The sequence below is a fragment of the Haladaptatus salinisoli genome, from assembly GCF_020614375.1.
Classification (GTDB): domain Archaea; phylum Halobacteriota; class Halobacteria; order Halobacteriales; family Haladaptataceae; genus Haladaptatus; species Haladaptatus salinisoli.
Genome location: NZ_CP085330.1, coordinates 109,780 through 163,457 on the forward strand (window position 1 = coordinate 109,780; position 53,678 = coordinate 163,457).

Annotated in this window: 63 protein-coding genes (1 of these 63 running past the window's edge); 28 read left to right on the top strand and 35 right to left on the bottom strand. The window is 66.5% G+C overall.

All coding sequences use genetic code 11. The features are described from left to right. Window positions 1-12: 12 nt before the first annotated feature. The gene (locus LIX00_RS21020) at window positions 13-399 is read right to left on the bottom strand and encodes a MaoC/PaaZ C-terminal domain-containing protein (protein ID WP_227356996.1); all 387 of its coding nucleotides are present in this window, start codon (window positions 397-399) and stop codon (window positions 13-15) included. A 719-nt stretch (window positions 400-1,118) separates the two neighbouring features. On the opposite strand from LIX00_RS21020, the gene LIX00_RS21025 reads away from it, so the two are divergent. Continuing rightward, on the top strand, window positions 1,119-1,844 hold the full coding sequence (locus tag LIX00_RS21025; RefSeq protein WP_255679370.1) for an alpha/beta fold hydrolase: 726 nt from the start codon (window positions 1,119-1,121) through the stop codon (window positions 1,842-1,844). Between the two features lie 19 nt (window positions 1,845-1,863). Here the strand turns inward: LIX00_RS21025 and LIX00_RS21030 are convergent, their stop codons facing one another. Next, window positions 1,864-2,514, bottom strand: coding sequence for a DUF1028 domain-containing protein (locus tag LIX00_RS21030; RefSeq protein ID WP_227356997.1), 651 nt, complete (start codon window positions 2,512-2,514; stop codon window positions 1,864-1,866). Between the two features lie 87 nt (window positions 2,515-2,601). On the opposite strand from LIX00_RS21030, the gene LIX00_RS21035 reads away from it, so the two are divergent. Then, window positions 2,602-4,269 carry a gamma-glutamyltransferase family protein gene (locus LIX00_RS21035; RefSeq protein WP_227356998.1) on the top strand — a complete coding sequence of 556 codons (1,668 nt, stop codon included), beginning with the start codon at window positions 2,602-2,604 and terminating at the stop codon, window positions 4,267-4,269. 28 nt (window positions 4,270-4,297) lie between these two features. On the opposite strand, the gene LIX00_RS21040 is transcribed toward LIX00_RS21035, so the two are convergent. From LIX00_RS21040 to LIX00_RS21055, 4 genes are all read right to left on the bottom strand, one after another. Beyond that, a complete protein-coding gene (locus tag LIX00_RS21040; protein WP_227356999.1) occupies window positions 4,298-4,588 on the bottom strand; it encodes a hypothetical protein in 291 nt (96 codons plus the stop codon). A gap of 150 nt (window positions 4,589-4,738) precedes the next feature. Next, the gene (locus LIX00_RS21045; protein ID WP_227357000.1) at window positions 4,739-4,990 is read right to left on the bottom strand and encodes a Sec-independent protein translocase subunit TatA/TatB; all 252 of its coding nucleotides are present in this window, start codon (window positions 4,988-4,990) and stop codon (window positions 4,739-4,741) included. A 105-nt stretch (window positions 4,991-5,095) separates the two neighbouring features. Further along, a complete protein-coding gene (locus LIX00_RS21050) occupies window positions 5,096-5,443 on the bottom strand; it encodes a thioredoxin family protein (protein WP_227357001.1) in 348 nt (115 codons plus the stop codon). A gap of 102 nt (window positions 5,444-5,545) precedes the next feature. Continuing rightward, window positions 5,546-6,280 carry a sporulation protein gene (locus LIX00_RS21055; RefSeq protein WP_227357002.1) on the bottom strand — a complete coding sequence of 245 codons (735 nt, stop codon included), beginning with the start codon at window positions 6,278-6,280 and terminating at the stop codon, window positions 5,546-5,548. Window positions 6,281-6,378: 98 nt separating this feature from the next. Here LIX00_RS21055 and LIX00_RS21060 point away from each other — a divergent pair, with 98 nt between their 5' ends. Further along, window positions 6,379-6,807, top strand: a complete 429-nt coding sequence (locus LIX00_RS21060) for a DUF7988 family protein (protein ID WP_227357003.1) — start codon at window positions 6,379-6,381, stop codon at window positions 6,805-6,807. 83 nt (window positions 6,808-6,890) lie between these two features. Then, the gene (locus tag LIX00_RS21065; protein WP_227357004.1) at window positions 6,891-8,000 is read left to right on the top strand and encodes a PQQ-dependent sugar dehydrogenase; all 1,110 of its coding nucleotides are present in this window, start codon (window positions 6,891-6,893) and stop codon (window positions 7,998-8,000) included. Here LIX00_RS21065 and LIX00_RS21070 read toward each other — a convergent pair. Further along, window positions 7,997-8,440 carry a hypothetical protein gene (locus tag LIX00_RS21070; RefSeq protein ID WP_227357005.1) on the bottom strand — a complete coding sequence of 148 codons (444 nt, stop codon included), beginning with the start codon at window positions 8,438-8,440 and terminating at the stop codon, window positions 7,997-7,999. The genes LIX00_RS21065 and LIX00_RS21070 overlap by 4 nt on opposite strands. Window positions 8,441-8,535: 95 nt before the next feature. Here LIX00_RS21070 and LIX00_RS21075 point away from each other — a divergent pair, with 95 nt between their 5' ends. From LIX00_RS21075 to LIX00_RS21080, 3 genes are all read left to right on the top strand, one after another. Continuing rightward, entirely contained in the window at window positions 8,536-9,216 is a 681-nt protein-coding gene (locus LIX00_RS21075) for an MBL fold metallo-hydrolase (RefSeq protein ID WP_227357006.1), read from the top strand. A 128-nt stretch (window positions 9,217-9,344) separates the two neighbouring features. Then, complete coding sequence (locus LIX00_RS26020; RefSeq protein ID WP_255679371.1) at window positions 9,345-9,473, top strand: hypothetical protein; 129 nt, start codon at window positions 9,345-9,347, stop codon at window positions 9,471-9,473. Beyond that, complete coding sequence (locus LIX00_RS21080) at window positions 9,470-10,207, top strand: CPBP family intramembrane glutamic endopeptidase (protein ID WP_227357007.1); 738 nt, start codon at window positions 9,470-9,472, stop codon at window positions 10,205-10,207. The genes LIX00_RS26020 and LIX00_RS21080 overlap by 4 nt, the downstream gene beginning before the upstream one ends. 31 nt (window positions 10,208-10,238) lie before the next feature. On the opposite strand, the gene LIX00_RS21085 is transcribed toward LIX00_RS21080, so the two are convergent. Beyond that, complete coding sequence (locus LIX00_RS21085; RefSeq protein WP_227357008.1) at window positions 10,239-10,520, bottom strand: WNWW family protein; 282 nt, start codon at window positions 10,518-10,520, stop codon at window positions 10,239-10,241. Window positions 10,521-10,549: 29 nt separating this feature from the next. On the opposite strand from LIX00_RS21085, the gene LIX00_RS21090 reads away from it, so the two are divergent. Together LIX00_RS21090 and LIX00_RS26395 are read left to right on the top strand one after the other, a co-directional pair. Beyond that, window positions 10,550-10,828 carry a hypothetical protein gene (locus LIX00_RS21090; protein ID WP_227357009.1) on the top strand — a complete coding sequence of 93 codons (279 nt, stop codon included), beginning with the start codon at window positions 10,550-10,552 and terminating at the stop codon, window positions 10,826-10,828. A gap of 125 nt (window positions 10,829-10,953) precedes the next feature. Next, window positions 10,954-11,088: a DUF7503 family protein gene (locus tag LIX00_RS26395; protein WP_438267114.1), complete on the top strand. Its 135-nt coding sequence runs from the start codon at window positions 10,954-10,956 to the stop codon at window positions 11,086-11,088. Here LIX00_RS26395 and LIX00_RS21095 read toward each other — a convergent pair whose 3' ends face one another. The 5 genes from LIX00_RS21095 to LIX00_RS21115 form a co-directional block, all read right to left on the bottom strand. Next, entirely contained in the window at window positions 11,089-13,173 is a 2,085-nt protein-coding gene (locus tag LIX00_RS21095; RefSeq protein ID WP_227357010.1) for a caspase family protein, read from the bottom strand. A gap of 1 nt (window position 13,174) precedes the next feature. Then, complete coding sequence (locus LIX00_RS21100) at window positions 13,175-13,867, bottom strand: DUF7504 family protein (protein WP_227357011.1); 693 nt, start codon at window positions 13,865-13,867, stop codon at window positions 13,175-13,177. Window positions 13,868-14,000: 133 nt separating this feature from the next. Beyond that, window positions 14,001-14,969, bottom strand: coding sequence for an alpha-ketoacid dehydrogenase subunit beta (locus LIX00_RS21105; protein WP_227357012.1), 969 nt, complete (start codon window positions 14,967-14,969; stop codon window positions 14,001-14,003). After that, the gene (pdhA, locus tag LIX00_RS21110; protein WP_227357013.1) at window positions 14,959-16,020 is read right to left on the bottom strand and encodes a pyruvate dehydrogenase (acetyl-transferring) E1 component subunit alpha; all 1,062 of its coding nucleotides are present in this window, start codon (window positions 16,018-16,020) and stop codon (window positions 14,959-14,961) included. Before pdhA ends, LIX00_RS21105 begins: the two co-directional genes overlap by 11 nt. A 26-nt stretch (window positions 16,021-16,046) precedes the next feature. Continuing rightward, on the bottom strand, window positions 16,047-17,399 hold the full coding sequence (locus LIX00_RS21115; RefSeq protein WP_227357014.1) for an AI-2E family transporter: 1,353 nt from the start codon (window positions 17,397-17,399) through the stop codon (window positions 16,047-16,049). Between the two features lie 148 nt (window positions 17,400-17,547). Here LIX00_RS21115 and LIX00_RS21120 point away from each other — a divergent pair, with 148 nt between their 5' ends. Then, a complete protein-coding gene (locus LIX00_RS21120; RefSeq protein ID WP_227357015.1) occupies window positions 17,548-18,660 on the top strand; it encodes a M24 family metallopeptidase in 1,113 nt (370 codons plus the stop codon). An 82-nt stretch (window positions 18,661-18,742) separates the two neighbouring features. Here the strand turns inward: LIX00_RS21120 and LIX00_RS21125 are convergent, their stop codons facing one another. Then, entirely contained in the window at window positions 18,743-19,267 is a 525-nt protein-coding gene (locus tag LIX00_RS21125; RefSeq protein ID WP_227357016.1) for a lamin tail domain-containing protein, read from the bottom strand. A 307-nt stretch (window positions 19,268-19,574) separates the two neighbouring features. Then, window positions 19,575-20,774, bottom strand: coding sequence for an OFA family MFS transporter (locus LIX00_RS21130; RefSeq protein ID WP_227357017.1), 1,200 nt, complete (start codon window positions 20,772-20,774; stop codon window positions 19,575-19,577). 142 nt (window positions 20,775-20,916) lie between these two features. On the opposite strand from LIX00_RS21130, the gene LIX00_RS21135 reads away from it, so the two are divergent. Continuing rightward, window positions 20,917-21,231, top strand: coding sequence for a DUF7979 domain-containing protein (locus tag LIX00_RS21135; RefSeq protein WP_227357018.1), 315 nt, complete (start codon window positions 20,917-20,919; stop codon window positions 21,229-21,231). A 12-nt stretch (window positions 21,232-21,243) separates the two neighbouring features. Here the strand turns inward: LIX00_RS21135 and LIX00_RS21140 are convergent, their stop codons facing one another. From LIX00_RS21140 to LIX00_RS21155, 4 genes are all read right to left on the bottom strand, one after another. Then, window positions 21,244-22,107 (bottom strand): ABC transporter ATP-binding protein, encoded by an 864-nt coding sequence (locus LIX00_RS21140; protein ID WP_227357019.1) that lies wholly within the window; start codon window positions 22,105-22,107, stop codon window positions 21,244-21,246. Next, window positions 22,104-22,898 (bottom strand): NAD(P)/FAD-dependent oxidoreductase, encoded by a 795-nt coding sequence (locus tag LIX00_RS21145; RefSeq protein ID WP_227357020.1) that lies wholly within the window; start codon window positions 22,896-22,898, stop codon window positions 22,104-22,106. Before LIX00_RS21145 ends, LIX00_RS21140 begins: the two co-directional genes overlap by 4 nt. Continuing rightward, window positions 22,898-23,995 carry a FecCD family ABC transporter permease gene (locus tag LIX00_RS21150; RefSeq protein WP_227357021.1) on the bottom strand — a complete coding sequence of 366 codons (1,098 nt, stop codon included), beginning with the start codon at window positions 23,993-23,995 and terminating at the stop codon, window positions 22,898-22,900. Before LIX00_RS21150 ends, LIX00_RS21145 begins: the two co-directional genes overlap by 1 nt. Window positions 23,996-24,301: 306 nt before the next feature. Beyond that, window positions 24,302-25,462 (bottom strand): ABC transporter substrate-binding protein, encoded by a 1,161-nt coding sequence (locus LIX00_RS21155; RefSeq protein ID WP_227357022.1) that lies wholly within the window; start codon window positions 25,460-25,462, stop codon window positions 24,302-24,304. 168 nt (window positions 25,463-25,630) lie between these two features. On the opposite strand from LIX00_RS21155, the gene LIX00_RS21160 reads away from it, so the two are divergent. Then, the gene (locus tag LIX00_RS21160; protein ID WP_227357023.1) at window positions 25,631-26,794 is read left to right on the top strand and encodes a hypothetical protein; all 1,164 of its coding nucleotides are present in this window, start codon (window positions 25,631-25,633) and stop codon (window positions 26,792-26,794) included. On the opposite strand, the gene LIX00_RS21165 is transcribed toward LIX00_RS21160, so the two are convergent. Continuing rightward, entirely contained in the window at window positions 26,760-28,037 is a 1,278-nt protein-coding gene (locus LIX00_RS21165; RefSeq protein WP_227357024.1) for a TIGR00341 family protein, read from the bottom strand. The two genes, LIX00_RS21160 and LIX00_RS21165, sit on opposite strands and share 35 nt — an antisense overlap. Window positions 28,038-28,172: 135 nt before the next feature. Here LIX00_RS21165 and LIX00_RS21170 point away from each other — a divergent pair, with 135 nt between their 5' ends. Beyond that, window positions 28,173-29,900 carry a MutS-related protein gene (locus LIX00_RS21170; RefSeq protein WP_227357025.1) on the top strand — a complete coding sequence of 576 codons (1,728 nt, stop codon included), beginning with the start codon at window positions 28,173-28,175 and terminating at the stop codon, window positions 29,898-29,900. Between the two features lie 48 nt (window positions 29,901-29,948). Here the strand turns inward: LIX00_RS21170 and LIX00_RS21175 are convergent, their stop codons facing one another. Then, entirely contained in the window at window positions 29,949-30,152 is a 204-nt protein-coding gene (locus tag LIX00_RS21175) for a DUF4177 domain-containing protein (protein ID WP_368410780.1), read from the bottom strand. Between the two features lie 188 nt (window positions 30,153-30,340). On the opposite strand from LIX00_RS21175, the gene LIX00_RS21180 reads away from it, so the two are divergent. Further along, on the top strand, window positions 30,341-31,450 hold the full coding sequence (locus tag LIX00_RS21180; protein ID WP_227357026.1) for a flavin-containing monooxygenase: 1,110 nt from the start codon (window positions 30,341-30,343) through the stop codon (window positions 31,448-31,450). A 33-nt stretch (window positions 31,451-31,483) separates the two neighbouring features. Here the strand turns inward: LIX00_RS21180 and LIX00_RS21185 are convergent, their stop codons facing one another. After that, the gene (locus tag LIX00_RS21185) at window positions 31,484-31,927 is read right to left on the bottom strand and encodes an SHOCT domain-containing protein (RefSeq protein WP_227357027.1); all 444 of its coding nucleotides are present in this window, start codon (window positions 31,925-31,927) and stop codon (window positions 31,484-31,486) included. Window positions 31,928-32,420: 493 nt separating this feature from the next. Here LIX00_RS21185 and LIX00_RS21190 point away from each other — a divergent pair, with 493 nt between their 5' ends. The 7 genes from LIX00_RS21190 to ptsP all read left to right on the top strand — a co-directional run bounded on the left by LIX00_RS21190 (window position 32,421) and on the right by ptsP (window position 39,486). Next, entirely contained in the window at window positions 32,421-33,386 is a 966-nt protein-coding gene (locus tag LIX00_RS21190; RefSeq protein ID WP_227357164.1) for a lamin tail domain-containing protein, read from the top strand. 246 nt (window positions 33,387-33,632) lie between these two features. Continuing rightward, a complete protein-coding gene (locus tag LIX00_RS21195) occupies window positions 33,633-34,598 on the top strand; it encodes an aldo/keto reductase (protein WP_227357028.1) in 966 nt (321 codons plus the stop codon). A gap of 112 nt (window positions 34,599-34,710) precedes the next feature. Then, window positions 34,711-36,249, top strand: coding sequence for a glycerol kinase GlpK (gene glpK, locus LIX00_RS21200; protein ID WP_227357029.1), 1,539 nt, complete (start codon window positions 34,711-34,713; stop codon window positions 36,247-36,249). Between the two features lies 1 nt (window position 36,250). Then, a complete protein-coding gene (locus LIX00_RS21205) occupies window positions 36,251-37,246 on the top strand; it encodes an MIP/aquaporin family protein (protein ID WP_227357030.1) in 996 nt (331 codons plus the stop codon). Between the two features lie 8 nt (window positions 37,247-37,254). Beyond that, window positions 37,255-37,497: a hypothetical protein gene (locus LIX00_RS21210; RefSeq protein ID WP_227357031.1), complete on the top strand. Its 243-nt coding sequence runs from the start codon at window positions 37,255-37,257 to the stop codon at window positions 37,495-37,497. 40 nt (window positions 37,498-37,537) lie between these two features. After that, window positions 37,538-37,810, top strand: coding sequence for an HPr family phosphocarrier protein (locus tag LIX00_RS21215; RefSeq protein WP_227357165.1), 273 nt, complete (start codon window positions 37,538-37,540; stop codon window positions 37,808-37,810). Further along, entirely contained in the window at window positions 37,804-39,486 is a 1,683-nt protein-coding gene (ptsP, locus tag LIX00_RS21220; RefSeq protein ID WP_438267115.1) for a phosphoenolpyruvate--protein phosphotransferase, read from the top strand. The genes LIX00_RS21215 and ptsP overlap by 7 nt, the downstream gene beginning before the upstream one ends. Before the next feature lie 42 nt (window positions 39,487-39,528). Here ptsP and dhaM read toward each other — a convergent pair whose 3' ends face one another. The 5 genes from dhaM to LIX00_RS21245 all read right to left on the bottom strand — a co-directional run bounded on the left by dhaM (window position 39,529) and on the right by LIX00_RS21245 (window position 42,827). Continuing rightward, window positions 39,529-39,909: a dihydroxyacetone kinase phosphoryl donor subunit DhaM gene (gene dhaM, locus LIX00_RS21225; protein ID WP_227357033.1), complete on the bottom strand. Its 381-nt coding sequence runs from the start codon at window positions 39,907-39,909 to the stop codon at window positions 39,529-39,531. Next, complete coding sequence (gene dhaL / locus LIX00_RS21230; RefSeq protein ID WP_227357034.1) at window positions 39,910-40,629, bottom strand: dihydroxyacetone kinase subunit DhaL; 720 nt, start codon at window positions 40,627-40,629, stop codon at window positions 39,910-39,912. It lies immediately after the preceding gene. Window positions 40,630-41,029: 400 nt separating this feature from the next. Beyond that, window positions 41,030-41,212: a hypothetical protein gene (locus LIX00_RS21235; RefSeq protein WP_227357035.1), complete on the bottom strand. Its 183-nt coding sequence runs from the start codon at window positions 41,210-41,212 to the stop codon at window positions 41,030-41,032. Between the two features lie 31 nt (window positions 41,213-41,243). Continuing rightward, window positions 41,244-42,245 (bottom strand): dihydroxyacetone kinase subunit DhaK, encoded by a 1,002-nt coding sequence (dhaK, locus tag LIX00_RS21240; protein ID WP_227357166.1) that lies wholly within the window; start codon window positions 42,243-42,245, stop codon window positions 41,244-41,246. A 96-nt stretch (window positions 42,246-42,341) separates the two neighbouring features. Further along, complete coding sequence (locus LIX00_RS21245; RefSeq protein WP_227357036.1) at window positions 42,342-42,827, bottom strand: GNAT family N-acetyltransferase; 486 nt, start codon at window positions 42,825-42,827, stop codon at window positions 42,342-42,344. 177 nt (window positions 42,828-43,004) lie between these two features. Here LIX00_RS21245 and LIX00_RS21250 point away from each other — a divergent pair, with 177 nt between their 5' ends. Beyond that, a complete protein-coding gene (locus LIX00_RS21250) occupies window positions 43,005-44,573 on the top strand; it encodes a protein kinase domain-containing protein (protein ID WP_227357037.1) in 1,569 nt (522 codons plus the stop codon). A gap of 35 nt (window positions 44,574-44,608) precedes the next feature. Continuing rightward, window positions 44,609-45,349: a hypothetical protein gene (locus LIX00_RS21255; protein ID WP_227357038.1), complete on the top strand. Its 741-nt coding sequence runs from the start codon at window positions 44,609-44,611 to the stop codon at window positions 45,347-45,349. Window positions 45,350-45,373: 24 nt separating this feature from the next. Here LIX00_RS21255 and LIX00_RS21260 read toward each other — a convergent pair whose 3' ends face one another. Then, window positions 45,374-45,667 carry a hypothetical protein gene (locus tag LIX00_RS21260; RefSeq protein ID WP_227357039.1) on the bottom strand — a complete coding sequence of 98 codons (294 nt, stop codon included), beginning with the start codon at window positions 45,665-45,667 and terminating at the stop codon, window positions 45,374-45,376. Window positions 45,668-45,748: 81 nt separating this feature from the next. After that, window positions 45,749-46,042, bottom strand: a complete 294-nt coding sequence (locus LIX00_RS21265; protein WP_227357040.1) for a hypothetical protein — start codon at window positions 46,040-46,042, stop codon at window positions 45,749-45,751. A gap of 201 nt (window positions 46,043-46,243) precedes the next feature. Between LIX00_RS21265 and LIX00_RS21270 the strand changes: the two genes are divergently transcribed. Beyond that, on the top strand, window positions 46,244-46,810 hold the full coding sequence (locus LIX00_RS21270; protein WP_227357041.1) for a HalX domain-containing protein: 567 nt from the start codon (window positions 46,244-46,246) through the stop codon (window positions 46,808-46,810). Here LIX00_RS21270 and LIX00_RS21275 read toward each other — a convergent pair. Beyond that, window positions 46,807-47,400: an HdeD family acid-resistance protein gene (locus tag LIX00_RS21275; RefSeq protein WP_227357042.1), complete on the bottom strand. Its 594-nt coding sequence runs from the start codon at window positions 47,398-47,400 to the stop codon at window positions 46,807-46,809. The genes LIX00_RS21270 and LIX00_RS21275 overlap by 4 nt on opposite strands. A 133-nt stretch (window positions 47,401-47,533) precedes the next feature. Between LIX00_RS21275 and LIX00_RS21280 the strand changes: the two genes are divergently transcribed. Then, entirely contained in the window at window positions 47,534-47,905 is a 372-nt protein-coding gene (locus LIX00_RS21280) for a hypothetical protein (protein WP_227357043.1), read from the top strand. A 97-nt stretch (window positions 47,906-48,002) separates the two neighbouring features. On the opposite strand, the gene LIX00_RS21285 is transcribed toward LIX00_RS21280, so the two are convergent. The 4 genes from LIX00_RS21285 to LIX00_RS21300 form a co-directional block, all read right to left on the bottom strand. Further along, window positions 48,003-48,488 carry a GNAT family N-acetyltransferase gene (locus LIX00_RS21285; RefSeq protein ID WP_227357044.1) on the bottom strand — a complete coding sequence of 162 codons (486 nt, stop codon included), beginning with the start codon at window positions 48,486-48,488 and terminating at the stop codon, window positions 48,003-48,005. A 79-nt stretch (window positions 48,489-48,567) separates the two neighbouring features. Then, the gene (locus LIX00_RS21290) at window positions 48,568-49,104 is read right to left on the bottom strand and encodes a DUF192 domain-containing protein (protein ID WP_227357045.1); all 537 of its coding nucleotides are present in this window, start codon (window positions 49,102-49,104) and stop codon (window positions 48,568-48,570) included. A gap of 83 nt (window positions 49,105-49,187) precedes the next feature. Then, a complete protein-coding gene (locus tag LIX00_RS21295) occupies window positions 49,188-49,646 on the bottom strand; it encodes a cupredoxin domain-containing protein (RefSeq protein WP_227357046.1) in 459 nt (152 codons plus the stop codon). Window positions 49,647-49,779: 133 nt separating this feature from the next. Continuing rightward, complete coding sequence (locus LIX00_RS21300) at window positions 49,780-50,256, bottom strand: DUF456 family protein (protein WP_227357047.1); 477 nt, start codon at window positions 50,254-50,256, stop codon at window positions 49,780-49,782. 117 nt (window positions 50,257-50,373) lie between these two features. Between LIX00_RS21300 and LIX00_RS21305 the strand changes: the two genes are divergently transcribed. Both LIX00_RS21305 and LIX00_RS21310 read left to right on the top strand, forming a co-directional pair. Then, the gene (locus LIX00_RS21305) at window positions 50,374-50,763 is read left to right on the top strand and encodes a hypothetical protein (RefSeq protein WP_227357048.1); all 390 of its coding nucleotides are present in this window, start codon (window positions 50,374-50,376) and stop codon (window positions 50,761-50,763) included. A gap of 50 nt (window positions 50,764-50,813) precedes the next feature. After that, window positions 50,814-51,461, top strand: a complete 648-nt coding sequence (locus tag LIX00_RS21310) for a hypothetical protein (protein ID WP_227357049.1) — start codon at window positions 50,814-50,816, stop codon at window positions 51,459-51,461. Here LIX00_RS21310 and LIX00_RS21315 read toward each other — a convergent pair. Further along, window positions 51,458-51,757 (bottom strand): PadR family transcriptional regulator, encoded by a 300-nt coding sequence (locus LIX00_RS21315; RefSeq protein ID WP_227357050.1) that lies wholly within the window; start codon window positions 51,755-51,757, stop codon window positions 51,458-51,460. The two genes, LIX00_RS21310 and LIX00_RS21315, sit on opposite strands and share 4 nt — an antisense overlap. A 359-nt stretch (window positions 51,758-52,116) precedes the next feature. On the opposite strand from LIX00_RS21315, the gene LIX00_RS21320 reads away from it, so the two are divergent. Continuing rightward, window positions 52,117-53,678, top strand: the 5' portion of a protein-coding gene (locus tag LIX00_RS21320) for an FAD-binding and (Fe-S)-binding domain-containing protein (protein WP_227357051.1). Its footprint extends 1,414 nt past the window's final position; 1,562 of the gene's 2,976 nt are visible here — the first part of the coding sequence; it begins with the start codon at window positions 52,117-52,119; its stop codon lies beyond the right edge, outside the window.

Genomic DNA, 53,678 nt, shown 5'->3' on the forward strand with positions numbered 1-53,678 from the left:
CCATTTCGACTACTACTCCTTCCAGATGAGCCCGTCAATGTGCGCTTGCATCACTTTTTCTTCGTTCTCATTGGAGCACGCGACCGAACTCGTTACGCTGTAGCGGTCTTCTCGTTCGTCGACTGTTTCGTTCGTCCACTCGCATCTGATAGTGTTCCCCGTATAGACCGGTTTGAGGAAGTCGAATTCCATCGTCCGAGCGATGTAGCTCAAATCCCCGCCGATTTTCGTCGGCAACGTTGCTGTAAGTAGTCCCTGAACGACGAGGCGACCCTCTTCGTCAGGTTCGGTGTGAATAGCTTGCTGATCCCCTGAGATCTCACCGAATCGGCGAACATCTTCGTTCGTGAACGTTCGTTCGTAGGTGTGGACATCGCCTTCTTCCGGCGGAAATGACATCGGCACGGGTTCTCTTCACCTCCTATTCCAGCGAATCAGTTAAATCTGCGGCACGGTGCTTTTGCCGACCGGACGCGCGTACGCCGGGTTCGAAGTTCAATTACGCGTCTAAAAACCTTGGTCGGGTGCTAACTGATCGATAGTTGACGGACGATGAACCACCGAGAGTCGATATACGGTGGACTCATAGCGAGGGTGGCAAACGGTCGCGCTGACGATGCGGACGATGGTCGACGGATTTCTACGAGACGTAGCGAGTACGGGAGCCCGCGGCATAGACGAACTCCGATGGACTACCCCGTGCGCCCCGAAGATAGCGTATCGACGCAGCTTCGAGTTCTCGACAAAGAACCGATCGAAACCAACCTACCGCTCGGCGATGTTCGCGCGAAAACGGTCGGGACGAATCGAGATGGCGATGTCGTCGTTTCGTGGGTGAACGATTTCCCCATTCAACGCCGCGACGCGGAGTAACGCGAAGCGGAGGCATCGGTTACCGGGGTAGAAAATGGAAGACGCGCGTCGGTCACGCGCCGACTCGTACCCACGCTCCCGATACGGACAACGATGCTATGTTACTGTGTCCCATAGGGGAACGTGGGGGGAATCATCCTATGGATGAAGCAACACCACCGGATGCGGGTAGTGAAATGGAAACAGTCACGTCAGCAGATGGAACCGCGATCGCCTTCCATCGGACGGGAAGCGGGCCACCGCTCGTGCTCGTGCACGGGAACGGCGATGTTCACGAGTTCTGGGATCTGGCCGGCACCCGTCTCGCCTTCGCGGAGCACTGCACGGTTTATGCGGTCGAGCGTCGTGGTCGCGGCGAGAGCGGCGACGCCGCCGCGTACGAACTGGAACGGGAGGCCGAGGACGTAGCTACGGTCGTCGATGCGATAGACGAACCGGTGACCCTGCTCGGTCATTCCGGGGGAGCCATCTATTCGTTGGAGGCGGCCCTGCGAACGGACAATCTGCGCAATCTCATCCTGAGCGAACCCCCTATCGCGGTCGCCGACCACGAACTCGACGTTGAGGGTCTCGCCGAAATGAAGAGGCTGCTGGACGACGGCGAGAACGAGCGAGCGCTCGTCGTGTTCCTACGAGAAGTCGCCGGGATTTCGCGAGCGGAAATCGACGAACTTCGCTCAGCACCGATATGGCCGGATATGGTGAGGGCAGCCCATACGCTGCCCCGTGAATCGCGTGCGATCGCCGAGTACGAGTTCGACGCGACCCGGTTTGCGGACGTGACCACGCCCACCTTGGTGTTGTCTGGCGGCGAGAGCCCCCAATTCTTCAAGGACGCGGCGGGAGCCGTCGACGAAGCGCTCCCGAATAGCCGGACCACTATCTTCGACGGGCTCGCGCACGAGCCGATGAACACCGCGCCGGACCGCTTCGTCGACGAAGTACTCACGTTCGCCTATGACTCGACCTAACGGTTTAGCGATCGGTCGCCTAGTCGAAAATTCGCTCCTTCGATTCCTCGCTGAACCCGCTACTGGCCTCCTCCGCGGTCTCGTAGACCCGACGAAGCTCGGCTATCGGTTCGTCGTGGGCGTCGACTCGTAAGTCGTGATAGGCGGTCGCCTTCGGCGCTTTCACCCGCACCGCCGCCGAGGTGTGACCGCGCTTGTCGCCGCCGGCCTCCTTTCCTGCCGCGAGCGTCTCGACGAGTCGGGAGACGAGGTCGCCTTCGCTCTCCGCGAACGCTTCGACCAGCGCGTCCAACGTCTCCTCGCCGACCAGCATGTTCCCCGCGACCGTGACGCCGCGCTCCTCGTGAACCCGGTGGCCGAACCAACCGTCGCAGCCGTCGCCGGAGAACGCGTAGGCGTTCCCCCGCGCGTCGAGTCCGTGAACCTGTCTGAGGTCGCTGTGGTCGTCCTGTTCGAGCAGTCCTTCCAGCGCGTCGTCCACGGCGAGGTCGGACAGAAGCGCGACGCCGCGCCTCCCGAGGCGAACGTTGACGAAGCTCTGCGTGCTGATGACGCCGTCGTGGTTGATGCAGGGTGCGAGCGCGCCGACCGCCGGGGCGTCGGTGGCGACCGCCACTCCGAACGCGGTTCCCTCGTCCGTCTCCTCGCGGACGCAGATGGAGAACGTCATGCGTTTCGGATTCGAGCGCTCCCCGATAAGCCCCACACCGGAACTATTCGGCGGGTGTTTTAGGTTCGTTTCCGAGTACGGTACGGTATGCCGAAACCCGACCTGGACCGCTTTACCTCCCGCCGTTCGACCGTCTACGCGCCGAACGGGATCGTCGCCACCAGTCAACCGCTCGCGGCGCGAGCGGGCCTCTCGCTCCTCGAACGAGGCGGCAACGCCTTCGACGCCGCCGTCGCCACCGCCGCGGCGCTCAACGTCGTCGAACCGACGAGCACCGGACTCGGCGGTGACGTGTTCGCGCTCTACCGCACCGCGGACGGCGAGGTCGGCGCGATGCGGAGTTGCGGCGGCGCGCCGAGCGAGGCGACCGTCGAGAACGTCCGCTCCTCGGTGGCGAATCGGGACGATTCCTCGAAGTGGTATCCGAGCAATCGGGGCTACGCGGTCGACGAGGAGGCGACCGACGACTTCGAGATGCCGTTTCTCGGCCCCCACGCCGTGACCGTCCCGGGCACCGCGCGCGGGTGGGAAGCCACGGTACGGCGGTTGGGCCGCCTGTCGCTTCGCGACGCGCTGCGGCCGGCTATCGAGTACGCGACGGACGGCTACCCCGTTTCGGAGGTCATCGCGTCCCACTGGACGGGAGCGGAAACCCTCTTCGAGACCGACAACGCCCGTGAGGCGTACCTGAAGGACGGACGCGCCCCCGGCGTCGGCGAGTCGATGGCGCTCCCCCGCCTCGGCGAGAGCCTCCGGAAGATTTCTGAGGAAGGGGCCGACGTCGTGTACGAGGGCGACATCGCCGAGCAGATCGCCGAGGAGGTGCAGTCGCACGGCGGCTTCATGACGGTGGACGACCTCGCGGCCTTCGAACCCGAGTTCCTCGACCCGGTTTCGACGACGTACGGCGGGGCCGAAATCTTCGAACTGCCGCCGAACAATCAGGGTCTCATCGCGCTGGAGGCGCTCAACATCGCCGAGGAACTCGGCGCGGGCGACCACCCCGTCGACTCGCCGGAGCGCATCCACTACTTCGCGGAGGCGATGAAACTCGCCTTCCACGACGGTCACCGCTACATCACCGACCCGGAGTTCGAGGACGTTCCGCCGCTCGCGTCCGAGGGGTGGGCGCGCGACCGAGCGGCGGGCGTCGGCGAGACGGCGAACCACGACGTGAGCTTCGGCGTCCCCGACGCGAACGCGGAGGACGCGGACACCGTCCTGCTCTGCGTCGCCGACGACGAGGGCAACGTCGTCTCCTACATCAACTCCCGGTTCGCCGGATTCGGGTCGGGGCTGGTGGCGGGCGACACCGGCATCGCCCTCCAGAATCGCGGGGCGTCGTTCTCGCTCGACCCCGACCACCCGAACCGCCTCGAACCCGGAAAGCGCCCGTTCCACACCCTGATTCCCGCGCTCGCTCGATTCGACGCGGACGATTGGGCCGCCTTCGGCGTGATGGGCGGATACATGCAACCGCAGGGTCACGTCCAACTCGTCTCGAACGTCGTGGACTACGACATGCCCCTACAGGCCGCCCTCGACCGTCCGCGGTGGCGCTATCGGGAGGACGGCTCGCTCGGAATCGAAGGTCGAATGGACGGCAACCTCTCGACGAAACTCGCGCGAAAGGGTCACGACGTGCGCGTGCTTCCGCCGTCGCTCTTCGGCGGCGCTCAGATGGCGAGAAACGACGGCGGCGTCCTCTCCGGCGCGACGGAACCGAGAAAAGACGGGACGGCCGTCGGGTACTGAACCGCCGACTACCCGGCTAGGGTTCGTTTCAGTCTTCTTCGGTCTCGTCGCCCGCTTCGTTCTCTTCGTCCTCTTCGGGTTCCGTCTCCGGCTCCCCCGCTTCGCTCCCCCTCGCGTCGTCGATCTCGATCTCCATCGGCCCCTCGTCGGCGCGTCCGAGGTCTTCGAGTTCCTCGTGCAGGTCGGGTTGGCTCCCGCGACGCCGCCCGGCGAAGTAGCCGGCGACGAACGAGAACCCCATCAGTACGAGCGTTCGAAGTCCCGACCCCGAACTACCGTTCTCCGACTCGCGTTCCGCGACTGTCGTGTCGTCCGACATGGTGTTTCGTTTGCGAGAGAGTGACTTTTCCGTTGTGGTCGGCGAAGGAGGCGGTCTCTCGGACGGCGAAACGCCGAGACTCCGTCTCATCGTCGAACTGGTGGAAAAACCGAAGTCGGGCCGGGTACCCCCCGAATTCCCGAAACTCGCTTAGACTTCCGCGTCGGCTTCGACCGCCGCGTCGCTTTCGGTCTCCGCGGACGACCCGGACTCCTGCATCTCGCGGAGTTCGCTTTCGACTTCCTGCCGTCCTTTCTTGAACTCGCCCATGGCCTCGCCGGTCGAGCGCGCGAGTTTCGGAATCTTGTTTGCACCGAAGAGGAGCACCGCGATGAGCAGAATCACCGCGAGCTCCATCCCACCGGGAAGCGGCCCGAACAGCGGTATCATTTCAACTACCATCTGTGGTAAATCATCATAGGTGGTTATTTATAGGCTTTTTGCTCCGTGACACTGATTGACACATCATCGCCCCGGCCGCTGCGTTCGGCGGTCCGTCGCGCCGATTCAGACGTCCCGGGTTTCGCCGCGGCGTTCCACGAACCGGACCACCGCCTCGGTTCCCCGGAAGCCGTCGGCCATCCGCCCGACGAGTTCGCCGTCCTCGAACAGCAGGAGGGTCGGGACGCTTCGGATGTCGTACCGCTCCACGAGCGAGAGGTCGTCGCCGGGGTTCACCATCGCGACCGTGGCCTCGGTCGCGCGCGCCACGTTGCCGACCACCGGTTCGATGGCCCGACAGAGCGCACAGCCCTTCGTGTAGCAATCGACCAACACGAGGTCGCGTTCCGCGACGACGCGGTCGAGTTCGTCGCCGTCCTCGACTCGAAGCGGCTTCTCGAAGCGGTCGCTCACGCTTCGGCGTCGGTCTTCGACGCATTTGGGAGGTTCGCTTTCGTCCGGCGGACGGGTCGTTCGACCGAAGAAACGGAACCGATCCGGGGTTATCGCGGCCGTTCAGGCGTGTCGTTCGATTTCAGCCCGTAGCTTCTCCGCCATCTCGCTCTTCCCCTCGTTCGCGAACGAGAGCCGGGTCATCCGCTCGTCCAAGTCGGCCATCTCGGAGAGGAGACCTCCGCGACGATCAACTTCGAGGTTTACGTCGAGTCGGTCTTCCGACTCGCTGGGGACGATTTCGAGTTCGTCCAGCTTTCCGGAGAACGGACCGGAGCGCGGAACGAACTCCATCTCCTGAACGAACCGCTGGCCGGAGAACAGGCCGCCGGGTGCCGCCTCGCACTTGGCGGTTCGGAGCGTGAACCCGAGCGAGTCGAGGGCGTCGAAGAGGGAGGCGAGCCGCGGCCCGGGGTCGACCTGCACCGGATCCTTATCGTCGGGGTCGACCGCCCAGTCGATGTCGAGACCGGTTTCGAGCCAAACGTTCGTGCGCCCGACCGTGACGGGCGCGTCGATGGGGACGTCGACGGTGATGGGGAACGTCTTCTCCTCGTCGGGGCCGATGGTGAACGGCTCCGCGACCTGGAACTTGTCAATGACGCCCGTCCTGGTGCTGTCGTCCGTCTCGTACCGAGTCAGCAGCGCGAAGTAGATGGCGTCCACTTCCTGTTCGGTCGAGCCGCCCTCGACGTGAACCTCGGCTTCGACCGACTCGCCGGCGGTCAGCGTGGTCTTCGGGAGGATGGTGTCGACGCGGGCGGCACCGATTCCGACGCGGGAGAGAATTCGTTTCATCTCGACGGTCATTTCGTTCATTTGCGACATAAGTTTTCCCACCGCGTCGCGCTATCGTTCGACACGATTTTGTATCCCGGCCGCGCGCGTTGTGGCGGATGATCGCCCCCGAATCCGCCGCCCGCGAGCACGTCCTCGACGCGCACGAGGAGACCGTCGCCTCGGTTCTCCGGTGCGCCGACCAGGTCGCCGGAACGTGGCGCGCCGACGCCGCGACCGACCGCGAAGCGGTCGTCGAACCCTTTTCGCGTCGACTGCGCGACGCGGGCGCGATGGCCCGTCTTCCGGACGTTCTCTCGGGAGCGGTGTCCGCCGCCGGATTCTCGATGCGGGCGACGCCGGTTCCCGCCCCGCCGTACGTCGTCGTGACCGGTCGCGGGCCGATGCTCCGCGCGACCGTCTCGACGGGTCGCCTGGTCGTCTTGCTCCGCGCGTTCGACGTGATTCGCGAGGGGGAGACGCGCTACGTGCGCGGGCCGGACGACCCCCGCGACGCGGTTTCGGTCGACTTCTCGGAGACGAAATAAATTGTAACGACCGACGACCATCCGTACAAAAATCAAATACCTCGGCCAGAAATTTAATGCGCGGGTGACGGTATCGTCGTTCCATGGCACCGAGTACTAGACGACGGGTTCTCGCGAGCGCGGGTGCGCTCCTCTCGGTCGGCGTCGCCGGCGGAGACACCGCCTCCGAGGACGCTCGCTCCGAACCGCTCTCCGACGCGTCGCGTCCGAACGCCCCGCGAAATCGGACCTCGGCGCGCGAATCGCAGGTCGAAACGGTCGCCGCAAATCTCGAAGTGCCGTGGGGTACCGACGTTTCCTCCGACGGAACGCTCTACTTCACGGAGCGTCCGGGGCGCGTCAACCGCCTCGGCTCCGACGGGGTCGAGCTGCTCGCCGAAATCGACGATACGCACGCCGTCGGCGAGGGCGGTCTGCTCGGCCTCGCGCTCCATCCGGAGTTCCCGGCCGCGCCGTTCCTGTACCTCTTCCAGACCTACGAGGACGACGGAATCGTACAGCGCATCCTCCGATACCGCCTCTCCGGCGGCGAGTTGGAGCGCGAGGCCGTCGTCTTCGACGGCATCCCCGGCGCGGAGCGACACACGGGCGGTCGTCTCGCGTTCGGCCCGGACGGCGACCTCTACGCCTCGGTCGGCGACGCAGACGAGCCCGAGAAGGCGCAGAATCCCGAGACGCTCCACGGGTCGATTCTGCGACTCGAAGCGGACGGGTCGGTTCCCGACTGCCGCGGGCCGGTGTTCAGCTACGGCCATCGGAATCCGGAAGGCCTCGCGTTCCACCCCGCCACGGGTGCGCTGTACAGCACGGAACACGGCCCCGACGAGGACGACGAGATAAACGTCCTCGAAGCCGGGAACAACTACGGATGGCCGGTCGCGACCGGGGAGAGCGACGACCCGTCGTTCACCGACCCCCTCGCGACGTACACGCCGACCATCGCGCCCGCGAGCGCGGCGTTCCACGACGGCGCGTTCTACTTCGGAGCGCTCGCGGGCGAACACCTCCACCGGGTCGAGTTCGGGCCCGACGGCCGAACCGTCGAGTCCGACGAACGGCTGTTCGAGGGCGAGTTCGGGCGCGTCCGGAGCGTCGTCGACGGTTCCGATGGGCTCTACTTCGTCACGAGCAACCGGGACGGGCGGGGAACGCCGGCGAACGCCGACGACAGGATACTCCGGTGGACGCCTTAAGGCGGTTCGACGCCGACGGTTCCCGCCGCCCCGCCCGCCAGCGCGCCCTCCAGCGCGAACAGGAGCCCCGCCAGCGCGGGGAGCACGACGGCGAGTTGGGCGTCGTACGTCGCGGCCAGTTCCGACGGGATGCCGCTCGTCGCGATTAAGTAGTTCAGCCCCCAGAACGCGCCGACTTCGCTTCCGGGCGTCGTCATGGTGTGGCGGAGGACGACCGCGAACACGCCGCCGCCGACCGCGCTCGCCAACAGGCCGTGGAGGAGGCCGTCGCGCCAGTCGCCGCCCGCGAACCACCCGGCGGTGTACCCTCCCGCCAGCCCCGTCATCAGGAGCGCCAGCGCCGCGGTCACTCGAACGCTTCGGGGAAGCGGGATGGTCGCACCGACGAGCACCGCGAGGAGTTGTATCAGCACGCCCGCGCCGACCGCTTCGAGACGCATACTCCGCGTTCGGTGCGTGACGCGGGAAGATGTTTCGGCTCTCCGCTCCCCGCTTCGACTCCCACCCTTAAGCCGTTGCTCGGCGTATCGCGCTCGTGGCACAGGAACTCGCGGAGGGAGTCTGGTTGCTCGAACTCTCGGTTCCCGTCGTCGGAGCGAACGCCTTTCTGGTGGACGACGGCGAGGTGACCCTCGTAGATGCGGGCCTGCCTCGTCGGGGACTGCGCCGCGAACTTCGGGACGCCGGGTACGGCCCGGGGGCCGTCGACCGCGCGCTCGTCACCCACTACGACGTAGACCACGTCGGCGGTCTCGGGGACCTCCCGGACCTCGACGCGCCCGTCTTCGTCGGCGAGCGCGACGCGGCCCTCCTCTCCGGCGCGTACGACCCGCCGCTGTTCCACCACAAGGGGGCGTTCCATCGCCTCTCTCGCGCGCTCGTGCCGATTCCCGCCCACCTCGACGTGCGCCCGCTCGAAGACGGTGCGCGGGTCGGCGGATTCACGGCCTACCACACCCCCGGGCACAATCCGGGCCACACGGCGTACGTCCACGACGACCTCGGCGTCGGCCTCCTCGGCGACCTCGCCTGGGAACGCGGCGGCGCGCTGACGCCGCCGAAGTGGTGGGATTCGTACGACACGCGCGAGATTCGACGGAGCATCCGACGATTCGCTCGCTCGGTTCCCTCCGTCGAGGTGCTCTGCATGGGTCACGGAACGCCGATTCGCGCCGGAGGCTCGGAGGCGCTCTCGGCGCTCGCGAGCCGGGTGTGACGAGCTTCGGTCACGTCACGCTAGCAACCGTTTCTTTCGCTCGCCTCACCCTCGGATTTCGCCCGAAAGAGACAATACGCCTACACAATAATCACTATCCCGTGGGTCGAATCACGACACGAAGTGGAATGGGGATACGATATTTCGCCACCGGAGCGACCGGCGCGTCGGGAAGTGCCGCCGTCGAACGACCGCTCGAATCGAATCGGGACGACCGATTCGACACCGTCGCGCGGTTTCGGGGGGTCGAGCGGTGACGGCGCTCTGGAATCGCCGCTCCCGTGCGGTGTTCGCCGCGATAACGCTGGGGTTCGGCGGGTACGCGTTCGCCGCCGTGGTCGTCCTGATCGCCGCGCTCGCGCTCGTCGCGGTCGGCGTTCCCGTCCTCGACCAGCCCTCGCTCCTCGTCGCCGTCTCGGTGGTGATGGGGCAGGGCGTCGCGTTCGGCCTGTTCGCGCTGGCGTACCTCCGGTACACCGGACGAGGTCTCGACTTCGTCAAGATGCGCGTCCCGACGCTTCCCGATATCGGCTGGGTCGTCGGCGGGTTCGTCGTCTTCTACGGCGGTCTCATCGCGGTGTCGATAGTGCTCGCCACCTTCGGAATCCAGTCCGCGCAGAACGAACTCACGAGACTCGGCGAACAGGACCCGCGGGTCTTCTTGCTCCTGATTCCGCTCTCGTTCCTGCTCATCGGACCGGGCGAGGAACTGCTCTACAGGGGCGTCGTGCAGGAGCGACTCCGCGAGTCGTTCGGGCGCTGGCCCGCCATCGCGCTGGCGAGCCTCATCTTCGCGGTCGTCCACGTCTTCTCCCTCCAGGGCGCGGGAAAACTCGTCTACCTCGGCATCCTCGTCATCCTCTCGCCGATCCTCGGCGCGGCCTACGAGTACACTCGAAACCTCGTCGTCCCGGCGCTCATCCACGGCGCGTTCAACGCCCTCCAGTTCGGACTGGCCTACCTGATGGTGACCGGTCAGCTTCCGTCGTGAGGGACCCGATTCTATCGGTACCGCCGCGGCGCTACTCGCTTCGCTTCCACCGTCGAACCTGAAACTCCGCGTATCCGCCGTAGGCGACTTCGAGCGAGCCCATCCACCAGTTCCACTTCTCGGGAAGGAGGTGGTCGTCCGGCGCGTCGCGCAGGTGCGACACGACCGCCTCCGCGGACAGTTCGACGCCCGCGTCGGCGCGGTACCGACCGGAATCGGCGAGGTCGCGCGCCTGCCGGACGACCACCCGGCGCTCGCCGTCCGGCGCGTCGAACGCCTCGCGCAATCGTCGGTCGAGTTCGGTCGCGTCCATTTAATACCGTGCTCCCCGTCGAACCACCCATGCCGACCGTCTTCGCCGTGGACGAGTACGAAGCACAGGAGTACGACGCCGTGCTCGTACAAGAACACGCCGTCGTCTGCCTTAACGATGACCCGCCGCTCGCGCGCGTCATCCCCTTCGAGAAGATGAACCACGTCGACGCCGACCCCGACCTGCTCCTCACCGACTCGGAAGTCCCCGATTCGTTCTTCGGCGGCGCAGAATACGCCTTCGTGGACGTGTCGAAATTCGACCGAATCCAGCGCCATCTTGAGGATATCGAGCGAGAACAGTACTGACACCCGGGTTTAATTCTCTATAATAAATTATTTTTCACTGTCGTTTATACACTTTCGATAACGTTCACATGTATGAATAATTTAGTTAATTAGAATTTCATTAGCAAAATAATAGTACGTGGACCATGAACCGAAACCGAATCGCAGTCCAGTTGGAACGGCATCCGAAACTAATCGGCTTCTTCTTCGCGGTCGCGCTGCTCATGGCGCAGGTCGGTAGTGTCGCTGCTAACGTCGCCGAAACTTGCCAGGGTCCTTAATTATATATTTCCCGTAAGCAATTCATCACTCCAGCGAAGCTCTTCTCTAAACTCGACTGGTATCGTTTCGAGCGAAAAGTAATCTTGTAACTCGGATGTAGTGACTTCGAAGGTGCCGATCTCTCCTGACGTCAAGTATCTCGTATTATCCTCCGTGATGTGCGTCGCCAGCAACGATCCAAGGCCAAAGTGGGGAAGCGGATGCGTTCGAATTGTAATCGAAAAGTATCCTTCCTCGATCTGTTCGACACGAGGATACGTTACTGAACCACTTTCGTTCTGCACTAGCATCATCCCACCGTCTCCGACCGTAATGTACCGGTAGCCGGTCGACACCTGGTCCTGGGCTATCGAGAGCGCGACTCGAAGCGGGAATCCGCAGTTCAACAGCCGAGCGAGCGGTTTCCCGACCTTCGTCGCGATTCGGTTCGCCACCTCCGAGAGCGTGACGACGCCGCCGAAGCTTCCGGCGTCGACCAGCGCCTCGCCCTGCTCGTAGGAGCGACAGGCGTTCAGGAGGAAGGCTTTCACCCGCACGTCGGAGAGCGTCCGGGCGTCGAGGTAGCCGTCGGAGCAGCGCATCCCGTTGATATCGACGTGGCCGATGTAGTGCAGGAAGTCCGAGGGTGCGGCGAGCAGTTCCCGCAGTTCGTCGGTCGTGAGGTCGTAGTGGAGGTTCACGTCGAACTGGAGCAGGTCGCGCAGGCCGTAGTGCTCGACCACCGCGCCCTCCTCCTGCATCGCCTCGTCGTTGCAGACGACGTGAATCTCGATGTGCTCCTTCTGGGCGGGTTCGCGCTCCAGTCGCCTGCGCTGGGAGGCCGCCGTGACCTTGTTCGCGCCGAGGGGATATCCGTCGCCGACCCACGCGTGTTCGACCGTCTCCGTCGGGTCGGGCTTGAAGATGTTCTCCACCACCTCCTGTTCGCCCGCGCTCCGAACGAAGTCGTCGTCCGCGGCGTGAGCGTCGCGGAAGAACTCCTTTTGGGCTTCGAGCGTCGGTACGACGTTCATCTCCGCGGGGTTCGGCGGGCAGCGCACGAGCGCGAGGTCGTTGGCGACGAACGGGAGGACGTTACAGTGCTCGGGAATCGGCGTCACGTCGGTCGTCAGGTTCCACTCCGGAACGTGGCTCCGAATCGTCTCGAACGGTACCGAGAGGTAGGTTTCGAGTCGCGCCGGAAGCGACGCGTCGTACAACTCGCCGAAGTCCACGTCCACCAACGGTTCGACCTGCCGACGCTCGTGCAGGTCCACCTGATAGTACCCTTCCGTCCGGGTCAGGCAGTCGAAGAAGAAGGACTGTTGGAGCGCCCTGTGAACCGTCGTCTCGTACCCGTCCGGTCCGTCGAGGTCGTACTCGAACCCGTCCGCGACGAGGCGCGGCGACCCGCCGGGAACGAGTTCAGCCCCGAGGTAGTACGCGAGCGGCGCGGCGGGGTAGACGTACTCTCGCTCCGGCGGGAGCACCAGTTCGACCCCGGTGTCGGGTCGGACGAGTCCGTCCGGCGCATCGAACTCGTCGTCCAGTTCCACGAGCGGGGGGTGGCCGCGGAGGGTGGGGAACGACCGCTCGGAGCTCGTCGTCTTCAGCGCCGACCCGAACAGCGACACCGCGCGCATCACGTCGCGCACGTCCTCGGTCGTCCGGATGGTGCCCGCCGGGCGTTCGTGGAACGACCGCGTGCCGACTCGCACGGCGACGGTGTCGTCGAACGACAGCATCACGGCCTGTTCGCCGTGTTCGATGGTGAGCGCGCTCTCGATGGCCAGGTACAGCTTCATCGGAGCCGTCGTCAGTTCGAGCAGGTACGCGTCCGGCGCGAGGTGGGTGTCCGTGCGCGCCGCGTTGTCCGTGACGAACGTCCCCGTCTGCGTCCGAACGAAGACGTTCCCCAACTTCGGAATCTCCACGCCGCTCGTCTCGACGGTGACGGCCGCGTCCACCGGAAAGTAGAACTCCTCGGGCTCCGTTTCCCGGGGCGTCACGTCGTCGTCGGTGTACAGCGCGAACCGGGCGTTCTCTATCGGGTCCGTTATCAGCAGACCGGCCCGGTCGGGGTGAGCGATGACCTGTGGGTGCATGCTATAGCTTGGTCCAGATGGTCGTGATGTCGTGTTGCGGAACGTGCCATCTCTGTTCCGCGGCCAGCGTATCGCGCTTTCGCAGTTCGATTCTCGCGTCGAACAGCGGCGCTAGCTCCTGGACCGCCGCCGAATCGTCCGGCAACGGTAGGTGGACGTGTCCCATGCCGCGAACCCCGCGGACGAGCGCGGCGATCGTCCGGAGGAACCGCTCCGTCGGGGAGAGGTCGTTCGATTCCAGCAGGTACTCCAGCGAGTCGATGCTAATCCTGAGTTCGGCGGGGTCGAGTCCCCCCGCGACGTCGTCGAAGTAGCCCACCGCTTGCACGAGTTCCTGTCTGAGGCGGTTGAGTTCGCTCCCCTCGTCGGCCTTCGGGAGTTCGACGTCGTCCGCGGTCGACGGTATCGCTCGGTCGATTCCGCGCGGGTCGATTATCCACACGTCCGGGGCGTTCCGCTCAACCCCCGGCGGCAGGCAATCGTCGATGTGTTCCGACGTGGCGTCGGTGAACGCGAGCAGACGCTTGCGGCCGCGATTCGGGTCTCCGAGCAACCGCTTCGTCGCCTTCGCCGTGACGTGTTCCGGCACCTCTCCCGTTACCAACAGGGTACAGCCCTGTCGTTTTAACTTCCGTAACGCGGCGTCGAGGTCTCGTACCCCGTCGCTTCGATTCTGAGCCCGCGCGAATGACATCCTTACTGGTAATTAGAGCAATAATGATAAAGTTCTTACTACTACTACTTTCGTCGAAATAGGCGTTCGCGGTCCCGGCGCGCCGGGGACCGGGTCTCTCCGCCGCGTCGGACGACTCCGCCGACGCGGCGAATCACCCCGTGAGCGCTCGTTCGATACCCCTCTCGATTCGCTCGGCGTCCGGGAGATACGCGCCTTCCCGGGCGAAGAAGGGGTACGGTACGTCGTATCCCGTTACGCGCTGGACCGGCGATTCGAGGTAGTAGAACGCCTCGTCGTTGATTCGGGCGACGATTTCGGCCCCGACGCCCAGCGTTCGCGGCGCTTCGTGGACCACGACGCAGCGCCCCGTCTTCCGCACCGACGCGACGATGGTGTCCGAATCGAGCGGCGAGACGGTTCGGGGGTCGACGACTTCGACGCTCGCGTCCGTCCGCGCCGCCGCGTCCAGCGCCGCCCGGCGCATCGACCCCCACGCGACGAGGGTCACGTCGTCGCCCGACCGCACGACCTCCGCCTCGCCGAGGGGCACGACGTGGTCGCCGTCGGGAACCGACTCGCGCATCGCGCGGTAGAGCCGAGTCGGTTCGAAGAACACGACGGGGTCGGGGTCTCGTATCGAGGCCGTCAACAGTCCCTTCGCGTCCGCCGGGGTCGACGGAACGACCACCTTGAGACCGGGTACGTGCGCGAACCCCGCCTCGAAGCTCTCGGAGTGGTGTTCGAGCGCCCGAATGCCGCCGCCGTAGGGCGTCCGAACCGTCATCTGGCAGTTGTACCGGCCGCGGGTGCGACTGCGAATCCGCGCGGCGTGCTGCTGTAACTGGTGAAACCCCTGGTAGATGAAACTCTGAAACTGTATCTCGGGTACCGGGTTCATCCCCGCCGCCGCGAGTCCGACGCCCGTTCCGATGATCGCCGACTCGGCCAGCGGAAAGTCGTGTACCCGCTCGGGGAACTCGTCGATGAGGTCCTGCGTCGCCCGGAAGACGCCGCCGTCGACGCCGACGTCCTCGCCGTAGACGATCATCGTCTCGTCGCGCTCCATCTCCTCGCGCAGGGTCGTCCGAATCGCCTCCACGAGGCGCAGTTCACTCGCCACGCTCGAACGCCTCCCGCTGTCGCTGGATGGTCGGCGGCGTCTCCGCGAAGACGAACTCGAACATGTCGGCGTACTCCACGGTCGCCTCACGCACCGCCTCGATGGCGTCGGCGAGTTCCTCCTCGATTTCGGCGTCGATTTCCTCGACGTCGTCCTCGGAGAGGACGCCCTCGCTTTCGAGGTACCGCTCGAAGCGCAGGATGGGGTCGAACGTCTCCCACTCGCGTTCCTCGTCCTCGGTCCGGTAGATGGACGGGTCGTCCGCCGTCGTGTGCATCGACCGCCGGTAGGTCATCGCCTCCACGAAGACGGGGTCGCCGCGCCGCGCGCTCTCGACGGCGTCGGCGACGACCGAGTAGACCCCCAACGCGTCGTTCCCGTCGACCTGCACGCCTTCGATACCCGCGGCTATTGCCTTCTGCGCCAGCGTCTCGGCGCGGGTCTGTTTCGTCCGCGGCGTCGAGATGGCGTACTGGTTGTTCTGGCAGACGAAGACGACCTGCGCGTCGAGCGCGCCCGCGACGTTCGTCGCCTCGTACACGTCTCCCTCGCTCGTCGCCCCGTCGCCGAAGAACGTGAGCGCGACGGCGTCCTCCCCGCGAATCGTCTCCCCCCAGCCGATTCCCGCGGCGTGGAGCGCCTGGCTCCCGACCGGAATCGACGGCGGCAGTTCGCGGTGTCCCTCCGGAATCTCCGCCCCCTCTTCCATCCCCATCGCGTACCTGAGAATCGCCTCGGGAGGTATCCCCCTCGCGAGAAACGCGGCCTGCTCGCGGAACGAGGGGACCAGCCAGTCCCGCTCGGCGAGCGCGACGGCGCTCGCCACCTGCGTTCCCTCCTGCCCGATGCCCGGCGCGTACGTTCCGATTTCCCCGCGACGCTGGAGGGCGATGGCTCGCTCGTCCAGTCGCCGCGCGCGCTTCATCTGTCGGTACATCTCCCGAAGCCGGTCGTCGCCGACGTCTGGCACGAAATCCGTATCGACCGTCCCCTCCGCGTCTAGCGCTTGGACGAAATCGACCTCGAACTCCGCGACCCGATTTCGCGGCATGACACCGTCGTACGACGGCCTCCCACTTAGGTCGAACTGTCGCCTCCGCCCTCGTTGCCCTCTCCCTCGGTCGGGGGAATCAAATCGGCACCGTCGCCGTTCTTCCCGTCTTCTCCCTTCTCGCCCTCGTCTCCCGCTCCGACGCCGGCGTCTTCCGTCCCGTCCTCCCCCCCGGTCCCTCCGCTTCCGACTCCTCCGCTCCCCCTTTCGGCCGGTTCGTCCGATTCGACGGCGCCGGGTGCTTCCTCCGTTCCGTCGTCCGTCCCGGACGCCTCCCCCCGTCCGGAAGGCGTCGAAATCGGCTCGCCCCGCATCAGTTTCGGGAGGACGACGCGGCCGAACTGGACGAGCAGGACGAGCAACAGCGGGCCGAGGAAGATGCCGTACCAGCCGAACAACAGCGGCCCGAAGATGTACGCGAACAGCATCAGTCCGACGTGCAGTTGGCGGTCGCCCAGGTACGGTCGAACGGCGACTTCGGTCACGCGGTCGACGACGACCGCCAAGACGAGGACGACCGCGAGCGGAAACCAGAGCAAGGCGACCCCCCGGCCGAGCGCGCGGGCGGCGAGGTACGCCGTCACCGGGAGGTAGACGAGTTTCGTCCCGACGACCGGGACGAGGCTGGCGATACCCGTGAGCAGGCCGAGCAGCGTCGGGAGGGGGACGGAGAGTCCCGGCGGCGCGACGAAGTCGGCGACGTTGAACGCCACGGCGGCGACGAGCGCGACGACGAACGCCCGCAGGATGCTCCCGAAGTACACCGTGCGGAGGTTGCTATCGACCGCCGCCGCGTAGGCGTATGCGGTGCTCCGCTCGTCGGCGATGTCGCGGACGAACCACCGGGCGAGCCTATCGTCGTCTCTGAGGAGGTAGAACGCGAGCGCCAGCGCGACGAACAACTGCAGGAGCGCGTTTCCGAACGCGCTCGCCACGTTCACGACGCGACCGAGCAGCTCCGGGCCGCCGAGGCGAACCCACTCGTCCCGGTTCTCGCGGACGAAATCGAACACCCGCTCCGGGCGCAACCGCAGCGAGGAGAGGTCGAGGTAGGGTCGGAGGACGCCCTCGTACTCCGCCAGCGATTCGCCCGCGATGGCGGCGACCTCCGACGCGCTGACCGCGACGGCGAAGGCGACGAGGACGACGACGGGGAGCGCCACCGCCAGCAGGGCGGCGGCCGCGGCCACGCTCGGATAGCCGAGTCGCCGCGCCGCCCGCTCGTACACCGGCCGCGTCGCGTAGTACATGAACAGGCCGAGCACGACCGTTCCGACGAACGAGTAGAGCACGAACAGCACCGCGATACCCAAGACGCCTCCGACGACCCACCACGCGAGACGCGACCGACTCCGCGGCAGTCCCAGTTCCCCGCCCATACCCTCCGTACGCGATTCGAAGGTAAATCACTCGGGGCGGACTCGTCGGGGTCGCCCGGAACCGAACTCCGATTCGCCGCTCCTCGGCGAGCCGTCGCCCCGACCGCGAGAGGGGGATTTTTACCCCGCCCGCGCGACGTGACAGCCGATGCCGAACGTCTTCGCGGAACGAACCCGACGGTGCCGACGCCGACTCCGCGCTGTCGACGCGGACGCGCTCGTCCTGTTTCCGAGCACGAACCTCCTCTACCTCTCCGGATTCCGGGAGGACCCCGGCGAACGACACCTCCTCCTGTTCGTCCCGGCCGACGGCGACCCGGTGTTCGTCGTTCCGGATATGTACGGCGAGCAGATAGCCGACGAATCGCGGGTGACGGACGTGCGCACGTGGAGCGACGGCGACGACCCCCTCGAACTCGTCGCCGCCGTCGCCGACGACCTCGACCTCCGCGGCGGACACCTGCTGGTCGACGACACGATGTGGGCGCTGTTCACACAGGACCTGCGCCGCGCCCTGCCGGAGGCGACGTTCGGCCTCGCCGGCGAGGCGCTCGAACCCCTCCGGATGCGGAAGGACGAAGCGGAGGTCGAGGCGCTCCGCCGCGCCGGCGAACTCGCGGACGAGGTCTGCGTCGAGATTCGAGAGCTCGGCGAGGACGCCGTCGGGATGACCGAGCGCGAACTGGCAGGGGAGATCGAAACTCGACTCGCCGAGGGGGGCGGCGAGGAACCGGCGTTCGACACCATCGTCGGCTCCGGTCCGAACGGCGCGAAACCCCACCACGGCCACGGCGATCGGCGAATCGACTACGGCGACCCCGTCGTCCTCGACTTCGGCGCGTTCGTGGACGGCTACCCCGGCGACCAGACCCGGACCGTCGTGTTCGCCGGAACGCCGCCCGAGGAGTTCGACAGGGTTCACCGCGCCGTCCTCGAAGCGCAGCGCGCGGGCGTCGAGGCGGTCGAACCCGGCGTCACCGCCGAATCGGTCGACCGCGCCGCGCGCGAGGTCATCGAATCGTACGGGTACGGCGAGCGGTTCATCCACCGAACCGGCCACGGCGTCGGGCTGGACGTGCACGAGGGGCCGTACATCGTCTCCGGTAACGACCGCGAACTCGAACCCGGCATGGTGTTCAGCGTCGAACCCGGCGTCTACCTCCCCGGCGAGTTCGGCGTTCGAATCGAGGACCTGGTGGTCGTCACGGAGGACGGCCGCGAGCGACTGAACGATTCGCCGCGGACGTGGCGGGCGCTGTAGGTTCGACTACCGCTTCGTTCGGTGTCGTTCACCGCTATCACGACGGTTTTCGGTAAAAAAGCGTACGAGCGGACGAACGCCGTCAGCAGCCGTCCGAGTCGCTCTCGTCCGAGTCGTCCGTCGCGTCTCCGTCGCTCGATTTACCTTCGGAATCGTCGGTGCTACCCGAGTCGGAGTCGTCACCGCTTTCGGAGTCGTCGGACGTGTCTTCGTTGCTCGATTCGTCGCCGTCCGAGTCGGTGGTCGAATCGTCGTCGCTCTCGTCCGAAGTCGAATCGTCGGTGTTCTCATCCGCGCTCGATGCGACCACCGCGTCACCGTCGAGAAGTTTGACGGTGTCCGGATCGTCGTTGTTCAGTAGGTGACCCTCGTATCCGGCGTCGTAGTCCGCGTCGATTTCGGTTTGGTCGCCAGTGCCGACCGTGACGCTTTCACCCGCGCCGAGCGTCACCCCGTCGCCGAAGGTGAACCCGGTCTGACCGTCGTCGAACGAAAGCGTCAGTCCCGAGAGGTCGTAGGGTTCGTTCCCCGTGTTTTCGATGGTGACGTACTCCCCTTTTGCATTTACGTCGATGGTCAAGCCACTGCTCGCCTCTTGCGCACTCACGAGGTGGAATCCCACGGCCGATACGACCAGTATCAGTACTACGCCGATTGCCGCTTCGCGTCCCGTTCGTCTCATGTTTATTGATGCATCTGGAGAGCTATCGTTTCCGGCTATCCAGCGATACCATCGTTAGTGCTGTTCGTATTTATAAAATACTGGCTATTAAACAGATTATTCAGAATGGAAATACATCCGTTACTTGTCCGATCGAGACGAGCGGTAGTCGAACGGTGGCCGCATCCGTACTCCCGAGCGTGGCGTTCGAATCGGGAACGCGGCGGTCGTCGGGCCGGAGCGACGACTCGGTTCATCGGGTTCGAAGCGCCCACAGCGCGGCGACGCCCGCACCGAGCGCGAGCCCCGCCGCGACGAGGAACGTCGTCGACCAGCCGACGTCGAGGACGAGGACGCTCGTCACGGTTCCGCCGAAGATTCCACCCCACAGCTTCGCCGTGAGGAGCACCGCGTAGTTCTCCGACGAGTACGTTTCGCCGTAGTACTCGCCGACGAGCGCCGGCATGATGGAAAAGGAAGGGCTCCGGAAGAACATCGTGATTCCCGCGAACGCGACGAACGCCCATTCGAACGCGAGTCGCCCGGCGACGACGGTCGCGGCGAGCGAGATTCCGCAGAGCACCAGCGAGACGACCAGCGTTCGCTCGCGTCCCAACCGATCGGAGACGGTTCCGAGGGCGAGGACGCCCAGCGCCTGACCCAACGCGACGAGCGACGCCGCGGCGGTCACGGCCGTCGGCGAGAGTCCGAGTTGGTTCGCGTACGAGACCACCTTCTCGATGAGCATGAGTCCGACGCCGTTCGCGACGACGAACACGGCGTAGAGAAACCAGAACCGACGCGTCCGAATCATCGTCCGCCACGTGATAGCGGAATCGACCGCGCCGTCCGTCCGGGACGCCCGCGGTCGGTTCGGCGCGTCGGTCTCCGGGTCCCTGAGGACGACGGCGGCGACGAGCGATGAGCCGCCCGCCGCCGCGGCCAACACCAGCAACGTCGGGACGTACGCCGATTCGGCCCCCCGCCGCACGAACGGAATCAGCACGAAGCTCACCCCGCTGAACGCCATGCTCACCGCGCCCGTCGCCATCCCCCGTCGCCTATCGAACCACCGCGAGGGCGTGTTCACCGCGATATCGTACGCGATTCCGACGCCGGCACCGCCGAGGGCGAACCAGAGGTACAGCGCGGGGAGCGACGGCGCGAGGGCCGCACCGACGAATCCGGCGAGGAGCAGCGCGCTACCGACGAGGAGCGGAATTCGCGGTCCCCGACGGTCGCGTACCCATCCCCCGGGGAACGCGGCGAGCGTCTGCGCGACTATCAGTACCGAAAAGATAGTCCCGGTGGCCGTCTCGGAAGCGCCGGACCGCGCGCTAAGCGGGCCGCGGATGACCGGCCACGCGTACTGGTACGTCCCCGCCGTCCCGACGGCGACGACGACGACGGCGACGAACGTCCACCGGGAGAAACGGAGACGATCTCGAGCCATGTGTATCGCCTGCGACGTGTACTCCGTCGACGAAAATATAACGCGGGGTACGATTACCGACTCCGTCCGTTCCGAACCGCGTCGGTCAAACGATCGTTTCAACTTACCGAAGGGTTTTCACGGTGGCCGGAGACGCGGAACCATGCGCCGCCGTCGCCTCCTCGCCCTGTTCGGTTCGCTCCCGGTCGTCGGCCGTCTGGGTCGGGCGACCGGAAATCACCGGGGCGTCGCCTACGGCGACCTGTCCGCCGAGGCGCAGAAAGAGGTTCGAATCGCGTACGAGCGGGGCGAGTACACGACCTGCGGCTCGCTCGCGCTGCTGGACGAGTTCGAGAACCTCGACGACGCCGTCGTCCGGTACGACGGTCGGGCCTGCGAAGTCGTCGTCGCCGTCGGCGACCGCGGGCCGAACGCCGAGTGCGATTCCACCTCCACCCTCGAACTCGTCCCGGCCTGAGTTCTCCCCGGCTCAGAGCGGTCGTCGCGGGGTCACGACCGGCCCCTCCGGCCCGACGCCGACGGCCGCTTCGACGCCGAACACGTCGGCCAGCAGCTCCTCCGTCACGACCTCGCCCGGCGGTCCCCAGTCGTAGGGTTCGCCGTCGCGCAGGGCGACGAGATTGTCGGCGTAGCGGGCCGCCTGCGCGATGTCGTGCAGGACGATGGCGATGGTCAGCCCTCGCTCGCGCGCGAGCGTCCGGACGACCTCCAGCACGCGGAGTTGGTGGCGCAGGTCGAGGTACGTGGTCGGTTCGTCGAGCAACAGCACGTCGGTGTCCTGCGCGAGCACCATCGCTATCCACGCCAACTGTCGCTGCCCGCCGCTGAGACTGCCCATCTCCTCGTCCCGGAGGTGCGAGACACCCGCGAGTTCGAGGGCGCGCTCGACCGCCTCGTGGTCGTCCTCGGTTCTCGAATCGAAGAACCCGCGGTGCGGGTAGCGCCCGTGGTGGGTGAGCTCCTCGACGGTCAGGTTCCCGGGCGACTCGTTCTCCTGCGAGAGCAGGCCGAGTTTCCGCGCGAGGGCCTTCGTTCCGAGCGTCTGCACGTCCTCTCCGTCGAGTCGAACCGTCCCGTTCTCGGGGTCGAGTTCCCGGGAGAGCGCCTTGAGCAGGGTGCTCTTTCCGCTCCCGTTCGGCCCGACGAGGGCGGTTATCTCGCCCGCCGGGACGACGATGGACTCGCACTCGACGACCGGTTCGTCGGTGTCGGGGTAGCCGATTTCGAGCTCCTTCCCGAGCAGTTCGCTGGAGTCCACCTCCCGTTCCTTTCGTTCCCGTCCTTCCGCGTCGCGTTCGACGACGATTCCGCCGTCCGAGATTCGTTCCGTCATGGTTCTGTCTCCTCCACGTGTTTGTGAACGAGGCGTCGCCCGCGCTCCGCGCGCCGCTCCCGTTCCGCGTCGTCTATCTCCAGCGCGAGGTGTTCGCGCCGGAGTCGCTCGCGCATCCGCCGTTCGTCCGCCGCCGTCGCGTCCGAGGGGGCGCTGTCCGCGACGAGTTCGGCGATGCCGTCCTCGAACGCCGCGCCGCCGTACCGACCTTCCGGAACCGTCCAGTCGTAGTAGTAGTCGGCGATCTCCTCCCAGAGCCCCTCCTCTTCCCGGCGAACGTCGCGGACGAGCGCCAGCGCCGCCCGCGCGCCGTCGCCGGCGTTCACGATGGCCTGGTGCTCCGCCTCGTCCGCGAGCCAGCCCGTGACGTACAGGCCGTCGACCGCGGTGCGACCGTCACGGCCCGCGTCCAACTCGCCTTCGAATCCCGACAGGTACTCGTCGTCGTAGACGGAGGCGGCCACGAGCCGCCTCGTTTCGACCTCCCGCCCGTCGCGCGTCTCGACCCTGAAACCGTCGTCGGTTCGCGCCACGTCGACGACCGAATCCTCGACTATCTCGCACCCGGCCAGTTCGGCCTGTTCGCGACCGAGCGCGAGGAACGTCTCCGGGGGGACGCCGCCGGGGAAGCCGAGGAAGTTTTCGAGGTGCGCGCACTGGCGGAGCGCAGCGCACCCCCCGTCGAACACCAGCGCGTCGAGGTCGTACCGCGCGACGAATATCGCGGCGGAGAGCCCGGACGCCCCTCCGCCGACGATTACCACGTCCCGCTTCGTCGTTCGCTCCGTCATCAGAGTTCACCCAGTTTCTTTCGCTTTCGCATGAGATAGAGGAAGTACGGACCGCCGAGGAGTCCCGTCACGATTCCGACCGGAACCTGCACCGGACTCAGCGCGAGTCGCGCGCCCACGTCCGCGCCGACCACCAGCGCGGGACCGACGAACAGACAGCCGAGCACGACCTTCCGGTAGTCGCTTCCGACGACGTTCCGGACGATGTGCGGGACGATGAGGCCGACGAAACTGACGATTCCGGCGACCGAGATGGCGGCGCTCGCGGCGAGGATGGCCAGCGCCGAGAGGGCGAACCGGACGCGTTCCACCGACATCCCGAGCGAGCGGGCGGTTCGCTCGCCGAGGAGGAGGAGGTTCAACTGGCGCGACGCCAGCAGGCCGACCGGGACGACGAACAGCGTCGGGATGAGTACGATTCGCACCTGTTCCCACCCGACCCCGGTGAGCGATCCGGTCGTCCACGCGAGGGCGGTCTGCACGACGCCGATGTCCTGCGCGAAGAAGAACAGTCCACGCTGGAACGAGTAACAGATGGTGCCGACGATGAAGCCCGCCAGCACGAGCCGAATCGGACTCGTCCCGCCCTTCCACGCGATGGCGTAGACGACCAGAAACGCGGCGATGCCCCCCAACGCGGCGAACAGCGGCAGGAAGAGCGACAGTCCGCTGAAGACGACGAGGGTGAGCAACACCGCGAGGCCGGCCCCGTGGCTCACGCCGAGGATGTACGGACTCGCCAGTTCGTTTCGCGTCACGGCCTGGAAGATGGCCCCCGAGATGGCGAGGTTCGCGCCGACGAGTACGGCGACGAAGACGCGGGGGAGCCGGATGCTCCAGATGATCGTGGTCTCGTCGCTCAGGGTGACGTTCTCGGGCAGTTCGTTCCCGAACAGGAGCGCCGACAGCACCTCGGGATTCGTGACGACCTTTGGGTCGAACACCGCGTTCCACGCTTGCGCGAGCGTCGTGGAGTACGCTCCGAAGCTGACCTGCACCAACGCGCCGAGAACGACGATACAAGTACTCGCGAGTACGAGCGCCGCGAGCGACCCGTCGAACGTCTTCCTGATTCCCGTCTCGAAATCCTCCATCATGTGTCTCGTGTCGTCGCTTCGAATCCGACGCCGGAGCGTCGATTCGACTTCGCGTTACGACCCTTCGGGTTTTAGGTCGCCCTAACTCTGAATAAGAGCTTTGGTTTTGCCACCGGATTCTGGATACCTCCGCCTCGCGCGCCGTCGAAGGGAAACGCCGGTTCGTTTCGCCGCCGAGACCTCCGAACCGATATCGGCGGCGCTCGGCGGTGAACCGTCGGAGGACCGCTACCGACGCGGGCGAGATGCCTACCGTGCCCGCGCCGTTCGAGAGTCGATTCGCCGGTCGCCGACGACCGTCGTCGGTCAGAAGTTGCCCTTTACGATGTCGCCGACGCGCTTGCGGTCGAACAGCGACTTCGAGACGCCGTACACCTGCTTCGCCGCGCGCTCGGTGACGACGAGGTTCGTGATGGGGCCCTGGTAGAGCGGACCGCCGCGGTACACGTCGCCGTTCTTCACCGCCGTGAGTTTACTCCCGACGGTGTGGTTCTCCATGAACGAGACGACGGTGTTCCGGAACTCCTTTCTCGTCTGCTGTTCGTGCCCGCGAAGCAGGAGCACGTCCGGGTCGATTTCGAGCAGGGTCTCGAAGTCGACCTTCCCGCGATTGGCGTGGAAGTCCCGAACCGACGTGTTGGCGAGCGCGTCGCGGACCTTCAGGTCGCGCCACTGCTTGAAGCTCGTTCCCTTCGAGATGAGGTACGGCGAGAAGGATTCCGGCTGGTTCCCGCTCGCCCACAGGATGGCCACCTCCGGACGCTCCTGCTTTTTCGAAGGGACGATAGACTTCAGCTTCGACTGGAACTCCCCGTGCAGCGAGTCGAACGCTTCGTACCGGTCGGTGCGCTTGAAAACCTTCGCCAACTTTCCGAACGCCTCGTAGAGGGAGTAGTAGCGGTAGTTCTCGTGCCACTTGTACCCCCGCGAGAAGATGCTGTTCCCGAAGAAGGGGCCGACTCGATTGCCGACTTCGTCGACGTCGGACTGATTCCACCCCTTGAACCGGTTCATCAGGAAGTTCGGGTCGATGACGTGCACGTCCGCGCCCAGTTCGTAGAACAACTCCTTGCTGACGCCGTCCTGATAGAGGTCGGTCATCTTGCCGGCGTCGACCGAGACGCCCGGAATCTCGTCGTAGTACTGCGTGTGGTACCGGCTCGTCAGCCACACCGCTTTGGGCGGTTCGACGCCGAGCGCGACGCCCATGTCGGCCCAACTGCCGTTGTTGGCGACCCACTTCTTCGGCACGGACTCGAACTCGACCTTCCCGACCGGCTCCATCGACACCGAGTACGACCCAGATTGGGAGGTCGTACCGCCGGTTTCGCTCGTCTCGGTTCCGTCGGTGTTCGGTTTCGATCCGCCGGTCCCGCCGGTACAGCCGGCGAGCAGCGACGCACCCGCGACGCCGCACCCCGTGAGCAAGCGCCGTCGGGTGACGGTTTTCGACTCGTCTGCGACCATGTTCACGTTTTAGGCTCACCTAAAGATACGTAAATCTTCCTATTTTTCGGCGGCCCTAAAACCTCCCGGGAGACGGGTCGATAATTTTTCCGGTCATCCGAAGAACGTGACGGTCTACGTTCAAGTGGCTCCCCGTCGTACGACCGGCGGGAACGGGGAAACGAGACGATGGGGGAACAAGACGACATCGGAAAGCGACCAGCGGTGCGCTCGGCTATCGACAGGCGACTCTCGACGATGGGGCGGCGGCGGTTCGTTTCGACGCTCGCCGGGGCCGGTTTCGGCTCGATGGCCGGCCTGCTCGCGCCCGAGGACGCGCTGGCGGCGGGCCGCGACGAAGTTCCGCTCGCGTACGCACGCGTCAGCGCGCAGGACGGCGGTTCGAACGGCCTCGAATCGCGGACGACGACCGTTCCGGCGGACTGGTTCGCGGATCTGCGCGCCGCGTTCGACGCCCACCGGCGACTCGCCCCGCGCTCCCGCTCGGGCGTCGTCGGAAGCGCCGTCGTTCCGGGCGAGTTCGGCGGCCGAAACGCCGCGGTGGCAGTGGACGTGACCGACGACGAGGCCGGCGGGGCGGTTCCGGAGTCCGTGGGCGACGTGCCGGTCGAAGTGAACCGCGTCGAACCGGGGACTCCCGAATCGACCGACCGCTTTCCGGGCGCGACGGTCGCGGGAAAGCGCGTTCCGGGCGGCGTCACGTGCGCCAACCGAGACGCCGAGGGGACGCTGGCTCCCGCGATGTACGACGGCGGGACGCCGTTTTTCGCCACGTCGAACCACGTCTACGGCGGCGACGGGGAGCGATTCCGGGGCGAACCGTTCTTCCTCTTCGAGCGCGGCGCGCGGAAGATAGGCGAGGTTCGGCGGGGCTACCAACTCGACGACTTCGTTCGCATCGACCCGCTGAACGGCTTTCGACCGACCAGCGAGATTCGAGGCGCGTCGCCGTCGGCGGTCGTCGGACAGTTCACCCGCGAGGGACTAGCCGAACTCAAAGCTCGCGGCGCGAAACTGGAGAAGGTCGCGCCCAACACCGGCCACACGTCCGGCGCGATTCAGGCCGTCGACGGGATGACCTGCGCCTACGGGAAGGTGTGCAAGCGCGGTCAGCTGAAGTGGGGGTCGCAGTCGGACATGGTCGACGGCGACAGCGGGAGCGTCAACTACCGGCCCGACCCCGAGAATCCCGAATCGGGCGTCCTCGTCGGCGGGTTGAACAACGCCCGGACGTGGTGGCCCGGCGAGGATTACATCTGGGGGACGGCGGCCTATCGAATCGCGAACCGGCACGGATTCACGTTCGCGCCGCCGACCGCTGGCGCTCCGTGAACTCCACTTCGACCACCGTCCGCCCGCCGAGCCGCTTCGATATCTTTTCGGCGAGATTCCGCGACAACTGGGGATAGGACGCGTCGGCCGGCCGACTCACGAGCACGGTGACGTGTTGGCTGTCGTCCACGAGTCCCATGTCGTCGAACTCGACTTGCACCTTGACGAGTTCGAGTTCCCGATACCGATCTTGTTGGAGCACCTTCTGTACCTCCTCGTTGACCGTGTTCTCCGTCCGCATCTGTTGGGCCATCAGCCCGCCCGCCCCCACGAACGAGACGAGCAGGACGCCGACGGCGACGAGCGTCGGCGCGGCCTCGCGGAGCGTCGGTCCGCCTTCGGGGCGATAGCCGAGCGACCAGAGCGCGCTCCCGCCGGTGACGTTGATGGAGATGGCGTTCACGACCAGCAGGACGAACGCGCCGAACGAGACGACGGGCGACCCCCACGCGAGACCGATGCCGACCGCCGCCGCGGCGGGGATGAGCGCCGCCGCGATCATCACGCCGACGAGCGAGACGGGTAGGGCGGTCGCGAGGCCGAGCGCGCCCGCCGCCCCCGCGCAGAGGCCGACGACGAGCGAGAGGAAGCCCGGCGAGATGCGCTGGCTGATCTGGTTCACCGTCACCACGTCGAGGGCCGGCGGGATGAACTGCGCCGATTTCAGCGCCCATCCGAACGCAGTCGCGCCGACGATGGCGACGGCGAGACCGAGCACCTGCGAGCGCAGGCCGTCGCGTATCATGTGGCTGTCGTTCAACACGAGGCCGACGCTCGTCGTCATCGCCGAACCGACCTGCGGGGCGATGACCATCGACCCGACCACGAGGGCGGGCGAGTCGAGGAGCAGTCCCGCCGTCGCCACGATGGCCGACAGGACGGTCATCGTGTAGTAGGTGACCGGACTCGGGTTCATGCCGATAGCCTTCGTTCGAATCTCCTCGGTGGCGATGCTATCGTCCTGGTCGTTCCCCTTGACGAACCTGTTCTCGAGTTCGTCGATGTTGGGCGTCTTCGCCGTCTCCACGCTTCCGACGACGGTGTAGCTGTCGTCCAGTCCGGCCTCTCGAAGGTCGGAGAGTACGCCGTCCACGGCCTGCGTCGGCAGGGGGAACTGCACGACGGCGGAATCGCCCCCGTCGCTTTCCTCGCGCGTGAGCACGTAGTCGATGTGCTCGTCGTCGAGGACGGAGAGCACCTCGTCCCGACAGTCCCCCGGGACGAGAACTTGGATAAGACGCATGGGCGGAGACAACCGACCGCCCGTTGAAAAACGTTCCGTGCGGTTTTCGGTAACGTACCGACGAGCGACGTTCGTTTCTCGCCACGCTTTGGGCGAACGGGAATCGTTAAGAGTGGTGCGCGATAGCCGACAGGTATGAGGTTGGAGGACTACTGGGGGGTCGGGCCGAAGACGAGCGAACTGCTCGAAGCCGAACTAGGGGTCGAACGAGCGATACGGGCCATCGAGTCGAGCGACGTTCGCGCCCTGACGGACGCCGGCCTGACGCGGGGGCGAGCGACGCGCATCCTCCGACAGGCCAACGGCGGGGAGGGGATGGCGGTATTGGCGACCCGCGACACGCGCTCCGTCTACAAGACGCTGCTCGACCTCGCCAGCGACCGCGCGGTCACCCCCGACGCCGGCGACCGGATTCGCGTCATGACGCCGGTCCGCTCCCGCGCGGAGGCGGACGAACGGCTCGGCTCCGTGATGGAAGCCGTCGAGTCGTGGCGCGGCGTGGACGACGCGACCCGCGAATCCGTCCTCGCCGCCTACGAGGAGTACGACGGAAACGAACGAACCGCGGTCGAGACGGCCCTCGCGCTTCAGGCGACCGGAGCGACCGACGGCGCGTTCGCCCCCGTCGCGGACATCGACGCCGACGCGCTCGACGCCGCGGTCGGCGCGCTCGGCAAGTTGGACGGCGACCGGGTCGCGGAGGGCGCGGACGACGAACTCGACCGACTTCGGGACGCGCTTGCGGGCGTCGAACGGCTCGAAAGCGGCGCGCTCGACGTGCTCGAATCGGTGCAGTCCGGCGACGTGCGCAATCCGGAGGAGTTCCGCGAGAGCTACGTCGAGTACGTCTCCCGCGAGGCCGACGTCGAACCGCAGCGCGTCCGCGACGCGACGGTCGGGGAGGCGACGGACGCCACGGATTTCGTCGGCGGGTCGCTCCGCGAACTCGTCGCCGAACAGCGCGCCGCGGTCGAGGAGCGCGAGGAGCGGGTGGCAGAGGAGCTCGAAACCCGCATCGAGGAGGCCCGCGACGCCATCGACGCCGCCGTCTCGGCGGTGAGCGACCTCGCGGTTTCGCTGTCGCTCGCCCGCTTCGCCGACGAGTTCGACCTCGTGCGCCCCGAGTTCGTCGAGCAGGGGTTCGCGGTCGAAGGGTCGCGGAACCTCTTTCTCGCCACCGGGAGCGGGGACGTCCAGCCCGTCACCTACGGCGTCGGCGACCACGCGGTCGCGGGGCCGCCGAAGGGCGACCGCGTGACCGTCCTGACGGGGGCGAACAGCGGCGGGAAGACCACCCTGCTCGAAACGCTCTGTCAGGTCGCCCTGCTCGCCCAGATGGGCCTCCCCGTCCCCGCGGAGCGCGCGCAGGTGTCGATATCCGACGCCATCGTCTTCCACCGCAGGCACGCCAGCTTCAACGCCGGGGTGCTCGAATCCACGCTCCGGAGCATCGTCCCGCCGCTCACCGACGACGGGCGCACCCTCATGCTCGTCGACGAGTTCGAGGCCATCACGGAGCCGGGAAGCGCCGCCAACCTCCTCCACGGACTCGTCGGTCTGACGGTCGACCGCGGCGCGCTCGGCGTGTTCGTCACCCACCTCGCGGACGACCTGAATCCGCTCCCCGCTCAGGCCCGGAAGGACGGCATCTTCGCGGAAGGGCTGAACGAGGACCTCGACCTCCTCGTGGACTACCAGCCCAGATTCGAGACGGTCGGCAAGTCCACCCCCGAGTTCATCGTCTCGCGGCTCATCGCCTCCTCGAACGACCGCGCCGAACGCGCCGGATACGACGTGCTCGGCCGAGCGGTCGGCGAGGCGCTGGTGCAGGAGACGCTGGACTCGTGGGCGGAAGTCGATTAACGACCCGAGGGGGACCCGTTGCGGGTTACGGAGCCCCGCTCGGCGGCCTCACTCCTTCGGGCGTTTGAACACCAGCGCGCTCGTCTCGCTCTTCGGTCGACCGCCGAGGCTTCGGCTCGACCCCGTCAGCGACGCGGCGAGTTCCCAACCCCGTCCGCCCAGTTCGTTGAGGTCCGCCTCGGTCGGTTCGTCGCTGTTACTGAACAGTCCGTCGCTCGACAGGTCGACGATCTTGTACTCCCACTCGGTCATGCTTCGTATCGGTGCGGTTATCGGTATATGCTTTCCGCCGAACGACGCGGCAGACGATTCGACGATGTTCGTCCGCTAGTATGCTATATGATGACATATATCGATGTGCGCGTCGTCGGGGAAAGTGTAGTCACCGCGAACTCCGTCGAGGGGGCGGAGAGCGATGACGGTACCGGAGGAACGAGACAATGACGTCGGTACGCACGACGGCGGAGAGCGAGGGGGACAGCTACGAGACCATCGTTATCGGCGGCGGTCAGGCCGGACTGGTGACCGGTTACCACCTGCGAGAGCGCGGGCGCGAGTTCGTCATCCTCGACGCGGGCGAGCGAATCGGCGACGCCTGGCGAAAGCGCTGGGATTCGCTGCGTCTATTCACCCCCGCCCGGTACAGTGGACTTCCGGGGATGGCCTTCCCCGCTCCCCCGCACTCGTACCCGACCAAAGACGAGGTCGCGGACTACCTCGAAGCGTACGCGGAGCGCTTCGAGTCGCCGGTCAGATTGAATTCTCGGGTGGATCACCTCGAGAAGCGGGGGAGACGGTTCTCGGTACGAGCGGACGACCGGCGCTTCGAGGCCGAGAACGTGGTGGTTGCCATGGGATCCCACCAGGTTCCCTCGGTACCCGACTTCGCCCGGGCGGTCGATCCGGACGTCGTTCAACTGCACTCCGGCGACTACCGCAACCCCTCTCAACTGCAGGAGGGCGGCGTTCTCGTCGTGGGCGCGGGTAACTCCGGGGCCGAAATCGCCTTGGAGGCCGCGCGCGAGCACCCCACGTGGCTCTCGGGTCGGGACGTCGGCCACGTTCCGTTTCGCATCGACTCGTTCGTCGGCCGGCACCTCGGCGTCCCGTTCGTCCTCCGCGTTCTCTTCCATCGCGTGTTGACGACGGACACGCCCGTCGGCCGGAGGATGCGACCGAAAATGCTCTCCCAAGGCGGCCCCTTGGTTCGGGTCAAACCCGCGGAGTTAGCGGCCGCGGGGATAGATCGGATTCCGAGGATAGACGGAGTGCGGGACGGACTGCCCGTGACGGAAGACGGGCGGGTCGTGGAGGTGGCGAACGTCGTCTGGTGCACGGGGTTCCGCCCCGACTTTTCCTGGATCGACATCCCGGTCTTCGGGGGGGACGAACCGGTCGAACCGAGACACGAGCGCGGCGTCGTCGCCGACGAACCGGGGTTGTACTTCGTCGGATTGTTCTTCCTCTACGCGGCATCGTCGGAGATCCTTCCGGGCGTCGGGCGGGACGCGAAACACGTGGTCGAGCACCTTGCGGCCCGGACGAACTGAGTTCCGCGTTCGTCTCCTCGACGATGGACCGACTCACTCCCGCTCTCGAAGTCGCTCGCGTTCGCGCTCGCTGAACCGGTCTTCGACGTCCTCCACGGTCTCCGTTTCGAGGAGGCGTTCCAACTTCCGTTCGAACTGCTCGTCCGTGAGTTCCCCCCGCGCGTACCGGTCTCTGAGCGTTTCGAGGGCGTCCCGGTTGTTCGGTTCGCTCGTCTCGTTCGTCGCCTCCTTCTCGCCGAGTCCGCCGAAGCCGTGCCACCAGTCCTCGTCGGTCCAGTCGTTCCACCACTCCTCGCGGTCGTCCTCGTCGCCGAACAGCAGGGCGACGAGGGGAATCACGACGACGTAGCCGATGAGGAGCGCCGCGAGCCACCAGCTCTGGCCGGTGAAGAGGGCGGCGAGCCAGAACCCCGTGACGAGTACCGACGCGATTTCGGTCGCGTTCTCGGCGAGGCGTTCACGGGGCGTTTCGCTCATGGTCGTTGGTTTGACCGCTATCGCTTATAAACGGTCACCTTTCGTACCCGGACGTTTCGAATCCGGTAACCGTTCGCCGGAGAGGGCGCGACCGTTCCTTTTCGCCCGAAGAAATCGAATAGGGTGCTGCAATCGTGGTCGGGCGCGGTGGACGTACAGGTGCGGGAGTGGGTCGCGCGAAAAGCGATCGTTTTTCGCGTTTCGCGTGGCAACGACGCTGACGCTCTTCGCTTTGCGTTCTCTTCCCGCGTTCCCGCCTCTCCGCCCCGATTTGCCGCGTAACGTTCTCTACGGCGTCTCCGGGTTGGTGCTGATTCCGACGTCCTGCTTCGGCTGGAAAGACCGGCGCACCGGCGACTCGTAATCGTCGGCTGCGTCCCGTTCGCTCGCGATTCCTCGTCGGAAATTGCGGTATCGCGTGGCGGAGCATAGATTTAATCCTCGAGAAACCATTGCCGATATCGTGTCTCTCAGGTCTTCGTTTTTCGTCTGGATGATCGTCTTGGGAGTCGTTCTCGCCGGCTGTTCGTCTCTGGGCCCCGATTCGACGCGAACCGCGGGGACGACATCGCCGAGCGAAGGCGAAGGGGCGACCGGGGAGCGGTGGACGGTCACGATCACCGAAATCGTCGACGGCGACACCGTGAAGTTCCGCTATCGGAACGGAACCAGCGACACCGGACGACTGCTCGGCGTCGATACGCCCGAGGTTCACACCTCCAACGACCCGGCGGAGTTCGAGGGCGTTCCGACCAACGACGCAGGAGCCAGTTGTCTCCGCGATTGGGGGCACAAGGCGAGCGAGTTCGCGCGGGCGGAACTCGCGGGCGAGCGGGTGGCCATCGCCCTCGACGCGAACGAAGGACCGCGGGATAGGTATGACCGCTTGCTGATTTACGTCCGCGACGACGGGAAGCTGTTCAACTACCGATTAGTCTCGCAGGGGTACGCGCGGGTGTACGACAGCGAGTTCACGAAGCGCGACCGATTCTACTCCGCCGAGTCCACCGCGCAGCGGAACGGCGTCGGTCTGTGGGAGTGCCGGAACGCCCGGGGGACGACCCAACCGTCGCCGGGCGGCGGCGGTGACGGGAACGGTGATGGTGGCGAGGGCGACGGGAACGGCCAACTCGCCGTCGCTCGGATTCACGCGGACGCCGACGGTAACGACCACGACAACCTGAACGGCGAGTACGTCGTCTTCGAAAACACCGGCGATTCTGAGCTCGACCTCTCGGGGTGGACGATTTCGGACGCGGCCGACCGCACCTACCGCGTTCCGTCGGGAGCGACCCTCGCGCCCGGCGAAACGGTGACCCTCTACACCGGCGGCGGGTCGGACTCCGAGTCGGAACTGTACTGGGGGTCGGAAAGCGCCGTCTGGAACAACGGCGGCGATACGATCATCGTCACGAACGCCGACGGGACGGTCGTCCTGCGGAAGGAGTACTCGGGTTAATTCGGGTCGTCGTTTTCTCGTCCCGGGTAGCGAACGGGACGCGCCGGCAGTTCGACGGGACCGCCGTGCGCTTCGCTCTCGCCGTCCGCGCCGGGAGTCGGTCCGCCCTCTCCCGGAGTCCGTCCCTCGAATCGTCCGTCGTCCCGGCCGACGCGGAATCGACGCGTAACCGCGACCGATGCGAAGCGAACGCGGCGGACTGCCCGTTTCCGGACGTTTACCTACTTGGATGCGGTTGAGTCGCACATGGAGTACAGAAACCTCGGCTCCACCGGCACGAAAGTTTCCGAACTGTGTTTCGGCACGTGGCGATTCGCCAAAGAGTCGAACGGCACCGTCGAGACCGACAGGAGCACGGCCCACGACCTGCTCGACGCGGCGTGGGAGCACGGCATCAACTTCATCGACACCGCGAACGTCTACGGCGATCCGAACGGCACCAGCGAGGAGTGGATCGGCGACTGGCTGGCGGGCCACGACCGGGAGGACTTCGTCATCGCCTCGAAGGTGTACTTCCCCTTCGACCGCGAAAATCCGAACGGTCGCGGCCTCTCGCGCAAGCACATCCGAAAACAGATTCGGGGCACGCTCGACCGCCTCGGCACCGATTACATCGACCTGTACTACATCCACCGCTGGGACGAGACGACGCCCGTCGAGGAGACGCTCTCGACGCTGACCGACCTCGTCCGCGAGGGGACGGTGAACTACCTCGGCGCGAGTTCGATGGCGGCGTGGCGGTTGACCAAGGCGCTCTGGAAGAGCGACGCGAACGACTTCGAGCGATTCGAGGTCACCCAGCCGATGTATCACGCGGCGGCGGGCGAGGAGGTGCGGGACTACCTCGACGTGTGCGCCGACCAGAACCTCGGCGTCTGCCCCTACTCGCCGCTGGCGGGCGGCTTCCTGACCGGGAAGTACGAGCGCGAAGGGGACTCCCCGGAGGGGTCGCGCGCCGACCTCACGGACTCGTTCGAGGAGTACTACGTCTCCGAGGAGGGCTGGCAGGTGCTGGACGAGATTCGGTCGGTCGCGGACGAACTCGACGCGACGCCCGCGCAGGTCGCGCTCCGGTGGCTGATTCAACAACCGGACTTCGCCTGCACACCCATCGTCGGCGCGCGGACGGTCGAACAGTTGGAGGAGAACGTCGGAGCCGCCGAAATCGAACTCTCCGGCGACCAGTTCGACCGCATCGCGGACGCGAACTAACGTCGAACCGTCCGCCGGAGGGGTTGGGAAAACATAATAATTCCCCGTGTTGTCTGTGGTGCGAGGTGCGGCGGGGTGGGGAAAGAGAACCGGCGCACCGACAGGGGAACCAATGACACAAACCTACGTCGGCGCGATAGACCAGGGGACGACCGGTACCCGGTTCATGCTGTTCGACCACGGGGGGCAGGTCGTCGCCAGCGCCTACGAGAAGCACGAACAGATCTACCCGGAACCGGGGTGGGTGGAACACGACCCCCTCGAAATCTGGGAGAAAACACAGCAGGTCGTCGGGGCGGCGCTCGACGACGCGGGGATCGACGCCGAGCAACTGGAGGCGCTCGGCATCACAAACCAGCGCGAGACGACCCTGCTCTGGGATAGGGACTCCGGCAAGCCGGTGCACAACGCCATCGTCTGGCAGGACCGCCGGACGACCGACCGCATCGAGCGATTGGAGGACGAGGGGAAGGTCGAGGAGATTCGGTCGAAGACGGGGCTCGAACCGGACGCGTACTTCTCGGCGACGAAGGCCGAGTGGCTGCTCGACAACGCCGACCCCATCAAAACTCAGCGCGCTCGCCCCGCAGATTTGCGCGACCGGGCGGAAGACGGCGAAGTCCTCTTCGGCACGGTCGACTCGTGGCTCGTCTACAACCTCACCGGCGAGCACATCACGGACGTGACGAACGCTTCCCGGACGATGCTGTTCGATATCCACGAGATGGAGTGGGACGACGACCTCTGCGCGGAATTCGGCGTTCCGCGGGCGATGCTTCCGGAAGTGCGGCCGTCGAGCGACGACGAGACCTACGGTTCGACCGATCCCGACGGTTTCCTCGGCGCTGAAATTCCGGTCGCCGGGGCGTTCGGCGACCAGCAAGCCGCCCTGTTCGGCCAGACTTGCTTCGACGAGGGCGACGCGAAAAACACCTACGGAACCGGGAGCTTCTTCCTGCTCAACACGGGCGAGGAAGCGGTCGAAAGTAGCCACGGTCTGCTGACGACGGTGGGGTTCCAGCGCTCGGGCGAACCGGTCCAGTACGCCCTCGAGGGAGCCATCTTCATCACGGGCGCGGCCATCGAGTGGCTCGTCGATATGGAGTTCATCGACGACGCGGCGGAGACGGAGTCGATGGCCAGAAGCGTCGATTCGACGGACGGCGTCTACGTCGTGCCCGCGTTCACGGGGCTCGGTGCGCCCCACTGGAACCAGCGCGCTCGCGGAACCGTCGTCGGTCTGACCCGCGGCACGCGGAAGGAGCACGTCGTGCGGGCGACGCTCGAATCCATCGCCTACCAGACGCGCGACGTGGCCGAGGCGATGGAGGCCGACAGCGGCATCGAGGTCGAATCGCTCCGCGTGGACGGCGGGGCGGTGAAGAACAACTTCCTCTGCCAACTCCAAGCCGACATCCTCGGCGCAGATATCGTCCGTCCCGTCGTCGACGAGACGACCGCGCTCGGGTCGGCGTACGCCGCCGGTCTGGCGGTCGGCTACTGGGAGACCGTCGACGAACTGCGGGACAACTGGCAGGTGGATCGCGAGTTCGAGACCGAGATGGGGAGCGAGGAGGCCGACCGAAAGCACGACCGCTGGCAGGACGCGGTCGAGCGCTCCCTCGACTGGGCGCGGGAGGGAGGTGGATGAGATGGCCGAAGAGTACTGGGGCGCGAGGTACGTCAACGAACTGGTCGGCACGTTCATCCTCATCCTGCTGGGCGACGGCGCGGTCGTCGTCTCGGTGCTGACCGGCGGGTTCGACCTGTTCGGCGTGGCCGTCCTGTGGGGATTCGCCGTGATGTTCGCGGTCTACTGGGTCGGCGGCGTCTCGGAGGGACACATCAACCCGGCGGTGACGATAGCGAACGCGGTCTGGCGGGATTTCCCGTGGAAACACGTCCCGGGCTACGTCGTCGCGCAGATCGTCGGGGCGTTTCTGGCCGCCGCGACGCTGCTCGTCACGTGGTCGGGCTACTACCGGCAGTTCAGTCAGGCGAACAACGTGGTTCGGGGCCAACCGGGGAGTTCCATCACGGGCATGACGCTCTGGACGTTCTTCCCGAACCCCGTGTTCGCGGGCGTGAAGGTCGGGGATTTCAACTCGCTCCAGGAGGCGGCGTTCCTCGTCTCGTTCCCGCAGGCGTTCTTCAGCGAGGTGGTCATCACGGCCATCCTCGTCGCCGTCATCTTCGCGCTCGTCGACGACTGGAATCCGGTGGGAACGCGGACGACGCCGGGCGTCGCGGCGTTCCTCATCGGCCTGCTCGTAGCCGCGCTCGTCCAGTACGAGGCCCCGGTCAGCATGGCGGCGCTGAACCCCGCCCGCGACCTCGGCCCGCGAATCCTCGGCTACTTCGCCGGGTGGGGGGAGATAGCGTTCCCCGGCCCGCGCGGGGGCTGGTGGCTCCCCGCCACCTCGACCACGGTCGGCGGTATCGTCGGGGGCGGACTGTACGACTTCCTGACGCGGCGGTACGTCAAGCGACTCGAAGAGGAGGACATCGAACCCGAGGAACCCAGCGTTCACGAGGACGAAGGGCCGGAACCCGAGGAAGCGAGGGTTCGCGGTGGGGAAGGAGGAGGAGCCGAGGAACCGCGCGTTCACGAGGACGATGACAGCGAACGTCCGACGAGGGGGAGCTAACAATCACCGTGACCGACGCTGACGACTCGGCGCACTCGCTGGGCGACTACCTCCGACTCGTGTTCCTCGACCCGGTGACGCTCGCGGGACTGGTCGTCCTCCTCGCCGGTATCGCGCTCGTCGTCGTTTCGGACCCGAGCGCGCGGGTTCGGACGCCGGTGCTCGGCGGGTCGCTCATGCTGGTCGGAACGGTGCTGTTCGCCCTCGGATACACGCGGGCGCAGTGGGGGTTGAGACGATGGGGGCGATAGCATGAAGCGGGTCGCTCGCTAATCCAAAACAGTGAGCCAGATAGAGCGCACCGTGACCATCGTTCCGGAGGCCGGACTCCACGCCCGACCGGCATCTCGATTCGTCGCCGCGGCGAACGAGTTCGACGCCGACCTCTCGGTCGCCAAGGACGAGGACGAGCCAGTGAACGCTCGAAGTATGCTTTCGGTTACCGCCCTCGACGCCAGACAGGGGGACGAAGTCCGTCTCGTCGCGGAGGGCGACGACGCCGAGGCCGCACTCGACGCCCTTGAGCGAGTGCTGACGACCCCGGAGGGCGAGGACGAATCGTGACCCTCGAACTCTCGGGGGTCGGCGCGACCCCCCGCGCCGGTATCGGCACCGTCGTCTGGCATCGCGGAACGACCGACCTACCCGAACCGCCGGACCCGAAAACGGTCGACGTCGACGAGCAACTGGCGGCGTTCGAGGCGGCCCGCGAGCGGGCCCGCGAGCAGTTGGCCGACGAGCGCGAGCGAGCGCGCGAGCGCGTCGGCGACGACGAAGCCGAAATCTTCGACGCCCACCGGGCGTTCGTGGACGACCCGGAGATTACGGGCGGCGTCGAAGCCGCCATCGAAAACGGACTGCCCGCCCCGCACGCGGTTCGGCAGGCGTTCGAAGACCCCATCGCTCGGCTCGAAGGACTGGAGGGTTCGACGGCGGAGCGCGCGGACGACCTCAGGGACGTGCGCGATAGACTCCTCCGAATCCTGACCGGCGGCGACCGCACCGACCTCGGCGACCTGCCCGAGGGTTCGATACTCCTCGCGGAGCGCCTCGCGCCGAGCGACACGGCGCGACTGGACCCAGACGCGGTCGCCGGGTTCGCCACCGTCTTCGGCGGTCGAACCTCGCACGCCGCCATCTTCGCTCGATCGCTCGGGATTCCCGCGGTCGTCGGCGTCGGCGACGAACTCGCGCAGGTCGGCGAGGGGCGGGAGGTGCTGGTGGACGGCGACGACGGCGTCGTCGTCGTCGACCCCGACGACGCCGCCCGCGAACGCCTCGGGGGTGCCGCCACCGCCGTCACCCGCGACCGCGTCGCGACGACGGACGGTCGCGCCGTCGAGGTCGCGGCGAACGTCGGCACGCTCGCCGAACTCGACGGCGCGGTCGAGCAGGGGGCCGACGGAATCGGACTCTTCCGAACCGAGTTCCTCTTTCTCGACCGCGACTCGCCGCCGGACGAGGACGAACAGTACGACGCCTACGTCGAGGCCGCGTCCGCGTTTCCGGGCGACAGGGTCGTCGTCCGAACGCTCGACGTGGGCGGCGACAAGCCGATACCGTACGTCGACGCCCCGGGGGAGACGAACCCCTTCCTCGGCGAGCGCGGGATTCGGCGCTCGCTCGGTCCCGACGCCGACCTGTTCGAGACGCAGTTGCGCGCCCTGCTCCGGGCGGCGGCGGCGGTCGACGAACTCTCCGTGATGTTCCCCCTCGTCGCTCGGGTGGAGGAACTCGACGCCGCGCTCTCGCGGGTCGAAGCGGTCGCCGAAGAACTGGCTGACGAAGGGGTGGACCGCGCGATTCCGGAACTCGGCGTGATGATAGAGACGCCGGGGTCGGCGTTCGTGGCGGAGGAACTGGCGGCGCGCGCGGAGTTCCTCAGCATCGGCACCAACGACCTCGCGCAGTACGTGATGGCCGCCTCCCGGGAGAACGCTCGCGTCGCCGACCTCCACGACCCGCTTCACCCGCCCGTTCTGCGGGCGATTCGTCGGACGGTCGAGGCGGGTCACGAGGGGGACGCGTGGGTCGGAATGTGCGGCGAGATGGCGGGCGACCCCGACCTGACGGAACTGCTGGTCGGCCTCGGGTTGGACGAGTTGAGCATGAGCGCGGTCACGGTCCCGGACGTGAAAGCGCGGGTCGCGGAGTGCGACGCCGAGAACGCCCGAGAACTCGCGGAGCGCGCCCTCTCGGCGACGACGCGGGACGAAGTGCTGTCGATACTGGAGGAGTAAGGTCGGTTCCGATTCGGTTTCGGAACCGCGACGGAACCGACGCTACAGCTTCGAGATGTCCGCCGCCTCCTCCGCCGCTTCCACCACCGATTCCATCGAGGCTTTCGGACTGGTCGCGGCGACCGCCGCGTTGACCGCGCCTTCGAGAACCGGGGCGTCCGCGATTTTCGCGTCCGCGTCGGACTCCTCGATGGCGATTTCGGCGTTCATCACCGCGCTCCCGAGGTCGACCAGCACGACGACGCCGTCCTCGTCGGCGAGCGAATCGAGCGCCTCCCGAATCGCCGGGGCGCTCGTTCCGATGCCGCCGTCGGGGTCGCCGCCCACCGCCTCGATGGACGTCTCGTCCGCCATCTCGGCGGCGACCTCGCGGATTCCCTCGGCGGCCCGCCCGCTGTGCGAGACGACGACGAGTCCGACCATTCAGGCCTCCTCGTCCGCGGTCGGTTCTTCGTCGGGCACGCTCGGCGAAGTCGAGTCGGCTTCGAGGTCGCCGTCGCCGAGGTACTCGACCGCCGTCTCCCGAATCGCTTCGAGGATGAACAGGGTGCTCGTCGCGCCGGGGTCCTGGTGGCCGACCGACCGCCAGCCGAGGTACGAGGCCCGCCCCTTCGTCGCCCTGATGGGCGTCGTGAAGTCCACGCCGCGCTCGCAGGCGTCCACCGCCTTCGTCAGGGCTTCGACCGGCGGGAGGTCGTCCTGTTCGACGGACTTCTTGTAGGTGTGGACGGCGGGCGTCAGGGCGTCGACCATCGTCTTCGCGCCGACCTCCGCGCCCCCGCGGTCTTTCACCTTCTCCAGGAACGCCTCGGCGAACGCCACGGTCGACTCCGCCGTGAGGCCGTCTTCGAGTTCCGCGCTGGCGGTCATGAACGACCCGCCGTAGAGCGGTCCGGCGGCCCCGCCGACCTCGGAGACGAGCGTCACGCCGACCGTCTTGACGAGTTCGTCGGGGCTCGCGTCGTCCATCTCCGCCGTCTTCTCGCGGGCCGCCCGAAACCCTCGGTTCATGTTCGACCCGTGGTCGGCGTCGCCGATGGCCGAGTCGAGGTCGGTCAGGTGCTCCTTCTCGTCGGTCAGTCGCTCCGAGACGCGCTCGATGGCCGCGATAACCGCCTCCCGTTCGATGTCTGTTGCTCCCATCTGTGTGCAGGTAGCACGCTACGAGGTGGGGTAAACTCTTTCCCTTCGGTCGTTCCTCGCCCCGGGCGGTTGGTTTTCGTCGGACGGGTGTCCGAGGGCGATTCACCGTCTTCGCGGCGGTCGAGGAGCTTCTCCGCGACGGCACGCAGTTCGTCTGCATCGCGCCACTCGAGACGCCGTTCGCCAGTCGACAGCGTCTCGACGTGAGAGACGGCCGTCCCGTTTCGTAGCGCTCGCGTTCCGTAACCTCGTCCGCGTACCGTCGTTTCGGCACTCAGACCCTCTCCCGGTACGACGGTGGAAGAGCAACCCGAGTTCCCGGACGTGACCCCCACCATCGACGTCTTCGATCACGCCGACGGTGTGCGTCGCGCGCCCGCAGAGGATGTCGAATCGCCTATCAAGGGGCAACCGTGGCCTCACCGTAGAGGGGGATCGTGATGAGCAACAGCGCGACCGCACCGAGGGAGAGGGCAACCGTGACTCCCGGCCGTCCACTTTCGGGGTTCGAAGCGACGACGTATCCCGCGAGCACGAGGAGGGTGTCGGACCATCGTTTAGCGCTCGCGTCGCTACAGACCACCTCGCCGCCCGAGGCGCAGAAACTTCCGCCACTACCGAACCTTCAAGGCCGGCGTGTCCGCCGGGTGCGACAACAACTCCTTCAACTCGTCGTCCAGCACGAGGACCGTCACGGAACAGCCCTGCATGTCGAGCGAGGTCATGTAGTCACCGACCCAGGCGTCCCACGTCGTCAGGTCGCGCTCGTCGAGCAGCGACTGGAGTTTGCGGTTCACGATGTACAACTCCATCAGCGGCGTCCCGCCCATCCCGTTGACGATGGTGGCGACCTCGGCGCCCGACTCGGGGTTCAGGTCGTCCAGCACCCGTTCGGTCAGTCGCTCGGTTATCTCGTCGGCGGGCATCATCTCCGTGCGCTCGACGCCGGGTTCGCCGTGGATGCCGATGCCGAGTTCGATCTCCTCCTCGCCGAGGTCGAACGTCGGTTCGCCCTTCTCGGGCGTCACGCAGGAGGTCAGCGCGGTTCCCATCGTCGCGACGTTGTCGATGACCTTCTGGGCGACGCGCTGAACCTCGTCCAAGTCCTCACCGCGGTCCGCCATCGCGCCCGCGACCTTGTGGACGAAGATGGTGCCGCAGACGCCGCGTCGTCCCGAGGTGTACAGCGAATCCTCGACCGCGACGTCGTCGTTGACGACCACTTCGGCCACTTCGACGTCGCTCTCCATCTCGGCCAGTTCGGCCGCGGTCTCGAAGTTCATCACGTCGCCCTCGTAGTTCTTGACGACGTTGAGCACGCCCTTCCCGGCGTCACAGGCCTGTATCATCTCGTTCACCTCGTCGGCGGTCGGCGAGGTGAACACCTCGCCCGCCGCCGCCCCGTCGAGCATCCCCGGACCGAGGTAGCCCGCGTGGGTCGGTTCGTGACCGCTCCCCCCGCCGCTGACGACGGCGACCTTCCCGTCGACGGGCGCGTCGTTCCGGACGAGGACGTTCGAGTCGGGGAGTCGCCGTACTTCGTCGGGGTGCGCCGCGACCATCCCGTCCAGCATCTCGTCCACGACGTCGGACGGTTCGTTGATGAGTTTCTTCATGTGTCGTGCTACCATCCACCCGCCACCGCATAAGGATTCCCCTAGGCCGCGCGGGGGTTCACGGGTACGCCCTCCGTTAGAGACGGACGCCAAATCTCACGGGGTGAACGACCGCTCCATCGCCACCACCGGAACCGTCACGCGGCGTCCCTCGTACTCCATCTCGCGCGTTCCTTGCCGCACCGAGCGATAGCCCCGTCGCTCGTAGAACCCGACCGCGTTCAGCGACGCCCGCAGTTCGAGCCGTTTCGACCCCGTTCCGAGGGCGTACCCTTCGAGGTGGGCGAGGACGGTCGAACCGACGCCCCGGCGCGCGTGCTCCGGGTGGACGTACACCGCCCTGATTTCGTTCTCCCCCGGAACGACGTGTCCGAACCCGACGATGTTCTCGCCCGCCTCCGCGACCGCGACGTGGTGGTCGTCGTCCTCGATGGGAGTGCGGTCGGGTTCCTCGTCTTTCGCCGCCCACGCCGATACCTGGGTCTCGTCGTACGCCGCCGGGCCGAACGCGAGCACGGACTCGGTGTGGAGTCGCGAGATTTTCGGCGCGTCGTCGCCCGTCGCGGGACGAATCCGGGTCATCTCCGTCTCGACACTCTCGACGGACGGTTATCAGCGGGTCGATGGTGCAGATCCGACTGTCGTTCGAGCGCGCTTCCGCGAACGTATCGCGTCGAGCACCGTTTCCGAGGGGACGGCTGGACGCAAAACGCTTATAAACTATCGAAACCTCGATAGGAAAACGAAATCCCTCGAGATATGGAGCGGTTCGAATCGTCCGAACGCGAGTTGCAGGCGAGCGAGCACCGCGAGCGGGTCGGCACCCTCTCGACCCGCGACGTTTCAGACCTCATCGTGTCGCTCGACGCGGACGACCCGAAGCGCCGCGCGAGCGCCGCGTGGTCGCTCGCGGAGGTGGCCGCGAGCACCCCCGAGCGCGTCCCCGTCTCCGACCTCGCGCAGGCGGCGGCCGACGACGACCGATGGGTTCGGCGCGGGGCGACGTGGGCGCTCGCCGAAGTCGCGCAGGCAGACCCCGCGAGCGCTCGTCCGGTCGTCGAACGCGCCATCGATTTGATTCCCGACAGTGACCCGCTGGTGCGGGAGAACGCCGTCGTCGCCGTCGCCGGGGTCGCGTCGAAGTACCCGCGGAAAGCGGAACCGGCCATCGTTTCGCTCGCTGAGCTTCGGAACGCCGACGACGGACTCGTCCGCCGGTACGCGACCGAGGCGCTTCGCCACGTCGTGGACGCGCTCTCGGAATCGACGCTCTCCGGCGACCCCGTCGTCATCAGCGTGAGCGACCCGCGGTTGGCCGACATCTTGCCCGCCGGGCCGAACGTCGTGCAAGTCGGCGAAACGGGGGGCGACGGGCCGATTCGCATCGGTCCGGAATCGTCGCTCGAAGTCGACGCGCGGACGACCGCCGAAAACCGACAGAGCCGGATCGGCACCGGCCCGCCGCCGGACGAGGACATCGCTTCGCCGCCCCCGCTCTCGGTCGAGTACGGCGACTTCGAGAAGTTGAACGCCGTCGGCAGGTCGCCGCTGGTGACCGTCCACCGAGCGCGGGCCTCGACGCCCAGCGAGCAACACGCCGTCGCGACGCTCTCGACGCTGCGCTCCGACCGCCGAGAGGGGACGCTCCCGGCGTCGTTCGGTCGCGCCGTCGAGCGGTGGTCGACCATCGACGAGCACGACCACGTGCTGGCCGTGCGGGCGCACGGCGACTCGCCCGCGCCGTGGTTCGCCGCGGAGTTCACCGACGGCGGAACGCTCGCCGACTACTTCGACGCCGGGTTCGACGCGTCGCTCTGGTTCGCACGCGGAATCGCGCGCGCCGTCTCGCACGCGCACGCCCTCGGCGTGATTCACGGAGGGTTGGCTCCCTCCTCGGTCCGATTCTCGACGACGTTCGGTTCGACGTGGCCCGTCCCGAAGGTCGGCGATTGGGGGTTCGCGGACGTCGCCGCGGACGCGCAGCGTCCCCCCGTCCCTCCGGCCTTCGCGGCACCGGAACACGTCGAACCGGAGTCGTTCGGCGTCGTCGACCACTCGACGGACGTGTACGGACTCGGGGCGCTCCTCTACGCGCTGCTCACCGGACGTCCGCCGTTCGCGGGGGAACCGCACGTCGTCGTCGGACAGTTGACCGCGATCGATCCGCCCGCGCCGACGGAGCGCAATCCGGAACTTCCCGACGCGGCGGACGACTTACTCGGCCGCGCGCTGGCGAAGCGGAAACCGGAGCGCTACGAGACGGTGGACGACCTGCTGGTCGCGCTCGAACGGTGTATCGAGACGCGCGACCTCGAACGGGTCGAATAAATTAAGTAATCGTGCGCTCATTTCGAGTCAGGTAGATGACCATCCCACTCGCACAGGCCGGCGCCGACGCCGGGACGACGGTCGTTCGGTTCGTCGGTTCCGGTCTCCTCGCGGTCTCCGCCGCCGTCTTCGGGTTCTACGCGCTTCGGAACCTGCAACTGAATCGGCTGGAGTCCCAGCGCCCGTTCTGGCGCTATCTCGTCTCCATCGGATTCGCCGGCGTGCTGTACGGCGCGCTCGGCGTGGCGGGGACCCTCTCGTCCGAGCGCTGGTTGGTCGCGCTCGGACACGCGGCGCTCCTCTTTTACACGGTGTTTCTCGCGTTCGCCATGCGCGAACTGTACTACAACAGCGCGCTCGCCCCGCCGCCGGACGAGCGCCGGATTCCGCTCTCGCGGCTGCGGCGAATCGAACTGGGGTTCGTGGGTATCATCCTGCTGGAGCTGTCGGTCGTCCTCCTCCTCGGTCACGGGTCGGTCGTGGCGGTCGTCAAGGGCGTCGGCAGCGTCTCGTTCGCGGTCTACGGCGTCGTCTTCGGCGAACGACTGGAGTCGCTCACGCGGGGAACGTCGGTCGACACGCTCCGACGACACCTGCTTCCCGTGCTCGTCTGCGCCGGACTCCTCGGGTTCGCCGACCTCGGCGTCCACGTCGGTCTCGGCCCGCTCGTCGTCGAGAGTATCGAGAGCGTCTTCGTCGTGATGATCGGCGCGTTCTTGCTCACGGCGACGATTCGACTTCAGCAGAACGTGAGTGGGCTCTCCGGCGGTCGCTGACCTGCTCTCCGGAGAGTCACCGACTCAGATTCTGCGTAGCCGTCCGTCCTCGCAGTGGGGACACTCCGCGTCCGGACCGGGACGGGTGCTGACGCGCCCGCACATCGAACACGCCCTGACCAGTCGCTCGCGTCGCCGACACTCCCGTTCGAGCGACGCCAACCGAACCTCGGTCTCGGCGAGGTGTCGCCGAAGCGAATCGAGTTCCGCGCGGAGTTCCGCGACCGTCCGAAGTCGATTTCGGTCGATCCGACGCCTCGGTGGGGCGATTCGCGGGTGCCGATTCGGTGACGCTCGTCCGCGTTCGTTCGTCGGCATGGTTCTCGCGGAGGAGAACGACGCGGACGGTTATGAAGCGGTCGCTCGTCGCGCGGGTGAGGATTACGAGTCGGCCCGACGCTATCTCGTCGCGTCGTCGGGCCGGGCGACCGGGAGCGGCGCGTACAGTCGCTTGCGGGCGTCGGGAACGTACAGCCGTTCTTCCACGATATCCCGCTCTTTCAGTTTGGTTAGCGCGTCGCGCGTCGTTCGGGCGGGTAACAGGGCGTCTTCGCGCACCTGTCGCTGCGTCAACGGTGCGTCATCTTCCAAGACCCGATAGACGAGTTTCGCACTGGGTGGCAGTTCGAGGAGCCGTTCGAATCGCTGCTGTGGAGTCGTTTCACTGCCGGAGCGCCCGGCAAAAGCGACCACTGGGTTTCGACATACCGGTCCCATCTTCGCACTCTTCGCGGTTATTCGTTTCGGTATTTCGAGGGAAAATAGCGCCGGTCGAACCGCGTACCGAATTCGACCTCCGTCTGACTCTTCAACCACAAGATATAAAGATGCCTTAACGAATGGTTTATTAACAAACTGCTCCAATCGGAAAAACCTGAACACTTGAAATCAACTATGGTTGCTGACGAATCAACGATTCTCGTCGTCGACGACGAGGAAGACGTAACGGATCTCTACGCGACGTGGCTAGAGGATTCCTACGATGTCCGGCGGGCGTACGAGGGCCACTCGGCGTTGGAAAAACTGGACGACGAAGTGGACGTCGTGCTGCTCGACCGCCGGATGCCCGGTCTCTCCGGCGACGAAGTTCTCGAACAAATCCGGAACCGCGAACTCCACTCCCGCGTGGTGATGGTCACCGCCGTCAAACCGGATTTCGACATCATCGACATGGGCTTCGACGACTACCTCGTCAAACCGGTGTCGAAAGACGACCTCTACACCACCGTCGAAGGGATGCTCACTCGCGTCGAGTACGACGACCGGATGCAGGAGTACTTCTCGCTCGTGTCGAAGAAAGCCGTGCTCGAAGCCGAGAAAGACGAGGAGGAACTCGCCGAGAACGACGGGTATCGAGAGCTGACGGTGCGAGTCGAGACCCTCCGAGAAACGGTGGACGACGCGCGAGCGAGCCTCCGCGACCACGACGATTTCGTCGGCGCCTTCCAGGACCTCTCTTAAACCCGCGCTTCCGTGCTCTCTGTCGCGGTTTCGCTCGCCACCCTGCGGCCGCCCATGGCGAGGCCGACCATCGAGAGCCCGCTCGTCAGGAGACTGACGCCGAACAGGAGACCGAGCGCCCACCCCGCGCTGGCGGGCCACCCGGCCCAGAGCAGTCCGGCGAGGACGAGCGAGACGACGCCGCTGACGGCGACCCACGCCCAGTTCCGCTCCGGACGGAGGACGAACCCCATGACGAGTTCGACGACGCCGTTGATCGCGAGGTACGCGATGAGCAGCAGCGTCAGCGTCGCCAACCCGCGTATCGGATCGAAGACGAGCGAGACCCCCGCGACGGCGTAGACGACCGCGAGGAGCACCTGCCAGAGGACGCCCTTCCAGTCGCCCGCGGAGAACGCGTGAACCGCGTGCAGTCCCGCTCCGATCAGCAGCGCCGCGCCGATCAGCACCGACAGCGCGACGCCGGTGACGAACGGGAAGAAGATGGCCGCGACGCCGAGCACCGCGAGGATGGCTCCGACGCTCAGCAACATTCTCCACGTCGTGTCCGCCGTACTCCGGACGGTCGTGTCTCTAACTTCCGTGCTCATTTTCCCACCCGTCCCGAGAGACGACGGCGACCGTCAAAACCGATTGGGCCGCCCGTCGGTTCGCCGACCGGCGAGGTGCGTCTCCAACCGAGTATCAGAAATAATAAAGTATCGGTCCTCGCAGAATTCGGACATGGCTGTCGAGGACACGGACGAGATTCTGGCCGCGCTCGGAGTGGAGGACGAGGAAGTGTTCGGGACGGCGGAATCGCGATACGAACGCCGATTGCTCTCCGCGCTCGTGGACGCGCGCCGCGACGACGTGGACTACTGGCGACTGTTCGAACTCACGGAGCGCTTCCAGCGGGCCGCGATTCGCGCTTCGTTCGCGCGAGGCGAGTTCGGGCCCGACCACGTCGACGTCGGGGAAGAGACGGTGCAGTACTCGCAGAGAGTCCACGCGACGGCGCGGGCCCGCGCCGCGGGCGCGCCCGAGCGACGACTGCTCGTCAATCTCGCCGGCGCGTACCGGTTGTTCGAGGACGAGTGGTCGGGAGAGCGGTAACTGTCGGTGCAGTTCGAAAGAAAACCTCGTGTACCCCTACCCGAGGTGGATCCGAATTGTCGGGGATGGGATAAATGCTTTGTGTTCCGCGGTCGCCTCAGAACGCGAGCGTGTAGACGTTCTCGGCGTACTCGCGACCGCCCAACTCGACCGTCGCCTCGTCGTCCTTCTCGAACCCGAGTCCGAGGTAGAACTCGTTGCCCATCTCGTTGTCCGCGAGCACCATCGCTCGCATCCGTTTCATGTTGAAGTCCTGTAGATCATCCCGCAGTCGCTCGTGGAGCGCGGTGCCGACGCCCTCCCCCCAATCGTCCGGGTCGACGTAGAGGCGAAGCACGTCGCCCTCGTCCTCGTGGCAGACGGCGTGACAGAACCCGATGAGTTCCTCGTCCTCGACCGCCACGAGGAAGGCCGTTCCGGGTTTGTCGAGGGCGTCTGCTAGCGATTCGTTCGAGTACCACGACGCCACAGTCTCCGTGATGGTCTCGTCGTCCAAGATATCGTCGTAGGCTTCGTTCCACGCGCGGTGGGCGACCCGTCGAATCGCCCCGAAATCGCCCTCGCTCGCTGGTCGAATTTCCATGGCTCTCTCCTCCGTTCCCGTCTTCGCCGTGTTACACGGTAACAGTTCCGAACCACCAGTGCGGTTGCAGAAAGGAAGTTCAGCTTGCTTCCACGGTCGGGCGCGACCCCCCGAACACCAGTTTCGTTCCCGGTTCGATGCCCGTCCTGTTGGCGAATCCCTGTCGCATCTCGACGACGTACTTCGCGGGCGCCTCGCTCGTGTAACTCCGGAGTTGGGAGTCGCTCGCCTCGGGTTGCGGGTCGGCGTGCGCGACGTTGATGACGGTGCCGTTCGCCGAGACGAAGATGATGTCGAGCGGAATGAGCGTGTTCTTCATCCAGAACGACTGCGTCGTCGCCTCCCCGAAGACGAACAGCATCCCGTGGTTGCGGGGGAGCGACCGCCGGTACATCAGTCCGTGACTCCGTTCGTCCGGCGAATTCGCCACTTCGAGCGTCACCGACGTTCGGTTTCCGTCGGTGACGAACGCCGCGGAGACGTTCTCCTCGGTGTCGGTCGTCGTGTGCGTCGACTGTCCGTCCGACTGAAACGCCCCGTCGTTCCCCAGTCCCATCCCCGCGCAGCCGGCCAGCACGGCGAGGCAGGCGACCAGCAGGGCGGCGGTCACGCGCATGACCGGTAACGACGGTAGCTATCGATAAAAATAGGGGTGTTTTCTCGGCGTTCGCGGCGTCGCTTTCGCTACGGTCCCGTCGTTTAGAACTCTCCGCCGAGCCGCACGTTCCCCCGCATCGATTTCGGGTGGTACTCGCAGTAGTACTGATTCATCTCCCGCCGTGCGGTGAACGTCACGTGTCGCGTCGCGCCCGGTGTCGACGCCGATTCGGTGGCGACGAGTTCGTTTCCGTTCGAATCCTCGACGATGAGTTCGTGTTCTTTCCCGTCGACGTTTATCCAGACGAGCGTGTACGTTCGGCCGGCTCTGAGCCGCAAAGCGGGGTTCTCCTCCCCGTGAATCCGCGACGGTGCGAGACCGAGCCAGTGTTTCACCTCGCCGCCGAGGATTATCGGCGTCCCTTCGACGGAGATGCCCCGCGTCGTCTCCTGCGCGCCGGCCGCGTCGCTCGCGCCCGCGGCGACCCCCGCGCCGCCGAAGGCTCGCAGTACGGCCCGTCGCGTCGCTCCGCCGTCGCAGTCTCCGTGTCGGTTTGTCATCGTTTCCCCCGGTCGGCTACCACGGTCTCCGGTAAAGGCTTCGCGCACCGTTCGACGGTTCGCCGGTTCGAATTCCCAACTTAACACACCCGAGAGGGGTGCGGGGTCGCCGAGCGCGGGCGGAAACGCTCGCTTAAAGCACCGCCACGAGGAATCCGACGAGTAGCGACGCCGCGACGACCACCTGGAATATCGCGGACGCGAGCAGTCCGACCGCGGTGTAAGCGGCGGTTCGGGCACCTCTCCGAGCGTCCCGCGTTCGATAGAACTCGACCGCGAACGCGGCGAGCGCGACGCCGACGAACATCCCGAGCGGTCCGGTGACCAGCAGGGCCAGCAGTCCGACGACCGCGGCGGCCGCGGCGGTCCAGCGCGACCCGCCCCCCGCGCGGGCCGAAACCGCCCCCGCGGCGTACTCCCCGACGATGGCGATGCCCCCCACGACCGTCGCGCCGACGACGAAGAGGAGACTCGGCTCCGCGAAGTCCGTCCCCCACCAGTAACCGTACACTCCGGCGAGCGACAGGGGAACGCCCGGGAGGAGCGGGAGGACGCTCCCGAGGACGCCGGCGAGCAGGAGGACGAGGGCGACGAGGAGGGGCCAGTCCATACGGACACGTCGCACCCGACGCGGATAATCGCTCGGGATTCGGGAGCGTCTTCGTTCGCTCCCGTGGCTGAACTATTTAACTGATGACGGCATACGTCGGAAACAGGATTGGCAGTCATGTCCGACAGCGAACCGTCGTTCTCGATTCCGCACCGCCCGCGTCGGCGGTATCCGCGACGGGGCGGCGTCCGTTACGAGGGCGAGACCATCTTCCGCCTCTCGCCCAGTCTCGACCGCTCCGAGGAGCGTCTCGTCTCCCTCGTGACGGAGATACTGGACGACGACCCGTACACCTTCGGCGACTGGTTCGACCTCCCCGTCCCGATGTACCTCGTTCGCGACCACGACTGCGATACGACGTTCCGGGTCGTCGTCCGCTACGGATCGGTCGAGCTGCACGTTCTCCCCGACACTCGCTCGTCCGCCCTCCGCGCTCTCTACCGGCGACTCGCGGCGCGGTCGGACGTTTCGTGGAGCGTCTCGTGCGAATCGAAGCCGGACGCCTGACGCCGCGCGAGAAGTGCAATATTAAATACCGTTAGTGCGGAACACGAGCAATGGCGCTCCACGCAGACACCCGCGACCGAACCCTCCGCACCGCCCTGAACCGAGACGAGATGTGGGCGCTCGCGGACGAAGAGGGCGTTCGAGAGGCGCGACAGGCCTACCCCTCCGGCTGGCTCTTTCTGACCCGCGACGCCGCGACCCGCGAACTGGTTCGGCTCGCCGCGGCGACGGGCGGCGAGTGGGAACTCGACGAACTCGCGCACGAACTCGACCGGGACCCGGAGAGCGTCGAACGAAGTCTGGACGACCTCGTCTCGCTCGACGCGTTCCGAGAGGCGGACGGAATCTACCGCCCGAATCCGGAGAGCGTCGTGGCTCGCACCGCCGAACGACTCCGACGCGCCGCCGACGAACACGGCGCGTCGGACGGCCTCAGCGACCTCGCCACCCCGGAGGCGGTTCGGCTGATGCTAGATGCGCTGCTCTCCCCGGACGCGGACGAACCCTTCACGCAGGACGACCTCCACGAACTCGTCGGTCTCCCGCGAAAAACGGTTTGGATGCACGTCGAACGGCTCACGAATCTCGGGGTGCTCGAAGCGTCCGGCGACGGCTACGTGACGAGCGAAACGAATCCGGTCCTCGGACACGTCAGAGCTCTCGACGCTGCGGTTCTCGGGGCGGCGCTCTCGCCTTAGACGGCCTGCGTCTGGGCGAGGTCTTCGCCGACGTACTGCTCTTCCCACTCGCGGCGCGCTTCGATCTCCCGCGCCCCCCTGCGGGTGAGCGTGTAGTAGTTCGTCCGGCGGTCGCGCTGGCCCTTCTCGACCAACCCTTTGTCCACCAGCGAGTCGAGATTGGGGTAGAGTCGACCGTGGTGAATCTCTTTCTCGTAGTAGGCTTCGAGCTCTTCTTTGATGGCGAGTCCGTGGGGTTCGTCTAACCCAGCGATGACGTACAGCAAGTCCCGCTGGAAACCAGTCAGGTCGTGCATGGTTCTCCCTAGGACTACAGAATCATGCAACAGACAAAAGAGTGATGGCCAAATCGGGCTCTCCCCGCCGCTTGCTTGCGGTTTATCTCTTTCCCTCTCCGTCCCCTCTGGACGAGCAACCTGTTTCCGAAACGACACCAGACGGCTCTCCCCAGACCGTGAACTATCTTCACGGTTCGTCACGTCCTCGCTCCGGCGCTCGACGTCGGTGCGGCGTTCTCCGCCGTCGCGGCGCGAGACTCGAAGCGTCGACGGGCGCCCGACGCCTCGAAAACGGTGCGGAACGTGACACGATTCGCGGTGCGGCGATACTTGAATCCGACATCGGATTTAAGCCGATATGTCTGTTTCTCTCTGACATGGCGACAGGGAACGAGTCCCTCGACTTCGAGACGTACCGTGATTCGCTCGGCCACGAGCCGCCCGATGCCAACCCAGCCCTCGCCGACGACCTGCGCGCCGCGGTCGACGGAGAAGTCCGCTTCGACGAGTACACGCAGGTGTTGTACGCCACCGACGGGAGCATCTATCAGGCTCGCCCGGCGGGGGTCGTCTTCCCGACCCGCGCCGAGGACGTGCAGGCCGCGGTTCGCGTGGCGGCCGACCACGACGTTCCCGTCCTCCCGCGCGGCGCCGGGTCGTCGCTCGCGGGACAGGCGGTCGGACCGGGCTGCGTCGTCCTCGACCTCACGCGGCACATGGACGCCATCGTGGACGTCGACCCCGAGAACCGCCGGGCGGTGGTCGAACCCGGCGTCGTGCAGGACGACCTCGACGCCCACCTCGAACGGTGGGACCTGAAGTTCGCGCCCGACCCGGCCTCCTCCAACCGGGCGACCGTCGGCGGCGGCATCGGCAACAACTCCACCGGGGCGCACTCGGTTCGGTACGGCATCACCGACGCCTACACCGCCGAACTGGACGTGGTGCTGGCGGACGGGTCGCTCGTGCACACCCGCGAGGTAGTCATCGGTAGCGAGGAGTGGGACGAACTCGTCGGCAAGGACGACCGCGAGGCCGAACTGTACCGCGCCGTCCGAGGGTTGGTCGAGGACAACCGCGAGGAGATCGCCGACCGTTATCCCACGCTCAAGCGCAGCGTCAGCGGCTACAACCTCCACAAGGTCGTTTACGAGCGCGACGGCGAGACGTGCATCAACCTCTCGAAGCTGTTCGTCGGGGCGGAGGGGACGCTCGGCGTGGTCGTCCGCGCGACCATCGACCTCGTCAGCCGCCCCGAGGAGACCGCGCTCGCGCTCTACTGCTACGACGACCTCGTCTCGGCGCTGTCGGCGGTTCCCGAGGCGCTCGAGTTCGACGTGAGCGCCGTCGAGTTGATGGACGACGAGGTGTTCCGACTCGCCCGCAACTCCACCGAGTTCGCGGAGTACGCCGAACCGATTCCGGAGCGCGCGGAGGCCGCCCTGATGCTGGAGTTCGACTCCGAACTCCACGACGATTTCGAGGGGGCCGTCGCGGAGACGACCGCTCACTTCGTCGGCGCGGGCGAGGCGTTCGACGTGCTCGAAGCCTACTCGGACGAGGACCGGGCCAAACTCTGGAAGCTCCGCAAGGCCGCCATCCCGCTCCTGATGAGCATGGAGGGCGACCCGAAGCCGTACCCCTTCATCGAGGACGCGTCCGTCCCGCCCGAGGAACTCGCCGAGTACGTCCGGGAGTTCATGGGCGTCCTCGAAGACCACGACACCACGGCGGCCTACTTCGCCCACGCGGGGAGCGGCACCCTCCACATCCGCCCCATCCTGAACCTGAAAGAGGAGGACGGCATCGAGACGATGCACTCCATCGCCGAGGACGTGACCTCGCTGGTGCTCGACCACCACGGTTCCTTCTCGGGCGAACACGGCGACGGACTCGCCCGAACCGAGTTCAACCCGAAGATGTACGGGCCGCAGCTCTG

Bases quoted from the DNA above. Each gene is read 5' to 3' on its own strand.
- LIX00_RS21020 (WP_227356996.1), bottom strand. From the start codon at position 399: ATGTCATTTCCGCCGGAAGAAGGCGATGTCCACACCTACGAACGAACG.
- LIX00_RS21030 (WP_227356997.1), bottom strand. From the start codon at position 2,514: ATGACGTTCTCCATCTGCGTCCGCGAGGAGACGGACGAGGGAACCGCG.
- LIX00_RS21035 (WP_227356998.1), top strand. From the start codon at position 2,602: ATGCCGAAACCCGACCTGGACCGCTTTACCTCCCGCCGTTCGACCGTC.
- LIX00_RS21040 (WP_227356999.1), bottom strand. From the start codon at position 4,588: ATGTCGGACGACACGACAGTCGCGGAACGCGAGTCGGAGAACGGTAGT.
- LIX00_RS21045 (WP_227357000.1), bottom strand. From the start codon at position 4,990: ATGGTAGTTGAAATGATACCGCTGTTCGGGCCGCTTCCCGGTGGGATG.
- LIX00_RS21055 (WP_227357002.1), bottom strand. From the start codon at position 6,280: ATGAAACGAATTCTCTCCCGCGTCGGAATCGGTGCCGCCCGCGTCGAC.
- LIX00_RS21060 (WP_227357003.1), top strand. From the start codon at position 6,379: ATGATCGCCCCCGAATCCGCCGCCCGCGAGCACGTCCTCGACGCGCAC.
- LIX00_RS21065 (WP_227357004.1), top strand. From the start codon at position 6,891: ATGGCACCGAGTACTAGACGACGGGTTCTCGCGAGCGCGGGTGCGCTC.
- LIX00_RS21070 (WP_227357005.1), bottom strand. From the start codon at position 8,440: ATGCGTCTCGAAGCGGTCGGCGCGGGCGTGCTGATACAACTCCTCGCG.
- LIX00_RS26020 (WP_255679371.1), top strand. From the start codon at position 9,345: ATGGGGATACGATATTTCGCCACCGGAGCGACCGGCGCGTCGGGAAGT.
- LIX00_RS21085 (WP_227357008.1), bottom strand. From the start codon at position 10,520: ATGGACGCGACCGAACTCGACCGACGATTGCGCGAGGCGTTCGACGCG.
- LIX00_RS21090 (WP_227357009.1), top strand. From the start codon at position 10,550: ATGCCGACCGTCTTCGCCGTGGACGAGTACGAAGCACAGGAGTACGAC.
- LIX00_RS26395 (WP_438267114.1), top strand. From the start codon at position 10,954: ATGAACCGAAACCGAATCGCAGTCCAGTTGGAACGGCATCCGAAACTA.
- LIX00_RS21095 (WP_227357010.1), bottom strand. From the start codon at position 13,173: ATGCACCCACAGGTCATCGCTCACCCCGACCGGGCCGGTCTGCTGATA.
- LIX00_RS21100 (WP_227357011.1), bottom strand. From the start codon at position 13,867: ATGTCATTCGCGCGGGCTCAGAATCGAAGCGACGGGGTACGAGACCTC.
- pdhA (WP_227357013.1), bottom strand. From the start codon at position 16,020: ATGCCGCGAAATCGGGTCGCGGAGTTCGAGGTCGATTTCGTCCAAGCG.
- LIX00_RS21115 (WP_227357014.1), bottom strand. From the start codon at position 17,399: ATGGGCGGGGAACTGGGACTGCCGCGGAGTCGGTCGCGTCTCGCGTGG.
- LIX00_RS21120 (WP_227357015.1), top strand. From the start codon at position 17,548: ATGCCGAACGTCTTCGCGGAACGAACCCGACGGTGCCGACGCCGACTC.
- LIX00_RS21130 (WP_227357017.1), bottom strand. From the start codon at position 20,774: ATGGCTCGAGATCGTCTCCGTTTCTCCCGGTGGACGTTCGTCGCCGTC.
- LIX00_RS21135 (WP_227357018.1), top strand. From the start codon at position 20,917: ATGCGCCGCCGTCGCCTCCTCGCCCTGTTCGGTTCGCTCCCGGTCGTC.
- LIX00_RS21140 (WP_227357019.1), bottom strand. From the start codon at position 22,107: ATGACGGAACGAATCTCGGACGGCGGAATCGTCGTCGAACGCGACGCG.
- LIX00_RS21145 (WP_227357020.1), bottom strand. From the start codon at position 22,898: ATGACGGAGCGAACGACGAAGCGGGACGTGGTAATCGTCGGCGGAGGG.
- LIX00_RS21150 (WP_227357021.1), bottom strand. From the start codon at position 23,995: ATGATGGAGGATTTCGAGACGGGAATCAGGAAGACGTTCGACGGGTCG.
- LIX00_RS21155 (WP_227357022.1), bottom strand. From the start codon at position 25,462: ATGGTCGCAGACGAGTCGAAAACCGTCACCCGACGGCGCTTGCTCACG.
- LIX00_RS21160 (WP_227357023.1), top strand. From the start codon at position 25,631: ATGGGGGAACAAGACGACATCGGAAAGCGACCAGCGGTGCGCTCGGCT.
- LIX00_RS21165 (WP_227357024.1), bottom strand. From the start codon at position 28,037: ATGCGTCTTATCCAAGTTCTCGTCCCGGGGGACTGTCGGGACGAGGTG.
- LIX00_RS21170 (WP_227357025.1), top strand. From the start codon at position 28,173: ATGAGGTTGGAGGACTACTGGGGGGTCGGGCCGAAGACGAGCGAACTG.
- LIX00_RS21175 (WP_368410780.1), bottom strand. From the start codon at position 30,152: ATGACCGAGTGGGAGTACAAGATCGTCGACCTGTCGAGCGACGGACTG.
- LIX00_RS21180 (WP_227357026.1), top strand. From the start codon at position 30,341: ATGACGTCGGTACGCACGACGGCGGAGAGCGAGGGGGACAGCTACGAG.
- LIX00_RS21185 (WP_227357027.1), bottom strand. From the start codon at position 31,927: ATGAGCGAAACGCCCCGTGAACGCCTCGCCGAGAACGCGACCGAAATC.
- LIX00_RS21190 (WP_227357164.1), top strand. From the start codon at position 32,421: ATGATCGTCTTGGGAGTCGTTCTCGCCGGCTGTTCGTCTCTGGGCCCC.
- LIX00_RS21195 (WP_227357028.1), top strand. From the start codon at position 33,633: ATGGAGTACAGAAACCTCGGCTCCACCGGCACGAAAGTTTCCGAACTG.
- glpK (WP_227357029.1), top strand. From the start codon at position 34,711: ATGACACAAACCTACGTCGGCGCGATAGACCAGGGGACGACCGGTACC.
- LIX00_RS21205 (WP_227357030.1), top strand. From the start codon at position 36,251: ATGGCCGAAGAGTACTGGGGCGCGAGGTACGTCAACGAACTGGTCGGC.
- dhaM (WP_227357033.1), bottom strand. From the start codon at position 39,909: ATGGTCGGACTCGTCGTCGTCTCGCACAGCGGGCGGGCCGCCGAGGGA.
- dhaL (WP_227357034.1), bottom strand. From the start codon at position 40,629: ATGGGAGCAACAGACATCGAACGGGAGGCGGTTATCGCGGCCATCGAG.
- dhaK (WP_227357166.1), bottom strand. From the start codon at position 42,245: ATGAAGAAACTCATCAACGAACCGTCCGACGTCGTGGACGAGATGCTG.
- LIX00_RS21245 (WP_227357036.1), bottom strand. From the start codon at position 42,827: ATGACCCGGATTCGTCCCGCGACGGGCGACGACGCGCCGAAAATCTCG.
- LIX00_RS21250 (WP_227357037.1), top strand. From the start codon at position 43,005: ATGGAGCGGTTCGAATCGTCCGAACGCGAGTTGCAGGCGAGCGAGCAC.
- LIX00_RS21255 (WP_227357038.1), top strand. From the start codon at position 44,609: ATGACCATCCCACTCGCACAGGCCGGCGCCGACGCCGGGACGACGGTC.
- LIX00_RS21260 (WP_227357039.1), bottom strand. From the start codon at position 45,667: ATGCCGACGAACGAACGCGGACGAGCGTCACCGAATCGGCACCCGCGA.
- LIX00_RS21270 (WP_227357041.1), top strand. From the start codon at position 46,244: ATGGTTGCTGACGAATCAACGATTCTCGTCGTCGACGACGAGGAAGAC.
- LIX00_RS21275 (WP_227357042.1), bottom strand. From the start codon at position 47,400: ATGAGCACGGAAGTTAGAGACACGACCGTCCGGAGTACGGCGGACACG.
- LIX00_RS21280 (WP_227357043.1), top strand. From the start codon at position 47,534: ATGGCTGTCGAGGACACGGACGAGATTCTGGCCGCGCTCGGAGTGGAG.
- LIX00_RS21285 (WP_227357044.1), bottom strand. From the start codon at position 48,488: ATGGAAATTCGACCAGCGAGCGAGGGCGATTTCGGGGCGATTCGACGG.
- LIX00_RS21290 (WP_227357045.1), bottom strand. From the start codon at position 49,104: ATGCGCGTGACCGCCGCCCTGCTGGTCGCCTGCCTCGCCGTGCTGGCC.
- LIX00_RS21295 (WP_227357046.1), bottom strand. From the start codon at position 49,646: ATGACAAACCGACACGGAGACTGCGACGGCGGAGCGACGCGACGGGCC.
- LIX00_RS21300 (WP_227357047.1), bottom strand. From the start codon at position 50,256: ATGGACTGGCCCCTCCTCGTCGCCCTCGTCCTCCTGCTCGCCGGCGTC.
- LIX00_RS21305 (WP_227357048.1), top strand. From the start codon at position 50,374: ATGTCCGACAGCGAACCGTCGTTCTCGATTCCGCACCGCCCGCGTCGG.
- LIX00_RS21310 (WP_227357049.1), top strand. From the start codon at position 50,814: ATGGCGCTCCACGCAGACACCCGCGACCGAACCCTCCGCACCGCCCTG.
- LIX00_RS21315 (WP_227357050.1), bottom strand. From the start codon at position 51,757: ATGCACGACCTGACTGGTTTCCAGCGGGACTTGCTGTACGTCATCGCT.